The following is a 55,810-nucleotide window of genomic DNA, read 5'->3' as shown; positions in this document are numbered from 1 at the left end:
CAGCCGACGGCGCGAGACCTCCGGCGGGGTGACGTCGTGCACCGCCATGCCCTGCGCGATAGTGTCGTCGTCGCTCATCCACCTCCCCCTCCCCTCGCTACCCTCCCCCCCCCCCCACCCCCTTCCCCCCCCCCCTTCCCCCCCCCCCACCCTCCCTCCCCGCCGCCGGTCAGGGGTAGCTGACCACGAAGCTCGGCACGCCGACCGCGTCACCGTTCACCGGGGCACCGGTGTCGTTGACGACGTGGTCGACCGTCCCCGCCCCGAGCTGCACCGTCATGATGTCGTGCAGCCGCACGCCGGGCCGGTCGGGCACCTCGAAGCCGCGGGTCGCGTGGATCGTCGGGTCGACGTTCGTGTAGACGTACGCCCCGCCGCCCCACAGCTCGTGCTGCCGCACCCGGTCGGAGACCTTGTAGGCCGCCCAGCCGAGCACCCCGTCGTGCTGCCACGCCGCCTGGTTCGGCGGGTCGTACGGCAGCTCGTTCTGGAACATGATCGTGCGGCCCCGCTCGCCGTTCCAGATGACGTTGTACCGCTGGTAGTGCTCGACGAACAGCGCGGTCGCCGTGACGTCGTCGCCGTTGACGACCACGCCGGTGGCTCCGGTGTTGAGGTCCCAGCCGACGCCCTCGCCGTGGTCGGCCCGCCACGCCCAGATGTTGTCGAGCACCACGTCGTCGCTGTTGACCTCGAGGCTGACCTCGGCCCGGCCGACGTGGGGTCCGCCGATGCGGAAGAACACGTCGTGCAGCGCGGTCGGGTTCGAGCGGCGGTCGGCGTGCCCGTGGCCGCCGCGGTGCGGGCCGTGCTTCGAGCCGACCTGCAGCAGCACCGGGGAGCTCACCTCGCCCGCGTCGATCATGATCCCGGCGACGTCGACGCCGCGGACGTCCGCGACCCGCACGGGGACGACGCCGTCCACCGCCGTGAGCGTCGCGATGCCGAGCCCGAGCACCACGGTGTTCGCGCGCTTCACCTCGAGCGTCCGGTCGATCGCGTAGACGCCCGGGGTGAGGAGCAGGTGCTTGCCGCGGGCCAGCTGGGCGTTGATCGTGCGGGCGCTGTCCGCGGGGGTCGCGACGTAGAAGTCGCGCAGCGGGATCGCGCGGCCCGGCGTCGGGCCGTCCTCCCACGTCGTCCCCGAGGAGTCGGTGCGGGCCCTCGGGACGAACACCTGGTAGCCCTTGCGCGCGTCGAGGTAGAGGTAGGGCTTCTCGACGCTGACCGGGTTGGTCGGCAGCGTCGTGTACGGCGGGTCGGGGAACGTCTGCTCCGGCGCGCCCTCGACGCCGGCGAACACCTGGTTCCAGACCGCGTTGGACCACTCGCCGATCGTGCTGTCGCGCACGAGGAACTGCTGCTGCGAGCCGTTCGTGATGGGACCGGTCCTCGAGTCCGCGATGAACCCGCCGCTCGCGTACTGCGGGCCGGCGGTGCAGAAGTCCATCAGGGTCAGGCTGCCGCCCGTGATGTTGACGCGGCGCATCGGCGAGGCCTGCGACACGGCCCAGAAGTTGCCGGCGGCCCGGCAGTCCTGGCCGCCCGCGACGTTGATCGTGAGGTTCGACATCGACCGCCAGAAGTTGACGAGCGCGATGCAGTTGTCGGCCGTGAGGCACCGGTTGTAGACGTCGACGTGCCCGTTGATGGTGACGTCGGTCGGTGACTGCCCGAGGCCCGCGACCTCGGTGTAGTAGCCGACCTGGAAGACCAGCGGCTCCTCGGGTGTGCCGTACGTGCCGGGCTCGAACAGCAGCGCGTACCGCCCGGTGCCCATCTCGCTGTCGACCTGCTGGGTGGCGATCGCGTCGACGGTCGCCTGGATCTCGCTCGTGGGCATGCTCGGGTCGAAGACCTTGACGTTCACGCCGAGGTCCGGGAGGCCGGACCCCCCGCGGTGCGCCGGGACCGGCCCGGCGGCGGCGCTGCCTGCGACGCCGACCGCCGACGCGAGGGTCGCGAGCGCGACGAGGCCGACGGCGAGCCGGGCACGCAACCGTGGGCGGAGGTACCGCCGGGACGAGAGAGCGCTCTCTGACTGTGGCAGTGTCATGGGAGGACCTGCTTCCTGGGGACGGGTCGGCGGTCCACGGCGCGTCCTCGGCCGCTCGACGATGAGCGGCAGGGGCTGGACGCGTGACCGAGATGTCCGACGCGCGGACGCTAGCGGCACGTGTCACCGCAGGTCAAGGGATCGTTTCCGGCACGCATCCGCCGGTCCTGGGTACCGTGCGCGCATGCCCCAGGTCCTCGTCAACGGCCCCGCGAGCTGGAACACGCTCGTCCGGGTCGCCGCCCTGCCCGACGCCCGCCCCCAGACCCTCTTCGCCGCCGGCCACCGCGACGCGCTCGGTGGGACGTCCGCCGGGAAGGCGCTGACGCTCGCCCGCCTGGGAGTCGACGTGACGCTGCGGACCGCGCTCGGCGACGACGACGCCGCGGCCCGCATCCGCGGCGAGCTGGCGCACCCGGGTCTGGAGGTCGTCGCCGACCCCCTGCCGGGACCGAGCGAGCGGCACCTCAACCTCATGGCCGACGACGGCGGGCGGCTCTCGGTCTACCTCGACCTGCCGCCCGAGCCCGGACCCGCCTCCGCCGCGGTGCACGCCGCGCTCGCCGGCGCCGACGCCGCCGTCCTCGACCTCGCCGGGCACAGCCGCGAGCTGATCCCCCTCGTCCGCGCCGCCGGCGTCCCGCTGTGGTGCGACGTGCACGACGACGACGGCCGGGCGCCGTTCCAGCGCGAGTTCGCCGTGGCCGCCGACGTGCTGGTCGTGAGCGCCGACCGGCTCGACGACGTCGAGGGCTACCTCGCGCAGCACGTGGCCGGCGGCGCCCGGTGGGCCGTCTGCACGCGCGGGCGCGACGGCGCGGTGGCGCTCGGCCGCGACGAGGGCTGGTGGAGCGTCGCCGCGGTACCCGTGACCGCCGTCGACTCGAACGGCGCCGGCGACGGCTTCACCGCGGGGCTGCTCGCGGCGTCGCTGCGCGGCCTGCTCCTGCCCGACGCGCTGCGCCACGCGTCCGCCGCCGGCGCGCTCACGGTCGCGAGCGCCGAGCTCGCCGCGCCGGGCATCACGTGGGACGCGGTCGCCGGGCTCGCACGCACGGCGGTCGCGACTCCGGGCGCCTGAGCGGACCCGGGCCGCACGCCGGTCCGGCCCGCCCGGGCGCCGCTACGGTGGAGGCGTGCCCCTGTTCTCGCGTCGACCGTCCCTGCCCGCACCGATCCGGGCCCAGCTCACGCTGGCCCACGGCGACCGTGTGCTCGTCGCGACCGAGCTCGCCGGGGGCGGGTGGGCAGCGGCGTCGCGGCGCGCGCTGTACGTCGTGGACCCGACCGTCGAGCGCCGGCCGTGGGCGGACGTCGACCGGGCGACGCTCGACGCGGAGACCTCGACGCTCACCGTCCACTGGGTCACGGGGACGTCCCAGGAGCTCGCCCTGACCGGTGCCGGCGCGCCGACGTTCGCCCAGGTCCTCCGCGAGCGCGTGCAGTCCTCGGTGGTGCACAGCGAGACGGTGCCCGTGAAGGGCGGGGGGACCATCCGGGTCGCGCTGCGCAGGGACGAGGACGGCGAGCTCGTGTCGCAGGTCATCGGTGACGGGACGACCGACCTCTCCGACCCCGCGGTCGCGGCCCTCGTCGACGCAGCGGAGCGGCGCGTCAGGGCCGCTGCGGGCCTCGACGGGTGAGGTCTCCGGGGGCGCACCGGAGCACTCCCCGAGGGCTGCTAGAGTTTTCCCCGCGCGATCCCTCGTAGCTCAATTGGCAGAGCATCCGACTGTTAATCGGACGGTTACTGGTTCGAGTCCAGTCGAGGGAGCAGGTGAACCAGCAGGTCAGGCCGCCCATCGGGCGGCCTTCCTGCATTTCGTGCCCGCGACGTGCACGATTTCGTGCCCGCGACGTGCACGACGGGGGCTGGGCTGCGAGCCTGGATCAGCGATGCTCGCCACCCCGGGACGAGGAGTTGGGCGAACAGCCCGTCCCCGATCGAGGTGGTCGCGAGCACGTGCAGGAGCAGGTGGACGAGCGCGCCTGCGCGCGTCACGTCAGGCGATCGGGCAGGACCACCTCGGCCGGGTCGAGGTCCGGGCGCGGACCCGGCGGTGACCGGGACTGCTGACGGTCGGTATTGCTGGAGCTGCTCGCCCGGGCGGCGTCTCGTCAGCGGTCGATCCACTTCTGCATGTGCTCGGGGTAGCGCTCGCCCTGGACGTCGATCCGGCCGGAGGCGGTGGTGAGCTCGGCGACGTCCTCCTGCGTGAGCGCGACGTCGACCGCCGCGGTGTTCTCGTGCAGGCGGTGGACCTTGGTGGTGCCGGGGATCGGCACGATCGAGCGGTGCTGGGCGAGCAGCCAGGCGAGGGCGACCTGCGCGGGGGTCGCGCCGGCGCGGTCGGCGATCGCGGTGACGATGTCGACGAGGGACTGGTTGGCGGCGCGCGCGTCCTCGGTGAACCGGGGAAGGCTGCTCCGCAGGTCGGTGTCGGCGAACGTGGTGGTGGTGGTGATGGCGCCGGTGAGGAAGCCCTTGCCGAGCGGGCTGAACGGGACGAACCCGATGCCGAGCTCGATCAGCGTGGGCAGGATCTGCGCCTCGGGCTCGCGCCAGAACAGGGAGTACTCGCTCTGCAGCGCGGTCACGGGCTGGACGGCGTGGGCGCGGCGGATGGTCCCGGCCCCGGCCTCGGACAGGCCGAAGTGCTTCACCTTGCCGGCGGCGATGAGCTCACTGACGGTGCCGGCGACGTCCTCGATGGGCACGTTCGGGTCGACGCGGTGCTGGTAGAGCAGGTCGATCGACTCCACGTCGAGGCGGCGCAGGGAGTCCTCGACGGTGGCGCGGATGTGCTCGGGTCGGCTGTCGAGGCCGGTGCTGGTGGTGCCGTCGAAGGAGAAGCCGAACTTGGTGGCGACGACGACCTGGTCGCGCACGGGGGCGAGGGCCTGCCCGACGAGCTCCTCGTTGGTGAAAGGTCCGTAGACCTGGGCGGTGTCGAAGAACGTGACGCCGGCGTCGACGGCGGCGCGGATGAGGGCGACGCCGTCGGAGTGGTCGGCCGCAGGACCGTACCCGTGGCTCAGGCCCATGCAACCGAGGCCGAGGGCGGAGACCTCCAGGCCGCTGGCGCCGAGGGTGCGAGTGATCATCGTCGTTCTCCTTCATTCGGGGTGCTGGTCAGGCTCGTGCCCGGGGCGATGCACCGCGGTGCTCGTGCACCCTGCCCCGGGCGGGGGTCGCGAGAGGGGGTCAGCGGTCGCGGCGGCTGTTGAGCCAGCTGACCATCGCGGGGTCGCGGTGGTCGAAGGCGACGCTGACGCCGGTGTCCAGGGTCGTGATGCGGGTCATCTGCTCGTCGGTGAGCTCGAAGTCGAAGACGTCGATGTTCTCGGCCATCCGCTCCGGGCGGGAGGACTTCGGGATCACGACGACGCCGCGCTGGGTGAGCCAGCGCAGGGTCACCTGGGCCACGGACTTCCCGTGCGCCTGGCCGATCTCGGTGAGCACCGGGTGGGTGAAGATGTCGTTCTTGCCCTCGGCGAGGGGACCCCAGGACTCGATCTGGATGCCGCGCTCGGCCATGACCTGCTGGTCGGTGGCGCGCTGGTGGAACGGGTGGGTCTCGATCTGGTTGACCGCCGGCACGACCTCGTTGTGCTCGACGAGGTCCACGAGCCGGTCGGGGTGGAAGTTGGAGACCCCGATCGCGCGCACGACGCCCTGGCGGTTCAGGTCCTGCATGGCGCGCCAGGAGGAGTAGTAGTCCCCGAACGGCTGGTGGATCAGGTACAGGTCGAGCCGGTCCAGGCCGAGCTTGGTCAGCGACGCCTCGAACGCGCGCCTGGTGCCGTCCTCCCCGCCGTCGTGGATCCACAGCTTCGTGGTGACGAACAGCTCCTCGCGCGGGACCCCGCTGGCGGCGATCGCGCGGCCGACGGCCTCCTCGTTGCCGTACGCGGCGGCCGTGTCGATGTGCCGGTACCCGGCGGCGAGGGCGTCGGTCACGACGCTCTCGGTCTCCTCGGCGGGGACCTGGAAGACCCCGAAACCGAGGATCGGCATCGCGACGCCGTTGTTCAGGGTGACCGTGGGGATCTCGGTGGACATGGTGGAGCCCTTCGTCGTGTCGGTGCTCGCCCGTGACGGGCGGGTGTGGGAGCCGCGGCGGGCCGCACGGACTTCCACCTGACCACCACACCACCGGCGCCGCGCGGGAGGAACGCACTGACGAGAGGTGTACTGGCAGGTCGTGGCTCCCGGGCCCCGGCCGACCTACCGTCGAGGGCATGGACCAGCGAGACGAGGTACGCGACTTCCTCGCGTCACGGCGTGCACGGCTGAGCCCGGCAGACGTGGGTCTGCCGCTCGGCTCCGGCCGCCGGCGCGTGGCCGGGCTGCGCCGCGACGAGGTCGCGGTCCTGGCCGGGGTGTCCTCGGAGTACTACGCCCGCCTCGAGCGGGGCAACCTCGCCGGGGTGTCCGACTCCGTCCTGGACGCCCTGGCCGGCGCGCTGCGCCTGGACGAGGCCGAGCAGCTGCACCTGCGCAACCTCGCCCAGGCCGCGAACCAGCCCGCACGCCGGCGCCGCTCCCCCGCCAGGGCCACCGCGGTGCGCCCGTCGCTGCAGCGCGTCCTGGACGGCATGGCCACCACCCCGGCGTACGTGCGCGACACCCGCATGGACATCGTCGCCTCCAACGCCCTGGCCCGGGAGCTGCACGCCCCGGTCTTCGAGTTCGCCCGCCTGACCGGCACCCGACCGAACGCGGCGCGGTTCGCGTTCCTGGACCCCGGCGGGCGGGCGTTCTACCCCGACTGGGAGCAGGTCACCCGCGACTGCGTCGCGGCCCTGCACGCCGCGGCCGGGCAGAACCCCTACGACAAGCCCCTCGTCGAGCTGATCGGTGAGCTCTCCACCCGCTCGGAGACCTTCCGCGTCCTGTGGGGCACCCACGACGTGCGCCTGCACCGCACCGGCGTCAAGCGCCTGCGCCACCCCGACGTCGGGGTGCTCGCCCTCGACTACGACGTCATGGAGCTCACCCAGGACCCCGGCCTCGTCGTGATCGCCTACAGCGCCGCCCCCACCACCCCCGCCGCCGACGCCCTGACCCTCCTGGCGTCGCTGGCCGCCACCCGCGACGAAGCCCTGACCGACCCGGGCACATGACAGCGGCACCGAGCCGTCGCACGTCCCTGCACCTCGCCACCGGCGCCGGCCCGCTCGCACCGACCTGGAGACCGGCAGCACCGAGGTCCTGGCCACGACGATCGCCGAGCGCACCGGGTGCGACACCTCCGCCGACGGCGGTCACGGCGAAGCTGGCGATGTCCCACCCGGCCGTGCAGTCGATCGACGACGTGCTCGGCAGGTCGTCGCCGTAGACGAAGAGCTGCAGGTGTCCGGCGGCTACCGGCTGGGTCACCATGAGGCCGGCGAAGATGCTCGACACGTCGAGATCGCCGGAAGCGGCGTCGACCGCGACGTCGATCCACCCGCCGGCGACGAGTCGGCCCGCCCCGTCGAGCGCACCGGCGGACTGGCCGACGACTGCCGTCCGCCCACCGGATGCCCGGGTGCCGAGCACACGCACCTCGACCTCCCCGCCCCCGAGGCGAGGCCGACCTTCGCGTGCGTGCGCTTCGCGGGAGTCGGCGGCGACCCCGGCGTGCCGGTCGAGCCCTGCCGCTGGCCGAGCCTGGGCTGAGCCTGCGGCGGGTACGCGGCGACGACGCCACGGCGGGGCCGACCGTCGCGGCGGCGGCGACGACTCCGCGACGCATGCGGTGAGCGCCACGACTGCGGTGTGCGCGGCCCGACGACACCGCGGTTCGCTTCGTGTTCGCCCGCTCGTGGTTCCCTGTGGCCTTCGCGGGCGTCAATATAGATACATGTCGAAGCAGGAGCGCCCGATCGATGTCAGGTCCGTGCCCGTGGGACACGCCGCGGCGATCTGCGCCCACGCCCCGGACATCCCCATGATCGTGAGCTTCATCGCCCCCGACACGGCGAAGGTCCCGGCTCCGGTCTCCGCGCGGCGGACCGGCGAGCAGAGCGCATGACGACCGTGAGCGCGTCGCCGCCCCCCATCGGCACGGTCGGCGCCCCGGGGTACGCGATGGGCGCGGAGACGGCCGGCCAGGTCGCGGTGGTGCTCAAGGCGCTGGCGGAGCCGCTGCGGCTGCGGATGCTGTCGTTCATCACCACGAGCCCGGCCGGTGAGGCGTGCGTCTGCGACATCGCCACCGTGGCCGACGTGTCCCAGCCGACCGTCTCCCACCACCTCAAGGTCCTCAGGGACGTCGGGATCCTGGTCTGCGAGCGGCGCGGGACGTGGGTCTGGTACCGCGTGGCGTCGCCGGTGCGCGGTGCGGTCCGTGCGCTGCTGGAGTCCTTCGCCCCGGCCGCGCTCGACGCCGCCCGCCACCTCGAGCCGCCCACGGCCGAGCGAGCGGACGTGGACGCCGCGCTGTCGGGCCTGGCGGACGACCTGGCCCGGCAGTTCCCCGTCGTGCGCGCCGGCGAGGCGCTGCACACGGTGCGCGAGTCCTACACCGCGCTGGTGCGCCACTCCGGCGCCGGCGCGGCCCAGCTGGCGCGCGTGCGCCGGTTCGCCGAGCAGCGCCTCACCGACCTCGCGCGGGTCACGTCGACCGAGCCGCGGGCGCCGCAGGTCCTGTTCGTGTGCGTGGCGAACGCCGGCCGGTCCCAGCTCGCCGCGGCGCTGGTGCGCCACTACGCCGGGGACGCGGTGGTCGCCCGGTCGGCCGGGTCCGCGCCCGCCGCGACCGTGCACGCCACGGTGGCGCCGCTGCTGCGCGAGCTCGGCGTCGACCCCTCCGAGGTGTTCCCCAAGCCGCTGACCGACGACGCGGTCCGCGCCGCCGACGTCGTCGTCACGATGGGCTGCGGCGACACCTGCCCGGTCCTGCCCGGGACCCGGTACGAGGACTGGATCGTCGGCGACCCCGGGCTCGCCTCCCCCGAGGGCGCCGCGGCCATCCGCGACGACCTCGACACCCGGGTGCGCGCCCTGCTGGCCGACCTCGCACCCGACCTGACCCTGCCCGCACCCGTCGCGGCGGGGAGCACCCGATGAGCGGGCCCACCACCCTCCCGCCCGTCGACCGCGCCCTGGCCCGGGCGATCACCGCCGAGCTGGTCGGCACGGCCCTGCTGGTGGCGGTGGTCGTCGGGTCCGGGATCGCCGCCCAGCGACTGTCGCCGAGCGACGTGGGGCTCCAGCTGCTGCAGAACTCCCTGGCCACGACCCTCGGGCTGACCGTCCTGATCCTGCTGTTCGGCCCCGCCTCCGGTGCCCACCTCAATCCTGTGGTCTCCCTCGCCGACTGGGTCGTGGGCCGCCGCACCGGGACCGGGCTGACCGGCCGGCACGTGGTCGCCTACGCCGCCGCGCAGACCGTCGGCGCGGTGGCCGGGTGCGCCCTGGCCGCCGCGATGTTCGCCGCCCCGGTCGCGATCTCGACGACCGACCGCACCGGCAGCGGCCTGCTGGTCAGCGAGGTGGTCGCCACCGCCGGGCTGGTCGCGCTGATCCTGACCCTGGTCCGCACCGGACGCGGCGTCCTCGCCGCCCCGGCCGTCGGGGCGTACATCGGGGCGGCGTACTGGTTCACCGCCTCGACCTCCTTCGCCAACCCCGCCGTCACGGTCGGACGGGTCTTCACCGACACCTTCGCCGGCATCGCCCCCGACTCCGTGCCCGGCTTCATCGCCGCTCAGCTCGTCGGCGCAGCCCTGGCGGTCGGGCTCGTCACCGTGCTCTACCCGACCGCCCACGCCGACGCCGTCGTCGTCCCGCACGACGACCCGGTCCCCCGCCCCCGCGTGACCCACCACCCCGCCACCACCCGGAGGAGCACCCCATGACCAAGACCACCACCATCGACCACACCCCCACCGGGTCCGGCAAGCCGAGCGTGCTGTTCGTCTGCGTCCACAACGCCGGCCGCTCCCAGATGGCCGCGGGGTTCCTCACCGCCCTGTCCGGTGGCGCCGTCGAGGTCCGCTCCGCCGGGTCCGCCCCGGCCGACCGGATCAACCCCGCCGCGGTCGAGGCGATGCTCGAGCTCGGCATCGACATCCGCGCCGAGAAGCCCAAGGTCCTCACCACCGACGCGGTCAAGGCCTCCGACGTCGTCATCACCATGGGCTGCGGGGACACCTGCCCCTTCTTCCCCGGCACGCGGTACGAGGACTGGGTCCTGGAGGACCCGGCCGGGCAGGGCGTGGCGGCCGTGCGGCCGATCCGCGACGAGATCCGCGCCCGCATCCTCGCTCTCCTCGGCGAGCTGGGCGTGGATCCCGTCACCGCCTGAGCACCGCAAGCCTGACGAGGCCCGCGCACACGAGGTGCCCGGGCCTCCGCGCGCGTCAGCCGGTTCTCAGGATCGTCCGCTCCAGGCTCGTGCCGAGCCACCGGTCGAACGTGCGGCCGACGCGCACGCCGGGCGCGGGCGCCACGAGCCCACGTGCGTGACACCCGCGAGCCGCTCCTCGACGGTCGCGACGAGGAACGGCCAGCCGGCGGAGCTTCAGCACCTCGAGCGCGTCCCGCCACACGCCCTCACCACCGCCGCGGGCCCGGGGTGCTGCGGGCCGCTGGTCCGACGCGCCGCCGACGCCGGGGTCTAGCGTCGTTGCGGTGACCCCGACCCAGGTGCCGACCGAGACCTCCGTCGGGCCGACGGAGGGAGTCGAGACATGAGCGGCGACGTGCTCGTGCTGCACACGGGCGGGACGATCGGGATGGTGGACACCGTGGACGGTCACGCCGCGGTCCCCGGCGCGCTCGCGCCGTACGTCGACTGGATCGTCGAGAGCTCGCGCGGCGAGCTCCCCCCGATCACGTTCCGGGAGCTCGACCGGCCGATCGACTCCGCCAACGCGACCCCCGAAGACTGGTCCACCGTCGCGCGCCTCCTGTACGACGCGCGCGACGCGCACACGGGCTTCGTGGTGCTGCACGGGACCGACACGATGGCGTACACCGCGTCGGCGCTGTCGTTCCTCCTGCCCTCCTTCGGCCGCCCCGTGGTCGTGACCGGCTCCCAGATCCCGATCGCCCGCACGCGCAGCGACGGACGGCAGAACCTCATCGGGGCGCTCCAGGTCGCGGCCGGGGCCGCCGTGCCGGAGGTCACGCTCCTCTTCGGGGAGGTCCTGCTCCGGGGCAACCGGGCCACGAAGGTCGACGCCTCGGGACTCGACGCGTTCGACTCCCCGAGGTTCCCACCGCTCGCCACGCTCGGCATCGACGTCGCGGTGAACGGCGCCCTGGTCCGTGTGCCGGACGCGGAACCGCGGCTCGTCGCTGGACCGCTGGGCCAGGTCGCCGCAGTGCGCCTGTTCCCGGGGTTCTCGGCGTCCATCCTCGCGAACCTGTGCCGGCCACCGCTCCAGGGGCTCGTCCTCGAGGCCTACGGCGCCGGGAACGGGCCCTCGGAGGACCGGGACTTCCTGGCCGCCGTCGAGGCCGCGACCGCCGCAGGCATCGTCGTGGTCGTCGTGACGCAGTGCGTGCGGGGCACGGTGCGGCCCGGGGCCTACGCGACGGGGTCGGCCCTGCTGCGCGCCGGCGCGGTGCCCGGCTTCGACATGACGTCCGAGGCCGCGCTCACGAAGCTCGCGGTCCTCCTCGGCCAGGGCCTCGACGCCGGGACGGTCGCCGCGCAGATGCAGCGCGACCTGGCCGGCGAGCTGACCGGACGGTCAGCGGCCTGAGGGGACCCGCGAGCGGCGAGCACCGGCCGCTCGCCGCGTTCCGTGCGAGGCGCGGCTCGGCCGGCCTCAGACGTCCGCCGCGACCACCCGTTCCGCCGTCGTGACCGCGGCGGCCGGCGCGAGGGCCCGCAGCGCCCACCCGAGGAGCACGAACAGCAGACCGAGCCCGACGGCCAGGGCCGCGACCCCGAACGCGATGACCGAGGTGAAGAGCGAGCTGCGCAGGAACGACGCGTTCATCACGGTGGCGCGGACCGGGTCGTCCTGGTCGAGCTCGGCGTACGTCTTGCCGCCCGACGCCTCGAGCGCGTGCTTGTTGATCACGGAGGCCTGGACGTAGGCGTCGAGGGGACCGTCGACCGTCTGGCCGGCGAACATCGCGGCGTCCTCGGAGATGGTGATGTTCTCGGCGACGAGCTGGTCGCGGACCACGAACCAGGTGGCGCCCCCGGCGACGACGAGCACGATCCCCGCGATCATCACGAGGAGACCGACGAGGCGGACCGGCTTGGTGCTGGCAGTGCTGGGCATCGGACTGACCCTCCTGGACGGCGGAACAGCGGGCACGTGCTCGTTCAGGTCCCTGGCGGTGGGCGGCGCCCGGTCACGCCCGGCCGCCGTACCGCAGCAGGAACAGCGCCTCGGCTGTCGCCAGGTGCTCGATCTCCGCGGGGTCGACGCTCTCGTTCGGCGCGTGGATCAGGGCGGCGGGCTCCTCGACACCGAGCAGCAGGATCTCGGCGTCCGGGTACGTCTCGCCGAAGACGTTGCACAGTGGGATGGAGCCGCCCTGCCCGAGCAGCACCATGTCGCGCCCGAAGGCGTCCTGCATCGCACCGCGCATGGCGTCGTACGCGGGCCCGTCGGTCCGGGCCAGGAACGGCAGGCCCAGCGCCTCCGTCTCGATGTGGACCCCGACGCCCCAGGGCGCAGCGTCGGTCAGGTGCTCCGTCAGGGCCCTGAGCGCCTGCTCGGGACGGGTGCCGGGTGGGATGCGCAGGTTGAGGCGCGCGCTCGCCCTCGGCACGATCGCCGCGCTCGAGCCGATCACCGGGGGGCAGTCGATGCCCAGGACGGTCAGTGCGGGGCGGGTCCAGAGCATGTCGGAGACGGTTCCGGAGCCCAGGAGCTGCTCGGCCTCCGCCAGCCGGGCGTCGGCGCGGAACGCGTCCGGGTCGTACGGCGCGCCGTGCCACGTCTGCGTGTTGTCGAGGCCCCGCACCGTCGTGTTCCCCGCCGCGTCGCGCAGCGACGCGAGCATCGCGACCAGGGCCGCGAGCGCGTCCGGCGTCGGCCCGCCGAACATGCCCGAGTGCAGCTCGGTCGGCAGCGCGTCGACGTGGACGACGGCGTTGACCATGCCCCGGAGGCTGACCGTGACCGCGGGCACGCCGACGGCCGCGTTGCCGGTGTCGCACACGAGGATCGCGTCGGCGCGCAGCAGGTCCGCGTGCGTGGTCACGAAGTCCTCGAGCCCGCCGGTCCCCTGCTCCTCGGACCCCTCGACGACCAGCCGGATGTTCACGGGCACGTCGTCCCCGAGCGCCCGGAGCGCCGCGAGGTGCATGACGATGTTGCCCTTGCAGTCGGCCGCACCACGCCCGAACCAGCGACCGTCGACCTCCGTGAGCTCGAACGGCGGCGTCCGCCACGCGGAGTCGTCCAGGGGCGGCTGGACGTCGTAGTGGGCGTACAGGAGCACGGTCGGCGCGCCCGGGTCCGGCCCCGGGCGCGACCCGACGACGGCCTGGCTGCCGTCGGCGGTCGGGTGCAGCCCGATGTCGGCGAAGCCGAGCTCGCGGAACGCCTCCACGACCCACGCCGCGGCACGGGCGCACTCCTCGACGGGGAACTGGCGCGGGTCCGCGACGGACGGGATCGCGACGAGCGCCGCGAGGTCCGCCCGCACGCGCGGCATCTGCGCCGCGACACGCGCCTCGAGGTCCACGGTCAGCTCGTCGCCACGTCGGCGGTCGTCAGGCCGTCCAGGTACGCCTCGACGTCCTCGAGGTGCTCGGGGCAGTACACGCTGACGACCGCGAGCTGGCCCTGCAGCAGGCGGGAGTCGGTGATGATCGGCCGCTGCCCGGGCCCGGACGAGCCGGTCGTGAGCATCCCGGACATGGTGGCCTGCCGCAGCGCGCTGCCCGGTTCCTGGCACACCGAGCCGCCGTCGGACCCGAGCAGCGCGACGACCTGGTCCTTCGAGGGCAGCCGCTGCGCACCGGCGTCCTCGAGCACGGCGAGGAGCTCGTCGGCCTTCTGGTCCGCGGCCGTGTCCTCCTTGACCCCGCGCCACGTCAGCAGCCCGACCAGCATCATCGCGACCAGGAGACCGGCCGAGACCCAGTAGAGCAGCCTGTTCTGCCGCCGCGAGCGCACGCTGTGGGCGTTGTTCATGATGCCGGCACCTCCTCCTCGGCGACCTCGGGCTGCTTCCAGGACGGCTTGCGCATCCGGTAGAAGAGGAACGGCACGACGAGGCCCAGGCCGAGCGCGCCGCCGCCGACGATCAGCAGGTACGTCCCGGTGTTGCCGCCGCCGAACTGCGAGGGCGGCACGAAGCCGACCAGCAGAGCGGCGAGCGAGGCGGCGAAGCCCACGCCGCACAGCCCGACCAGCATGGGCGCCTTGTACCCGCGCGGATGGTCGGGCTCGCTGCGTCGCAGCCGCACGGCCGCCACGAACATGAGCAGGTACATGATCAGGTACACCTGCGTGGTGATCACCGAGAAGATCCAGTAGGCGCTCGAGACGTCGGGGATCAGCGCGTAACCGAGGGCGATCACCGTGGTCACGACCCCCTGGGTCACGAGGATGTTCTGCTGCACGCCGTGCTTGTTGAGCTTCTGCAGGTACGGCGGCAGGTACCCCTCCTGCCGGGAGATCAGCAGGAGGCCCTTGGACGGCCCCGCCAGCCAGGTGAGCATGCCGCCGAGCGAGGCGGCCACGAGCATCACGCCGAAGACCGGGGTCAGCCCCTGCACCCCGAACTGGGCGAACACCGCGTCGAACGCCTGCATCACACCGGCGGTGAGCGACAGCTCCTCCGCGGGGACGATCCAGCTGATCACGAGGGCCGGGAGGATGAAGATGAGCAGCACCATCCCCATCGCGAGGAACATCGCCTTGGGGAACTCCTTGGCCGGGTTCTTCAGCGACCCGACGTGGACGGCGTTCATCTCCATGCCGGAGTACGACAGGAAGTTGTTGACGATCAGCACCAGGCTCGCCAGACCCGCCCAGGCGGGCAGGATGTGGTCCGCGTCCATCGGTGCCGCCGGGGCGTTGCCCTGACCCAGGAACACCACACCGAGCGTCACGAGCACGACACCCGGGATCAGCGTGCCGATGATCAGCCCGCCGCTCGCGAGCCCCGCCACCCCGGACGTCCCACGCGAGGAGACCCAGACGCCGGACCAGTAGACGACCACGATCACGCACGCGGTCCACACCCCGCTCGAGGCGAGGGCCGGGTTGATGACGTAGGCGAGCGTGCTGGCCACGAACCCCAGCAGGCTCGGGTAGTAGAAGATCGTCATGGCGAACTGGCACCAGACCGCCAGGAAGCCCATCGGCTTCGAGATCCCGCGGGACACCCAGTTGTAGATGCCGCCCTTGTAGCCCGACGCGAGCTCCGCCGAGACCAGGGAGGTCGGCAGCAGGAACACGATCGCCGGCACGAGGTAGAGGAACACGCACGCCAGGCCGTACACCGCCATCGTCGGCGCGGCCCGCAGGCTCGCGACCGAGCTGGTCGTCATCATCGCCAGGGCGATCCAGGAGATCCACTGGGTCGCGGGTGCCGCCGTCCGGGTCCGGCCCGCGACGGCGGGGGGTTCCGTCGGGATCTCCATCGCGCTCATCGACGCCTCCTCGGGGTGGCTGCTCACACGCTCAGGGTCGCGAGGCGGACCGCCGTCCACCTCACCCGGGCCGGGTGAGTCACCCGGCTCGGGCGGGTCGCCGGGGCCGGGCGGGTCAGCCCACGACCCGCAGGTCCCGTGCGGAGTCGTTGAGCCGGCGGCCACCGTCCTGCGTGACCGTCACGATGTCCTCGATGCGCACGCCGAAGCGCCCTGCGAGGTACACCCCGGGCTCGACCGAGAAGCACATCCCCGGGACGAGGGGCAGCTCCTCGCCCTCGATCATGTAGGGCGGCTCGTGGGTCGTGACGCCGATGCCGTGCCCGGTGCGGTGGATGAACTGCTCGCCGAACCCCGCGTCGGTGATGACCCGGCGCGCCGCGCGGTCGACCTCCTGGCAGGCGACCCCGGGACGCACCGCCTCGACGCCCGCCTGCTGCGCGAGCCGCACGACCTCGTGGACCTCGCGGACCTCGGCGCTCGGCTCGCCGACGCACACGGTGCGGCTCGTGTCGGACCCGTAGCCCGCGAGGAGACCGCCGAAGTCGAGCACCACGCAGTCGCCGACCTCGATCGTCCGGTCGCCGGCCTCGTGGTGCGGGTTCGCGCCGTTCGGGCCCGACCCGACCACGGTGAAGTCGACCTGCTCGTGCCCGAACCCCCGCAGCAGGTCCGCGAGGTCGCCCGCGACGTCGGTCTCGCGCCGGCCGGCGAACCGGACCGTGACGATCTCCTCGTACGTGGCGTCGGCCGCGGCGCCGGCGGCGGCGAGCCGGGCCAGCTCGGCGGCGTCCTTGACGGCGCGCAGCATCGGGAGCCGCCGCGTGAGCGAGTCGTACGCGGTCGCCGGCAGCGCGGTCTGGAGGCTCAGGAGGTGCAGCGCCCACGCGTTGTCGGACACGCCGTACCGGCCGTCGGGGCGCAGCAGGGCGCTCGCCGCGGCGTACGGGTCCGCGCCGTCCGTCCAGTCCACCAGCGTCGCGGCTGCCGCACCCACCGCGCCCTCCGCGTCCGGGCGCTCGAGCGTCGGGACGAGCAGGGTCGGCTCGCGGTCCTCGAGGAGGAGCAGCATCGTCAGGCGCTCGGTGAGCGCGGTCGGCCGGTAGCCCGTCAGCCACACCAGGTCGGGGCCCGGGGTGACGAGCACGCCGTCGAGGCCGGCGGCCCGCGCGTCGGTGACGACCCGCGCCATCCTGGCGGCGTAGTCCGCGGCCGTGAACGGCACCGGCGTCGGGGCGGTCATCCGGAGCCTCCCCCGGCGCGTCCGGCGGTCGACGTCGGTGCCCCGGTGGCCGAGGTCGGCAGCGTGAACAGGTGCGCGGCGGCCGCGGCGGCGGCGTCGTGCAGCGTGCCGCGCGGCGAGCGGTGGCGCCGGATGGCCACGACGACGAGGAGGACGCCGAGGGCACTGATGACGGCCATCACCCAGGACGCCGCCGCGAGCCCGGACGCGAGGGCGTCGCCGGCGGACGCACCGGCCGCGACGCGGTCGGCCTCGACCGAGGCGTAGATCGTGGCGGCGAGCGCCGTCGCGACCGCGGCGCCGACGTACCGGGCCATGTTCGAGATTCCGGACGCCTCACCGACCTGCTCCTCCGGCACCGCGGCGGTCGCCGCGGACGACGACGGCCCGTTCGACAGGCCCATCCCGACGGCGATCGCGACGAGCGGCACGAGGAACGCGGCGTACATCCACGAGGCCTGGGTCAGGCCCACCATGACGAAGCCGGCCGTGGTGATCGCGAAGCCGGCGCCGATGATCTGGCGCCCTCCGAAGCGCTTCGCGAGCCTCGGCACGAGCGGGGCGACCACGACGAGGCCCACGGTGGCGGGGAGGGTCGCGAGCCCGGCCTGGAGCGGGCTGAAGCCCAGGGCCACCGGGTCCTGGAAGTAGAGGCTGAGCAGGTACATCAGGGCGTTGATCGTCCCTGCGCCGATGAGGATCGCGAGCGTCGAGCCGACGAGGACGCGGTTGCGCAGGATCGGCAGGTGGACGAGCGGCACCGCGACGCGCTTCTCGACGACGACGAACAGGACGCCCGCGACGACGCTCACCGCGAAGCAGCCGAGCGTCGCGGCGGAGACCCAGCCCCAGTCGCCGCTCTTGCTGACACCGAGGATGAGGGGCGCGAGGACCAGCGCGACGAGCACGGTGCCCAGGTAGTCGATCGAGCGTGGCCGCTCGGGGTCCCGCGACTCGGCCACGGTCGCCCGGGTGATCCCCATGCACACCACGGCCACGACCGCGTCGATCCAGAACAGCCCCTGCCACCCGGTCACCTCGACGAGCACACCGCCGAGCAGCGGGCCGGCAGCGGCACCGACCGCGGCGGCGGCGCCCCAGAGCGAGACCGAGCGGAGCTGATCCTCGCCGTCGGTCGCCACCGAGAGCAGGCTCAGCCCGCAGGCCAGGATCGTCGCGCCCGCGGCTCCTTGGATCAGGCGCCCGACGATGACCCCGGTCCCGTCGGTCGACAGCGCGATGAGCACGCACGACACCACGAAGAGCGCGAGGCCGAGCTGGAAGATCCGCCGCCGGCCGAACACGTCGCCCAGGGAGCCCGAGGTGATGATGACGGCGGCGCCGACGAGCGAGTACCCGGTGACGGCCCACTGCAGCGTCTCGACCGGGGTCCCCGTGTCCTCGCTGATCGCCGGGAGCAGGATGCTCACCGCCGACGTGTTGGCGTTGACCACGAGGGTGGACAGGCAGGTGGCGGCCAGGACGCCCGTCGCCCGCGACGTGCTCGGTCCGTTCGTCATCCGCGGCCTCCCGTGTGCGGTCGGTCCGACGCTAGGCTCCGCGCGACCGCTGTCCCTCACCCGGTGCGGGTGATCGCACGGCCGGGTGCCGCCGGTCATCCTGGGCTCGTGGTGGACCGGGGACGGCGTCGGCTGGCCCGGGCGGGCGCGGCCGTCGCCCGGCGCCTGTCCCCTCCCCCGGGCGAGCGCCCCCAGGTGGCGGAGCAGCCGCCCGAGGAGGTCCTCGGCCTCCTGCGGCGCCTCGGGGCGGCGATGCAGCAGGCCGGGGACGCCGCCGACCGGGTGGCGCTGATCCTCGACGACGTCGCAGGCACCTACGCCGCGTCCAGGGTCAGCTTCTTCGTGCTGCCGACCGGGGTGTTCGTGCGGATCGAGGCCGGCGACTCGACCCGGGTCGACTTCGCGCCCATCCCCCGCGCGGCGCTGCGCCTGGACCAGGTAGACGCGCTCTACCGGCTCGTGGACGACATCCGGCACGCGAAGCTCACGGCGTCCGAGGCCGGCACCCGGCTGGACCGCGTGCTCACGGCGCCCGCGCTTTTCCCGGCGTGGTTGCGCGTCGCCGGGACCGGCGTCATGACGCTCGGCCTCGGGCTCCTGCTCAACCCGACCGCGTCGGCGCTGCCCGCCTACGTCGTGCTCGGGGCGCTGCTCGGGGTGCTCAACCTCTGGGCGGAGCGCTCCCCGGGGATCGCGGTGGTGCTGCCGATGCTCGCCGCGGCCGTGGTGTCGTGGCTCGCGTTCACCCTCGCGGAGCCCGTGCTGGGCGCCGCTCCGCTCGACATCGTGATCCCGTCGCTCGTCACGCTGCTGCCCGGTGCTGCGCTGACGCTCGCGACGATCGAGCTCGCGTCCGGGTCGATCATGTCCGGGTCGTCGCGGCTCGTGTACGGGCTGGAGCGCCTGCTGCTCCTCACGTTCGGGATCGCGCTCGGCGTCGAGATCGCCGGGCTCCCGGGGGCCCCCGCCGGGGCCGTGCCGCTCGGCGTCTGGGCCCCGTGGGTCGGGGTCCTGGTCTTCGGGCTCGGCGTCTTCCTCGCGTTCTCCGTGCCGCCGCGCACGCTGCCCTGGCTCCTGGTCGTCCTGTCGGTGGCCTACGCCGTGCAGGCAGGCGCCGGGCTCCTGCTCGGTTCGCTCGGCGCCAGCTTCGCCGCCGGCGTGGTGGTGCTGCCCGTCGCCTACGCGATCCAGCAGCGGCCGAGCGGCCCTCCCGTCCCGCTGACGTTCCTGCCGGCGTTCTGGCTGCTCGTCCCCGGCGCGCTCGGCCTGCAAGGGGTCGCCGAGATCGTCGGCGCCGACGCCGCGACCGGGCTGGGCGACTTCCTCAACGCGCTCCTGACCATCGTGGCGATCGCGGCCGGCGTCCTCGTCGGCAGCGGGTTGTCCGAGCGCCTCGGCCGCGCGACCGGAGGGTGGCGCGGGCTCTGACGGCGGGCGCGGGCGTCGCCGCGCCCGGGACCTCACGCGAGGTCGACGGGCTCCCCGGGGCGCAGCACCAGCCCCTCGACCCGGCTGGCCGCCCCGCCGCCCGGACGGTCCGGGTCCGCCCTCCGTTCGCCGAGCGCGCGCAGGAACCAGGCGCCCGGCAGGGTCAGGCGCGTCCCCATGACGCGCGACATGCCGTGCACGTGGAGCGTGCCCCAGTGCACCGGGATCGCGACACGTGCGCCCACGGCACGCGCGGCCGCGGCAGCCTGGGCCGGGTCGAGGTGCCCGGGCCCGAGCCGCGGGCCCCACCCCCACACCGGCACGACAGCGACGTCGACGACACCGCGCACGCCGAGCGACGGGATCGCCGACATCCCCGCGAACAGCCCGGTGTCGCCCGCCAGCCACACCGAGGTGTGCGAGCTCTCGACGAGGTGCCCGACGGCGACGGCCGTCGGGCCCCACGGCTCGCGCCGCCCTCCGTGCTCCGCCGGGACCGACGTGACCGCGAGCCCGGCCACCGCGCGCGTCCGGCCGACGGGCAGCTCCTCGACGTGCCGGACACCCCGCCGGGTCAGCCACGCACCGGCGCCGGCGGGGGCGAGCACCACCCCGGCACGGAGGCGGCGCAGCGTCGGCAGGTCGCAGTGGTCGTGGTGCAGGTGCGAGAGCAGGACCGCCTCGGGGGCGGGCTCCGCCCCGGCGCCGCGGACGGCGTCGTGCGCGTGCGGCGCCGTCCGCAGCGCACCGGCCCGGCGGCGCAGCAGCGGGTCGACGAGGACGCGGACCCCGTCGGCCTCGAGCGAGACCGTCGAGTGGCCCAGCCACGTCAGGCGCACGGCTCTCAGCCCGCCGGGGTCGGGGCGCCGTCGCGCCGTGCGCGCGGCCGCGGGACCGGGCGGGCCGCCGCCACGTCGACCGCGGCCACGAGCACGGCGGCGAGCAGCGGCTCCGGGAGGGTGAGCCGCAGACGCGCGGGGAACGCCGCCGCCAGGAGCAGGGCGACCGCGGTCGAGCCGAGCGACCCCGGCGCGGGCACGACGTCCGGCGCCCGGACCCCGCGGCGGCCCCCGGTGCGCTGCTGCACGTGCGCCACCTCCTGCTCGGACGGGGCACCGACGCGTCAGCGCCGCCGGGGCACCGTCCCGCCCGCCGGACGGGCGTCGGACGACACGGACGAGGCCCCGCGCGGGGCTGGCGGCCGGTACCCCGGAGGGAGGGCGGCCGGTCCCGGGGGGCGGCGGCGGCCGCGTGGCGGGTCCCCGCGGGGCGGGCGTCGGGTGCTGCACCCGGCGGACGCGTGGCGGGTCCCCGCGGGGCGGGCGTCGGGTGCTGCGCCCGGCCGGACGCACGCGGTCGCGGCCGCCCGAACGGGGGCGACCGCGACCGGCGCCGCGCGACGAGCGCGGACGTCACCGGGACCGGGGACCGGCGGTGTCCGGGTGCGTCACGACAGGACGGGTGCGACCCCGGCGCCGGCGAGCGCCGACGCCTTCATCGACTCGAACTCCGCGGGGGTGATCGCGCCGGAGTCGAGGAGCGACTTGGCTTGCGCGACCTGCTCGACCGGCGTCGCGGACCGCGTCCCGGGCGAGGTCGCCGCGACGTCACGGATGTACGCCTCCTGGCTCGCGCGTGCCGCCTTCGCCTGCTGCATCGACCGCTCGGCCATGTGCCTGCCGTTGGCGATCACGTAGATCAGCAGGGTGAGGAACGGGATGAAGATCAGCGCCAGCGTCCACAGCGCCTTGACGAAGCCACCGGTGTCCTCGTCGCGGAAGATGTCCACGATCACGTGGAACAGGATCATGAGGTAGGCGATGAACAGGTACGAGATGAAGATGAACCACAGGACGTCCCAGAACGACTCCATGATGCTTCCTTCCACGTGCTCGACGGGCGCCCCTCGGGGCTCGGGCCCCGGTACCGGTCCTGGCACCGGTGCCGGCGGTTCTGCGCGGTCGTCCGGGTGCGCGGCAGCGCACGTCCCCCCGGGTGGGGCCCGTCACTGCCCGAGGATGCGGCTCTTCTGCACCTCGAACTCCGCGTCGCTGAGGACGCCCTGCTCCTTGAGCTGGCCGAGGTCCTTCAGCTGGGCGAGCTTGGTGTCCATGTCCACCGGCGCCGGGGCGGTCGGGGCCTGCTGGACGTAGACCGGCTGGGCGTACACGGGTTCCGCGGGCGCGGGCGCCTGCTGAGGAGCTGCCTGCTCCTGATCGGCCCAACGACCTGCCTGGCGCCGGGACACCCGGTTCGACACGGCGGTGGCGGTCCCGGCGACCACCGCGGTTCGCGCAACTCCTCGAAGCAGTCCCATCGCGGACTCCCCTTCTGGCTAGGTGAGGTGGTGAGGTCTTCCGGACGGTCGGCTCACGCGCCCGGGTCACCGGCTTCCGCGTCGGCCAGGAGGGCCTGGACGGGGATGCGACCGTGGGCGACGAGCTGCCCACCGCCGTGCCGCAGCGCTGCGGCGAACGGCGCCGCCCACCGGTTCTCGTACACGAGGATGCCGCCCGAGCTCCCTGCCTCGAGCACCGCGCCGGCCTCCTCGATCTCGTCCGGGCCGACCAGGCCGGAGGAGACCCCCTCGAACACGGCGAGGTCGAGCTCGCCGTCGGCGTCGAGGTCCGCGACCACGACGCCCGAGACGGACCCGTCGAGCTCCTTCTTCACGAAGACGAAGTCGAGGATCCGGATGATCCCCCGGTCGACGAGGTCCACGAGGAGAGGGAGCCCCTCACCGGTCATCCGACTCCCGGGGAACTCGACCACCATGTAGTCGATGGGCCCTACGTCCTGCAGGTCCTCGATCGTCACGTCGACCACCTCGTCGCACTCGTCCGGATCTGGCACACCCACACTCGGGCGCGGTGCGCGGGGCGGCATCATCCGATTCGGATGAACCCGGGGCCGGGCGGTGCGACCGGCGGCGTGGGTCCCCCAGCCGGGATGCGGCGCGCGGCCGGTGACCGCTCCTCGCTGTGTCGGGCGCCCGATCTCATCCGCGGCGCGCGAGGACACGCCCCGCCCCCGGAGCCGACGATCCGTAGAGCTGCACACCCGAGCAGCGACGGAGAGGACCCGGTGATGAGCGAGCAGACGAGACCACGCTACGGAGATGTCGACGACCGCGCGCCGAGCGGCTTCGCCGTCGGGGGGACGGCCTTCGCGGCCGTCCTCATGATCATGTCCGGGAGCTTCCACGCGATCCAGGGCTTCGTGGCCCTCTTCCAGGACGACTTCTACGTCGCGACCCGCGAGTACGTCCTGCAGCTCGACACCACCACGTGGGGGTGGATCCACCTGCTGCTCGGGCTCCTCGTGCTGTGCGCGGGGTTCGCGGTCCTGTCGGCCAAGGTGTGGGCCCGGGCGGTCGGGGTGGTCCTGGCCGTCGTGAGCGCCCTGGCCAACTTCGCGTTCATCCCCTACTACCCGTTCTGGACGCTGACGATCATCGCCCTCGACGTCTTCATCATCTGGGCGCTCACCGCGCACGGGCGCGACGTCACCGAGCTGGGCTGACGCGCCGGTCGGACCCTGACGGACCGGCCACCGGACCCCCGGCGGCCGGTCCGTCGTCCGTGTGCGGCCGCGTCGGTGCGCGGTCGGGGCCCGGGTCGGGCGGCCCGGGTCGGCTGACCCGGTCAGTGCGGGTCCCGGGCGCGACGGCGGTGGACGCCGTCGAGCGTCGCGTCCAGCGTGATCGCCGCGTCGATCAGGGCCAGGTGCGTGAACGCCTGCGGGAAGTTGCCGAGCTGCTCCCCCGTGAGCCCGATCTCCTCGGAGTACAGGCCGACGTGGTTGGCGTACGTCAGCATCTTCTCGAAGACCATGCGCGCCTCGTCGGGCATGCCCGCACGTGCGAGGGCGTCGACGTAGTTGAACGTGCACAGGGAGAACGTGCCCTCGTCGCCGGCCAGGCCGTCGGGCGACGCGGCCGGGTCGTAGCGGTAGACGAGGCTGTCGGTGACGAGCTCGCCGTCCATCGCCCGGAGCGTCGAGCGCCACGCCGGGTCGCGCGGGTCGATGAACCCGACCGTCGCCATCCGCAGCAGCGAGGAGTCGAGGACCTCGGTGTCGTAGTGCTGCACGAACGCGCCCCGGCGCGCGCTCCAGCCACGGTCCCAGACCTGGTCGTAGATCGCGTCGCGCCCTGCCGTCCACCGGGACAGGTCCGCGGGGCGTCCGTGGTCCACGGCGAGCCGGATCCCGCGGTCCAGCGCCGCCCAGCTCATGACGCGGCCGTAGGTGAAGTCCTGGCGACCGCCGCGGGTCTCCCAGATGCCCTCGTCCGGCTGGTCCCAGTTGTCGCAGAGCCAGTCGAGCAGGTTGCGGAGCGCGACCCAGCCGCGGTGCCCCATCGGCAGCCCGTGCTGGTCGGCGAAGTACACGCTGCACAGCGCCTCGCCGTAGATGTCCATCTGCAGCTGGTCCATCGCGGCGTTGCCGATCCGCACCGGGCTCGACCCGCGGTAACCCTCCCAGTGGGTGAGCGACTCCTCCGTCAGGTCCGACGACCCGTCGACGCGGTACATGATGTTGAGCGGGCCGCCCTTCCCCCCGACCTTCTCCTCGATGCGGTCCCGCAGCCAGGCACCGAACTCGGCGGCCTCCTCGACGAACCCCAGGCCGAGCAGCGAGTAGATCGAGAAGGACGCGTCCCGCACCCACGTGTACCGGTAGTCCCAGTTCCGCTCGCCGCCCACCTGCTCGGGGAGCCCGGCGGTCGGCGAGGCGATGAGGGCCCCCGACGGCGCGTACGTCATGAGCTTGAGGGCGATGGCCGAGCGCTGGAGCTCCTCGCGCCACCGGCCGGTGTACGTCGACCCGGCGAGCCAGCGTCGCCAGAAGTCTGCGGTGCCGTCGAGCAGGGTCCGCAGCTCCGGTGCGCGCATCTCCCGCGGGGGGCCGTCGGCCGACGACTCGAGCACGAGCCCCATGCGCTCCCCCGCGCGCAGCTCGTACACCGCACGGACGTCGCCGTCCTCGTCGAGCTCGAGCCGCTCGCGCGTGTGGTCGTCGTCGGTCCAGGCGGTGTGCAGCGTGAGGGTCAGGTCGGCGCTCTCGAAGACGGCACCGTGCTCGGTGAGGTGCGCCTTGTGCGGCTGGCGCCCGTAGTCGAACCGCGGCGCGACGTGCGCCTCGAAGCGGACCCGCCCGCGCACGCAGCGCATGATCCGCACGAGGCTGTGCCGGGAGGTCACCGTCCGGCCGGTGGGCGGCATGAAGTCGATGACCTCGCCGACGCCGGCCTCGGTGAGGAAGCGCGTGATGAGCACCGCGGTGTCCGGGAGGTAGAGCTGCTTGACCACGTGGTCCGCGCCGGGTGGGCGGATCCGGAAGTGCCCGCCGCGCTCGGCGTCGAGCAGCGCGCCGAACACGCTCGGCGAGTCGAACCTCGGGCAGCAGAACCAGTCGACCGTGCCGTCCGTGGAGACGAGCGCCGCCGTCTGCAGGTCCCCGACGAGCCCGTGGTCCGCGATCAGGGGGTACGTGGGCATGGACCGCTCCTCGCTCGTGGCAGCACACGGACGCACCGCGTGGTCCTCACCCTCGCGGACGGTCCGGCTCGCCACGTCGTCCGAGAGGGATGAGGCGCCCCGCGCGACGTGCGGCGCACAGTCGAGCGTCCGCGAAGTGACCACCCCACACACGGGAGCACAGATGTCGAAGAAGTCGAGACTCGTGGCCGAGCCGGTCGGGACACCGGCCGAGCGCGCGCCGGCCCGTCGCAGCCGGGCGAAGACCCTGGGCGTCGTGACGGGGGTCGCGGGCGCGATCGGGGCGGCCGCCGTCGTCAAGCGGCGCCGGAGCGCCTCATGAGCGCCACCACCATCCAGGTGTTCATGGCCGCGTTCTCCGACGAGACCGAGGCGGACTCCGCCCTGGCCGACGTGCGTGCCATGGACAGCGCGGGATCCATCAAGCTCATCGACGCGGCCGTCCTCGTGCGCGACACCGAGGGCAAGGTCTCCTTCCACGAGGTCGGGGACCCGGGAACCGGGACCTGGGCGAAGCGCGGCGCGGTCGCGGGCGCACTCGCAGGTCTGCTCTTCCCGCCGAGCCTGCTCGCCGGGGCCCTCGTCGGGGCGGCGGGCGGAGGCGTCTGGGGGAAGATCCGGGACAAGGGGTTCAGCGACAAGGACCTCGAGCAGATGGGCGAGAGCCTGCTGCCGGGGACGTCGGCGATCCTCGCGATCGCGGAGGACAAGGTCGTCGACCACCTCGTGCAGGGGCTCGAGGGCTATCGCTCGATCGCCCGCCACGGTCTCAACGCCGACGCCGCGGCGCTCATCGTCGCGGAGGTCGAGGAGAAGGCCCCTCGGTGACCTCGGGCCCGGGACCGACCTCGGGCCCGAGAACCGGACGGCGCCGCCCACCGCGCGTGGGCGGCGCCGTCCGTGCGTGCGGCGCCGTCCGTGCGTGCGGCGCCCGTCCGCGCGAGCGGCGCCCGTCTGTCCGTGGGGGCCCCGTCCCTACGTGCGGCGCGCGTGCGGCGCCGACCGTGTGCGCGCCGGCAGGACCCCGCGCAGGCGCCTGCGCCGCCTCCCGTCCCCGGCTCCTCACCCCGCCGGGATGACGCCGCAGGGCCCCGCGGTGGCGCACCGTCGGTGGATGGTCGGCGCGACGTACGAGCTGTGGGTGGCCGGCACGGTCTCGCCCGAGGACCTGCGCGACCTCGGCGCCGTCACGGTCGCGACGGAGCGGGCCAGCGTCGTGCTCTACGGCGACCTCGCGGACGAGGCAGCGCTGTTTGGTCTCCTCGCGCGGGTGCGCACGCTGGGCCTGGAGCTGCTCGAGCTGCGCAGGCTGCCCGCCCTCAGCCCTCTCGGCGACCCGCCGGAGCCCGACGCGGACGAGCCGGGGCCGGCGCCGTGAGCGAGGACCCGCTCCCGACTCCGCGTGCGCGCTACGAGCTGCGGGTGCTGGGTGACCCCGGCCCTGCCGTCGGCGCCTGGCTCGGGTGCTCGGCGCAGGCGGCCGCCCCGCTCACGACGGTGCTCTCGGTGCGCCTCGCGCCGGGGCTCGGTCCCGACGACCTCGCGTCGATGGTCGCCGCGCGCGGGCTCGTGCTGCTCCGTGCGCGGTGCCTCCCCGCGTCCGCAGCGCCCGGACCGGCCTCGCGATGACGTCACCCCCGCTCACCGAGGCCCAGCGCGCGCTGGCGCGCCAGGTGGCGGCCTTCCTGCGGCGCTCGAGCCTGACGATCGTGCTGCTCACGGCCTGCTACTACCTCCTCCCGGGCGACGGGCCCCTCCACGATCCCGTGACCGGCGCCCGCTGGGCCGGCTCCGCCGTCGCGCTCGCCGGGTTCGTGTTCCTGGTGCGCCGCAGCCTGCGCGAGGCCCGGGCCGACCGCTCGGTCGTCGTGCGCGCCGAGGCCGTGCTCACCGTGCTCTACGTGCTGGTCCTGGTCTTCGCGATCGCGTACAACACCATCGCCCTGCGCTCGCCCGAGCAGTTCCACGGCCTCGACGACCAGACCGACGCGCTCTACTTCACGGTGACGGTCATCGCCACCGTGGGCTTCGGCGACATCACCGCGGTGGGGACCGGGGCGCGCCTCGCCGTCACCGCGCAGATGCTCGTCAACCTCGTCTACGTCGGGACGGCGCTGCGCGTGCTCACGAGCCTGCGCACCGCGCAGAGCCCGGAGATCGGGCCGGCCCCGAGGGACACCTGATCGCCGGCCCCGCCGTGCGGCGGCCCGGCGTACGCAGATCGGTGGACGGCGATCGGTGGACGGAGGTCGGCGCACGCCGTCGAGCCGACGCCGCCCGTGACCGGGCGCGGGAGGACCAGCACCACGTCCTCACCCGCAACAGGTGAGGACCCCGCGTCGGGAGCGCGTTAGACCCGGAGGCGAACCAGACAGCGGAGGGTGCGTGGTCGCGGACCAGGGCGCCCACCGTGGAGAGCGACGCGCTGAGGGCCGCCCGGCACACCGACGGTCGGCTGCCGACCACGTCCGAGGGGCCGCCATGTCGACCGAGCAGGAACCACCCGACACCCGGCACGCAGCACCATCGGCGCGCGTCGACGACCGTTCCCCGCGCTCCGCCGTGCCGCTGCCGCCCGCGCACCACGTCCCCCGCGAGCGCCTGCTCGCGCTCGTGAGCAGGGGCGCGGGCGGGCCGCTGACGCTCGTGAGCGCCTCGGCGGGCACGGGCAAGACGACGCTGGTGTCGTCGTGGGTCGGTCGGGGCGGGGCACCCGGGCCCGTCGCGTGGCTCACGCTGGACGAGACCGACCGGCGGCCGACCCACTTCTGGGCGTCGGTCGTCGAGGGCCTCGTCGCCGCCGGCCTCGACCCGGGGCCCGGCGTGCCGGCCGCGCCCGTCGGCGACCTCCGCCGCGCGGTGCTCGACCCGGTGGCACGCAGCCTCGCTCGTCGCGAGGAACCGCTCGTGCTCGTCCTGGACGGGGGCGACGCGCTGAGCGAGCGTGAGCTGGGCGAGGCGATGGGCGACCTCCTGCGCGACGCGCGCGGCCGGCTGCGGCTGGTGCTGCTGACGCGCACGGACCCGTTCCTCCCGCTGCACCGGTACCGGGTCGACGGCCACGTGCGCGAGATCCGCGGGACCGACCTCGCGTTCGACGCGGCCGAGCTGGCCGAGCTCGTCCGTGGCTACGGTCTCTCCCTGTCGGACGCCGGCACCGCGATGCTGCTCGAGCGCACCGGCGGCCGGCCCATCGCGGTCGCGTTCGCCGCGATGGTGCTCGCGGGACGCCCCGACGCGGAGCGGGCGGTCCGGGAGCTGCGCGGCGACGGCGGGGAGCTCGCCGCGTCCTTCGTGCGCGAGGTGCTGCAGACCCAGCCCGCCGACCTGCGCGAGGTGCTGCTGCGCACGAGCGTCGTCGACGAGCTGCGTCCGGGCCTCGTCGAGGCGCTCACCGGCCTGCCGGCCCGCGGCCGCGTGCTGGAGTTCATGGCGCACGGCAACGGGTTCGTGCAGCCGCTGCCCGGGTCGCCGGGCAGCTTCCGGTACCAGGCGCTGTTCCGGGAGTTCCTACGGGCCCAGCTCGCCTACGAGCGCCCCGACCTGCTGCCCGGGCTGCACCGGCGGGCCGCAGACTGGTACGCGGAGCACGGCCGACCGCTCGAGGCCCGCCGCCACGCCGCCGCGGCCGAGGCGGGTGCGCAGCCCCACCCCGTCGCGCCTGCCACCGCGCCGGGCCGGACGCCGACCGGGCCGACCGGGCCCGTGCAGCGCGAGGACGAGGCCGCCGACGGGCCGACGGTCTCGCAGCGGCTCGCCGTCGTCGTCCTCGACGCGCACCGCGCCTACCTGAGGTCCGACCAGCCCGCCGGGCTCGCCGCGCTCGCGCTCGCGGACCCTCTCTGCCGCCGGCTCGACCCGCACACGCTGGCCGCGCACCCCGAGATCCCGGCGCTCCTCGCCCTGTGCCGGGGTCGGCTGCTCCTGCTGGGCGGCGACGCGGCCTCGGCGCGCGACGAGCTGGTGCTCGCCGAGCGGTCCGCTCAGGCACCGGGCTGCGAGGAGCTGCTGGCCGCCGCGCTGCGGGCGCGGGCGGTCCTCGAGTCCGCGGCCGGGCGGCTGCGGACCGGCGCCGACCTCCTGCTGCGCGCGGACACCGTGGCGGGCGGGGTGCACGACGGGCTCGCACCCGGCTCCGCGGCCGCGACGGTGCTCCGGGCGTGGGCCGGCTCCGACTCGCTGGACACGGAGGCGGCGCGCCGACTCGGACGTGGTGCCGCCGAGGCGCACGCCCGCCACGACGAGGTCACGGCCTCGCTGCTCGCTCTCGTGCGCGCGCGCCTGCTCACCTCGGTCGGCACCGCGGAGCGTCCGGGCACCTCGCCCGGCGACCACCTGCCGGGCTGGCTCGAGCTGTGGCTCGAGGCCGCGAGCGCACCGGCCAGGACCGTGGCCCACCCGGTCGCCGGGCGCCCCGCACCGGCCGACGGCGGCCCGCTCACGCCGGTGGCGCCGGCGGCACCGCACCGTTCCCGCGATGTCGTCGTCGTCACCCCGCACCGCGGGGGGACCGGCCCACGGGACGCGGCGGTCGGGCTCGACCCGGCCGCGACGGCGGTGCTCGACCGGCAGGTCACCACCTGGCTCGCGGAGTCGGCGCGCGCCGCCGAGCAGGGCGACCTCGCCACCGCCACCGCGGCGCTCGAGCGCTCGCTCCGGCTCGCGGCACCGGAGCGGCTCCGCCGGCCGTTCCGCCTGGCCCCGCCGGCCGTCCAGCGGCTCCTCCGCGAGCTCGAGGACGTGACGGCCCGCTACCCGTGGCTGCACGGACCGGCTCCGGTGGCGCCGGCCCACGCAGCGCGCCCCACCGTGCCGACGGTCCGCCGGCACGGTGCCCGCGCGACGTCCGCCACGCTCTGGGAGCCGCTGACGCACCGGGAGACGGAGGTCCTCGGCCTGCTGGCCGACCTCCTCACCACCGAGGAGATCGCTGCGTCGATGTACGTGTCCGTCAACACCGTGCGCACGCACGTGCGGAGCATCCTGCGCAAGCTCGAGGTCTCGCGCCGCAACGAGGCGGTGCGGCGGGCCTGGGAGCTGGGGGTGCTGCCGGCCGGCGGCGACACCCCGGCCCCCCGCGAGCACGCGGAGCCGGCGGTCGCCGCGCCGCGCGTCGGCTGAGCGGGACCCGGCTCACGGCTCGCGGGACCGGGTCCACCGGGCCCCGGCGCGCCCGGACGCACCGTGGTGGTGCCCTCACCCGTGGTGGGTCAGCCCCCGGACGGGGACGGGGACGTCGCTCCCGCCCTCGAACGTCTGGCGCGGCCCGACCCGCACGAGCGTCGGCGCCGGCACGAACGCGCCGGCCAGGAGCATCTCGCCCTGGTGGTAGTGCGGGGACGCGGCGAGCATCGCCGGCGGCACGAAGCCGAACGCCGTCGCGAGCTCGGCGAGGTCCGCGCGCGAGTTCATGCGCATCAGGGCCAGGTTGTCGCACTGCGAGAGCACCTGGGGATGGATCTTCGACGGCCGCTGGGTCGAGAGCAGGAGCCACAGGCCGTACTTGCGCCCCTCTGCGGCGATCTGGACGATGCGCGCGGTCACGCGCTCCTGGATCGCGCTCGTGGGCTCGGCGGCGCACAGGTTGTGCGCCTCGTCGATCACGACGAGCGTCGGGACCCGCTCCGTGCGGTGCGTCCAGAGGTGCTCCAGCACGTCGAGGCTCACGGCGAGCGGCTCGAGCGGGTCGCTGAAGCCGCTGAGGTCGAGCACCGTCGCACGGGGGTGGCTCCCGATCACCTCGGCCGCGGAGGGCTGGTCGCGGGCCCACACCTGCCAGTCCTGCATGCCGAGGTTCTCGATGCGCTGGCCGAGCGCACGCTCGTCGGCGTCACCCTCGCGGAGCGTGGCCGCGAGCTCGCCGACGGTGCCGGTCCCCGCCGTGCCCACCGCCGCGACCATGTGCAGGAACCGGTTGTACTCCCCGCGGTCCGCCACGGGGTCGAGCCGCAGCACGGCGGCCTGGGCCCGCGCAGGCATCGTCGCGAACCGCATCCGCAGCGGCTCGCCGCCCGTGCCCTCCGCACGCAGCACGCGCACGGCGCCGTCGCCCAGCCGCGCCGACGCCTCCGTCGAGGCGTCCGGGCGGAGCTCACCGAGCCGCACGAAGTCCGCGTTCGGGTCGAGGACGACCATGCGCAGGTCCGTCGCAAGGAGGAGCTGCTCCAGCAGCACGCCGAGCGCGTACGTCTTGCCCGAGCCGCTCTGCCCGCACAGGAACGTGTGCCGGTTGAACCCCCCGGCCCGCAGCCGCGCGACCGCCTCGGCGTCGCCGCCCCGCCAGACCCCGACGGGGAGCGTCGCGCCGACCGAGCGCTGGAGGTCCTCGAGCACCGCGACCGGTGCGGCGTCCACGGTCGCGACGGGGAACGGCGCCACGTCCCCGCGGACGGGACGTCCGTCCGCGCCGAGCGCGGCCAGGACCACCCCCTCGCCGTGGGTGGTCGCCGAGCGCTCGCGGCCCGGCGCGGCGGCACTCGTGACCTGGCCGAGCAGCGTGACCCCGGTACCGCGCAGCACCACCACGTCGCCCGCCCGGAACGGGACGGCGCGCCGGGCCTCGTAGGTGAAGGTCCGCCCGTCGAGCGACATCGCCTCCGCCGCCCGGGCGTCCTGGATCGCGGTCATGTGCGTCCCTCCGTGCCTGTCAGCGCCGACGAGCGGCGCGGTACGTTGCGCTGGTGAACCTGGCCGAGTCGCCCCTCGAGCACCGCGCGCACCATCTCGCCGGGGCGATCTACGGGACGATCCTGGCGACCACCGTGGTCGCGGCCGCCGGTGCCCACCCCCAGTCGCTGGGCCGCACGACGGTGCTCGTGATCGGCACGTCCCTGGTGTTCTGGCTCGCGCACGTGTACTCGGTCGAGCTCGCCGCCCGCGTCGTCGCCGGCCGCCCGCTGGCCCGCGAGGAGGTGCTCCGCGTCGCCCGGGCGGAGTGGCCGATGCTCCAGTCGAGCTGGCCGATCGTGCTCGCGCTCGTGCTGGGGCTGGTCGGCGTGCTCGACCCGACCCGGGCGGTCGACGTGGCGATGGCCCTCGGGATCGGGGCGCTGTTCACCTACGGCCTCATCGTCGGGCGCCAGGAGGGCGCGAGCCGGCCGCGGATCCTGCTGAACGGGCTCGCGACGGGGGCGTTCGGGCTGGCGGTCCTGGCGCTCAAGGTCGCGGTCCACTGACGCACGGGGCGGCGGTCGCGTCATGCGGGCCCCTCCCAGCGCTCGTGGTCGTGGTGGACCGCACCGTCCTGCCCCGGTGGTCCACGCCCGGTGCGCACCCCGGTCTCCCGGTGCGGACGGCGGCGCTGCCAGCGTCGCCGACCGTGCGGCCGGCCGCGTCACCCCAGCAGGATGACCCGACGAGCGGCGGCGCCCGCGGCCCGGGGGCAGGCCCGCCCCGCGGCGAACTCACCCGGACCGCGTGAGGTGACGAGCACCCGCGGGCGCGAGCGTGGGAGGCACCGCCGGTCCGGCGGTGCCGCAGCCGACGAGCGGGAGGCCGCACGTGAGCTTCTGGGACCTCTTCTGGTTGCTGGTGTGCAGCTACCTGGTGCTCGCGTACCTCCTCCTGCTGTACCGGGTCCTCGCCGACCTCGTCACCGACCGGGACGTGAGCGGGTGGGGCAAGGCGCTGTGGGTCGTGGCGCTCGTGGTGGCCCCGATCCTCTCGGCGCTCGTCTACCTGGTCGCGCGAGGGCGGGGCATGGCCGACCGGTCGACCGCGGCGTGGCGAGCGACGCACGGTCCGCGCACGACCCCGGGGCAGGCCGTCACCCCGGGGGCCGCCGCACGTGCGGCGACGGGGAGCACCCCGAGCCTCTGGGGCACGGGCTGAGCTCGCAGGACCCGCTCGGGTGCCGTCCGCTCGCGACGCCCCGGGCCGCCCGGCACCCGCGGCCGTGAACTCGTACGTCCCGGGTGAAGGACGTCCCGGCGCCTGCGACCAGGCTGGTCGCGTCCAGACCCGAACCCGACCCTGGGAGTCACGATGGCCACCTTGAGCGTGTGGAAGTTCAGCAACGCGGAGGACGCGTCGCGCGCGCAGCAGCTGCTGCTGTCGCTGCAGAAGCAGGAGCTCATCCAGGTGCACGACTCCGCGACCGTGTCGTGGGAGGAGGGCGCCAAGAAGCCGAAGACCCGGCAGGGGACGAGCCCCGCCGGCCTCGGCGCGCTCAACGGCACCTTCTGGGGGATGCTCTTCGGCCTCTTGTTCTTCGTCCCGCTGCTGGGTGCCGCGATCGGCGCGGCCGCCGGTGCCCTCGCCGGTTCGCTGACGGACATCGGGATCAACGACGACTTCATCAGGTCGGTCCGCGACCAGGTCGTCCCCGGGACGTCGGCGATCTTCGTGCTCACCTCGGCGACCGTGTCCGACAAGGTCGTCGACGCGTTCCGCAGCGAGAACCTGCAGCCGGAGCTCATCACGACGAACCTCTCGGCCGAGGAGGAGAAGCGCCTCCAGCACGCCTTCGCCGCGGAGGACTGACCGGTGAGGAGACTGCCCGGCACCGTGGCCGTCCTCGCGTGCGGCGTGGCCCTCGGGCTCGCCGGGTGCAGCAGCCCGACCCCGGAGCAGAACGTCGAGGAGGCGTGCGCGGCGAGCGACGAGCTCGACGTGGCGCTCGCGGACCTGCGGGCGTCGCTCACCCCGGACTCGACGGTCGACTCGATCCGGGACGCGCAGGCGGCCGTCGACGCCGCGGCCGACGAGCTGCGGCAGCAGACGATCGACATCGCCGAGGACCGTGCCGACGCCGTCGAGGAGGCGCGGATCGAGCTCGGCGAGACGATCGACGGCATCGACAGCGACTCGTCGGTGAGCGAGGCGGTCGAGTCGCTGCGCACGGGTGCCGACGAGGTGCGCGAGGCCCTGTCCTCACTGGTCGACGAGCTCGACTGCCCGACGGCGACGAGCTCCTAGCCCGCCTCCGCACGCGTCACGACCGCCGCCGCACGCCGAGCCCTCCACCGGGAGACGATCCCCCCGGTGGAGGGCTCCGGCTGTGCGGCCCCCTCCGGTGACGCCGAGGCACCGGCAGCGGCGGCAGCCGCAGCGGCTGCCGCACGGACCTCCCGTTCGACCGCGGGATCCGTGAGCATCGCCGACTCGATGAGGGCGTGCCGCCGGCCGTACGTGGTCACGATCGCCTGGATCGTCGCCGCCGCGGGCAGCGCGAGGAACGCGCCGAGCGCGCCGAACACCGCCCCGAAGGCCAGCACCGCGAGGAAGGACACGGCGGGGTCGAGCTGCATCGTCGAGGCGGCGATGCGCGGGGAGAACACGAGGTTCTCGAGCTGCTGGTAGCAGATCACGAAGACCAGCACCGCGACCGCGGTGCCGACGCTCTCGACGAGCGCGACGGCGATCGGCACGGCCCCGCCGATGTACGTGCCGATCGTGGGCACGAACTGCGACACCACGCCCGTGAACAGTGCCAGCGGGAGCGCGTACGGCACCTCGACGAGCGTGAGGAAGACGCCCGTGAAGGCCGTGCACAGGCCGGCGAGGACGATGCGCGAGTTGATGAAGTCGGAGACCTTGCTCTGCGCGATGCCCCAGAGCTCGAGCACCTGGGCCTGGCGCCGGGGGGTCAGCGTCCGGCAGATCGCGGCACGCAGCCGCGGGCCGGCAGCCGTCATGTAGTACGTCACGAGCAGCACCGAGCTGCCCGTCACGAGCGCGCCCACGACGGAGCCGCCGAGGCTGACGACGGCCGCGGCGACGTCGTCGCCCCACCGCTGCAGCGCGCCGGCGAGGAGCTCGTCGGCCTCCGGGATCGCGACGCCGAGCTGGACGTCCGCCGCCACGCGGACGGCCTCGTAGACCGCCGGGATGCTGGTGACGAGCGCGACGAGCTGCTCCACGAAGAGGTCACCGAACACCCATGCGACGGCGACGACGCCGACGAGGGAGAGCGACCCGACCACCCCGGTCGCCGGTCCCCGGCGCACCCCCCGCCGCACCAGTCCGGCGACGAGCGGGTCGAGCACGAGGGACAGGAACCACGAGATGGCGACGATCGTGAAGACCGTGCCCATCGAGGTGGCGGCGCGCCACAGGAGGATGCCCGTCCACGCGGCGACGACGGCACCGACGAGCAGCGGGACGAGCCAGCGGGGGACGCGCGGCGCCGCAGCGGCGAGCGGCACGACGGGGGCCCGGCTCGGCACGGGCTCCCGCGGGGGTGGTGCGGCACGGCGGCTGGACATGGGGGCACCTCGTCCTCTGCTCCGGCTCCGAGGGTCGCCCGCCGGAGCCCGCGCCAGATCCGCCGTTCCGGGTGAGCCTGTGGGGAGGGCCGCCGGGCTCCGGGGCCGCGTCCGGGCTGCTCAGAGCAGGAACTGGCTCCGTGCCGCAGCGAGCGCCTCGCTGCGGGTGCGGGCGCCGAGCTTCTTGTAGAGGTTCGTCACGTGCGTCTTGACCGTGTTGGTGGTCACGAAGAGGGTCGCGCTGATGTCCTCGTAGGTGGCACCGCGCGCGAGGTGCAGCAGCACGTCCCGCTCGCGCGAGGTCAGCAGGGGCGTCGCCACGAGCGCCGTCGCGGAGCGCGTCTCCTGCGCCGTCGGCGACAGGAACGACACCCGGCTGCTCAGCGGTCCGGCGCTCGCGAGCCCGTCGGCGAGGTGCTGCACCCACACGGAGGCGCCGCCCGCCGTGGCACGGGCCAGCAGGAGGGGGACGGGGGTCGCGTGGCCGAGCCAGCCGACGAACGCGAGCGCACTCCCCCGGTGCTCGGCACGCCGCAGCGCGCCGTCCAGCAGGGCGTCCGCGTCGGCCGGCGAGCCGAGGGCGTCGACGACCTGTGCCCAGGCCACGAGCGCGAGCGTCACGGTGTCCGGCTGGCCGCGGTCGGCGCCCCTCGCCGCCGCCTCGAGGAACCTCGTCGCCGCACCCAGCTCGCCGCGGCACGCGGCGAGGAACCCCCGGGTCAGCGCCTCGTCACCCGGCGCGTCCAGCCGGTGCAGCGCGTCCGCGGTCTCCCGGAGCCGGTCGGCGTCGTCGCTGACCACGGCGAGCAGCGCGCGCTCCACCTCGAGCACGATCTCGAGGTGACGCGGCAGCGCGAGGCCGGCGGGCGTGTCGAGGACGACCTGGGCCTCGACGGCCCGTCCGCGCAGCGCGAGCGACCGCGCCCCGGCGACGCGCGCCCAGAACCCCCCCGCGAGCCCGGACGACAGGGGCGCCGTCACCTCGGTCGGCGCCGCAGGGTCGACGAAGATCCACGGTTCGGCGTGCATCCGACCGAGCAGCGCCGTCACCGCCGCGGCACCTCCGGCGGACGGGCCCGTGGTGACCTCCGACAACCGGCGCACGAGCCCCGCGGACCCGGGCTCCCGCCCCCGCAGGTACTCGGTCAGCGCGAGCAGGCCCGTCGCCACGTGCTCCAGGGCGCCCGCTCCCTCGCTGCGCGCCGCGAGGATCGCGCTGCTGAGGCTGCTCTCCGCGTCGCGCAGGTCGCCGAGCCACGTCTGGGCGCTGCCGATCAGCGCGAGCAGCAGCGCCCGGTGGCCCGCGTGGAGCGAGCCGGCCCGGGTCTGCGCGAGCGCGACCGCCGTGCGCGTGGCCGGTCCGAGGGGCTCGAGGCCCAGCTGCGCCCGCAGCAGCCCCGCGATCGCGGACCCGGCCTGAGCGCGGAGATCCCCTGCGTCGGGCTCGCGCAGCGGCTCGAGCCACTGGCCGACGCCGACCGCGTCGTCGGCGAACCACCGCTCGACGGCCACCGCGAGGCTCGCCGCCGGCTCCGCACGCAGGGCGGTGCTCGTGGACCTCGCGAGGGCCGCGATGCGGTCGTGCTGCCCGCGCAGCACCATGAGCAGCCCGTGCTCGCCGACGAACTCGCTCGCGCGGCCGCCGACCGAGGCGAGATCGAGCGCCCGGCCGAGGTTGCCCCTCGCGAGCTCCACGTCGCTCGAGCGCGCGATCGTGGCCTGCGCACGCTGCACGTCCACACCACCGGTGACGAAGCGGCGCCGCACGACGTCCAGGAGCATGGGGTGCACGCGGAACCTCGCGCCGCCCTCGGCCTCGGTCCCGACGTCCCGCTGCACGAGCAGGCCCGTCTCCTCCATGGCCTCGAGCACGTCGAGCGCGCGCGGCTCGTTCGCGTCCAGGCACGCGTCGGCCGCCGTGACGCTGGGCTCGTGGCAGATGCTGAGCAGGACGTGCCGCTCGCGCGGGGAGAGCGAGGCGAACACCTCGCGCGCCATCAGGTCGCTCACCAGCGGTCCCTGCGTCGGCGGCCTGAGCGACGACGTCGCCCGCAGACCGGCGGCCCGCGCGGCCCGGGCCGCGAGCACGACGACCGCGCACCACCCCTGGGCCTGGTCCAGGATCTGGCGGACGACGCTGTCGGGCGCGTCCGGGGCGTGCAGCCGGACGAGTGCGGCGGCCTCCTCGTCGTCGAGCCGCACCACGTCCCCGCGCAGGTCCGTGAGGATGCCGAGCATCGCGGGCACGAGGCGTCGCAGCGGGACGTCCCAGCGGGAGAGCAGGACGAGGCGCATCCGCTGCGGGCTGTGGTCCAGGGCGTCGTCGATCAGCGCGACGCACGAGGACTCGAGCCGCTCCGCGTTGTCCACGACGACGACGCCGACCCCGTCCCTCGAGGCCCCCGCCCCGGCGGCCGCCTCCGCGGACCGGTCGAGCGCCGCTGCGAGCTCGGCGCTGGTCAGCGGACCTGCGGCGTCGAGCCACGTGGGCGGTGCGCCGCGGCCGTCGCGCCACCCGCGTGACCGGTCCTGCAGCCAGCCCGCGACTCCCATGGTCTTGCCGGAGCCGGCCGGTGCCGTGACGGTCGTGACGGCACCGCGCACCCCGTCGTCGAGGCACTCCCACAGGCGGGTGCGGGCGAGGAAGGTGCGGGGCAGGGTCGGGAGCCGGTCGGTGCCGGGGAGGCTCCGGGTGCCCGCCTCGGCGGTCACCGGGACGCCCCGGGCCCGGGCGCGCGGGCGGGGCGGGCGCAGGGCGGCACCACCGCCCGAAGGCGCATCGGCGCGGGCGTCGACGTGCGCGTTCGCGCGGAACTAACCTGCTGGAAGGAGGGCATCGGACGTCCTCTGGCCGTAGACGTGCACCTCTGCCTCAGGCGCTCGGTATGGGTGATGTGCCGTTCACGCTAGGACGGGCGCCGGGTGTCGGCCTCACCCGAACGGGTGAGTTCCAGATGAGGACGGATCCTCGGGAGACAGGGGCCGGTGGTCCCGGGCGGACGGGGGCGGGAGCGATGCGGACGGGCTCGGGCACGGGGCGCGCACGGACGTCCGGGACGGCGGACCTCGCCGGTCCGGGTCGACGAGGGCCCACCGCGCGCCCGCGCCTCGAGCGCCTGCTCGACGCGTGGGTGACCGTGCCCGTGGTCCACCTGGAGGGACCTGCGGGCTCCGGCAAGTCGGCGCTGGTCTCCCGCTGGACGCGGGACGCGCTCGAGCGAGGGCTGATCCGCGGCGCGCACCTCGTCGGGTCGGCCGGGGCGGGCGGTGTGCCGCCTGCGGCGCGGGGGCCGGGTCACGGTGCGTCCGCGGAGGGCCCGGTGGTCTACGTGATCGACCACCCCGCGCCCGGCGGGGAGGGCCACGCGCGCGAGCTCGTCGATCGCGCGTGCCGGGACCCGGACCGGGTGCACGTGGTCGTCATGTCCCGCGGGCCGTCGACCGCGCTCCTGGGCACCGGTCTGACCCCCGACCGGGTGCGGGTCCTCACCGCGGCAGAGCTCGCCCTCACCGCTCCCGAGGCGACGGCGATCGCGCACGAGCGCGCCCCGCGGGCGACCACCCGCGACGTCCGCACGCTGCTCGGCGTCACGCGGGGGTGGATCGGGCTGTTCGTGGGCGCCGTCCGGGAGCTCGAGACGCTCGGCGACGCGACGGCGGGCGACCTCGCCGAGGTCCTGGCGAGACGCCCGGTGGCGGCCCATCTCCTCGCGGAGACCGTGGCGTCGTTGCCGGGCGAGCGCAGGGACAGCGTGCTCGCGCTCTCCGCGGCGCGCTCCTTCGACGCGGCCGACGCTGCCGTGCTCACGGGCCTGCCCGAGCCGGACCTCGCCGGCCTCCTCGGCGCAGGGCTGGTGACGTCAGCCGTCGGCGCCGACCGGGTGCTCCGCTGGCGCGTCCACCCCGTCCTGCAGCGGCACCTCGACGACCTGGCGCAGCCGGGTTCGCCCGAGGGCGCCCTGGTCGCCGGCGCGCACGCACGCGCCTCGCGTCACTGCGCGCAGCTGGGCCGGCCCGTCCCCGCCGTCGACCACGCTCTCGCCTCCCACGACGTCGAGGTGATCACCCGCACGGTCGTGGAGCTCGGGCCGGCGGTGATCGCGCTCGGCCACGGCGACCGCCTGGCACCGTCGAGGCTGCACCTGCCCGAGGCGACGCGTGTGGCGAACCCGTCCCTGCTCGCGGTCGAGGCCCTCCGCCTCCGCGCCGCGGGAGACGTCGAGGGCGCGCTGCTGGTCGGGCAGCAGGCCGTCGAGCGGTCGCCGTCGCGCCCCCGGGGCGACGGGTCGGGCAGCGCCGGCCGGCTGCACGCCGACCTCGCGCTGCTCGACCTGTGGGCGGCCCGTCACGGCTGGGTGGACCCGACCTCAGCCGTGCTCACGGCCACGCGCCTGCTCGACAGCACCTCGTTCGAGACGCACCCCGAGCTCTCCCTCGCCCGGCGCGCGTGGCTCGACGTGGAGCTCGGGGCCGTGCTGCTGTGGACCGACGCGGTCGGCGAGGCGGCGCTGCACCTCGAGCGTGCGGTGTCCCTCGTCGCCGGCACCGGCTACGTGCACATCCGCGCGTCGGCACTGGCCTCACGGGCTCTCGCGGAGCTCATCGACGGAGCGTTGCAGGCCGCCGCCTCGACCGCCGAGGAGTGCCTCGCGCTCACCGCCCCGGCGGGCTCCCACCCGCTCTCCGTGGCCCGTGCCGACGTCACCGCCGCCTGGGTGGCGTTCGAGCGGCTCGAGCCCGACCTCGCCCGGCAGCACCTCGACGCGGCGGAGCGGCGCGACGCCGACGACCGGGACCCGCTCGTGCAGGTCCTGGGTCGGCTGCTCCGCGCGAGGCTCTGGGCGCAGGAGGGCGCGTTCGACGAGGCGTGGCGCGTGCTGGCCGGTCGCTCGGTGCTGCGGCGGGACCTGCCGCCCTTCCTCGGGCGGTTCGTGCACGTGGTGGCGGCCGAGGTCCACGTGGCGCAGCAGAACGTGACTGGCGTGCGCGTCGAGGTTCAGGCGCTCCGTGACCTCGGCCACGACGAGGACGCCGACCTCTTCGACGGGGTCGTCGCGATGTTCACCGGCGACGTGGCCCGTGCGCGGCGGACGTTCGAGGCGCTCACCGCACAGCCCACGCTCCATGCGGTCACCGGGACCGCGGCCGCGGCGTGCCTCGTGCTGATCGCCACGAGCACCCGGTCCGACGACGTCGAGCGCCCGCTGCGGGACCTGCTCAGCCGGGTGTGGTCCACCGGCGCCGTGCACCGCCTGATGATCGCCGCCGGAGCCGGCCCGGCGTTCACGGAGGCGCTCCGGCGGGAGGCCGACGACCCGCACGGGCACCCGTACGCGCAGCGCGCGCTCGCCGCCCTGCGGCAGGCCGGCGACGCGCCCGAGGTCGCGCACGCCGAGGCCGCGCACCCCGGGTCTGCGGAGCCGGCCATCGCGCAGCTGACGGGTCGCGAGCTCGCGGTCCTCCACGGGCTCGCGGACGGCCTGTCCTACACCGAGGTCGCGCACACGCTGTTCATCACGCCCAACACCGTGAAGACCCACGTGAGCTCGCTGTACCGCAAGCTCGGTGTCGAGCGCTCCGCCCAGGCACTCCGGGTCGCCCGGCAGCTCGGGGTGCTCCCGCGCGGCGAGTGAGCCGCCGGCGCGCGAGGAGCGCCGTCAGCCGCCGAACACCTCCCACAGCGCCGCCTGCTGCGCGTCGTCGAACCCGGCGACCAGGGCGAGGTGGTGGTCGTGCGCGGCCCCGAGCGCGAGCAGCGAGACCGTGTCCGGCTGCGTCCACACCACGACGAGCGCGGACGTCCCCGGGACGAGCTGGTCCCGGAGCCGGTTGACGAAGGTGTCGCCGATGCCGAGGTCGGCGAGCAGGTCGGAGTCCGTCCCGGTCGTGCGGCCCAGCGCGGCACCGATGAGCGGGAGGTAGAAGACGGTCCCGAAGAGCAGGCCCCAGAACGCCGGGCCGACGTGCGGGCTCCCCGGCGTGGTCAGCGGGCGGAAGCTCGGGCTGGGCGCACGGGACGTCCACCACGCCACGGCGAGCCCGCCCGTGCTCGGTGCCGACGCGCCGGCGGGCGAGGCACGGTCCCCCGGGCGCACGACCCGGGCCGCGGCACGCGACGCCTCGCCCACGTCGTCGTACTGCAGCGCCACGAGACTGACCACAGGGCCCTCCCCTCGCACCGGCTCCAGCGGGCGGTCGACCTCCCTCTCGAAGGGTGCAGCACCGCTCCCGCGCGACGATCACCCGCCGCGGATGAGCAGCCCCGGCTCCTCGGCGCCTTCACCCGACCCGGGTGACACGCTCCCGACCGCACGGATCTACGGTCGATGCCGATGCCGCGTGAGGACGACGCGGCGCCGGCGGGGCCCGATCGGGCGACGGACCGCGGGCCGGACGCCGGCGAGGGGAGCGGGATGCCACGCATGCTGATCCGGGTGAGCGCCGAGATCTCCGAGGAGATGCTCGCACCGTTCCCGCACCTGACGCCGACCGTGCAGGTGATGCAGACCACCCTCACCGGCGCCGTCCGGGACCAGGGCGAGCTCCAGGGCATCCTCAACTACCTCGCGCAGCTCGGGGTCGCGATCGTCGAGGTCGTGACGATCCCCGACGACCGCTGACGGGACCGGGACGCCGGCGACGAGGGCACCGGGGCCGTTCGCGACTTTCGGGTGAGGCGAAGCGGGTCCCGGGCGGACGACGCTCGTGGTCGCTGGGCGCCGACCGGCGCGGATCCGATCGTGGCAGGAGGCAGGTCGTGGACTTCTGGGACTTCTTCTGGCTGCTCGTGTGGAGCTTCTTCTTCATCGCCTACCTGATGGTGATGTTCCAGATCTTCGCCGACCTGGTGCGTGACAAGGACCTCGCGGGCGGCTGGAAGGCGCTCTGGGTCGTGGTCCTGTTCATCGCACCGTTCCTCGCGGCACTGATCTACCTCGTCGCCCGTGGGCGTGGGATGAGCGAGCGGTCGCTGGCGTCGGCCCGGGCCGCGCAGCAGGACGCCGACGCCTACATCCGCGAGGTCGCGGCCCGCCCGATGCCGGCGGACCAGATCGCGACGGGCAAGCAGCTCCTCGACACCGGCGCGATCACTCCGAGCGAGTTCGACGCCCTGAAGGCGAGGGCGCTGGCGTGACGCCGGCGGCCGGACGAGGGCGCCGCACGGTGTGGGGGTTCCGGAGGGCCGGCCGGCCCGAGCACCTCGAGCGTGACGCCGAGGGGCCGGACGGCGGGGCGGCGGTGCGAGGGGGCTTCGCCCCGATGCGCGCGGGCCGGCTCTCCGGGGTCACGCAGGAGTACACCGCCCAGCTCCTGCGCGAGGCCGAGGAGGAGCACCGGCGGCGCCGACCGGCGACCCCTCCCGGGCAGTCCCCCGCCGGCGGTGCTCCCGCTCGGCCGCCGCGCCCCGTGCCGAGGGAGGCGCCGTGACCCGTGTCCTGGTCCGCACGCTCGTCCACCTGGTGTCGGTCGCGGCGGGTCTCCTCGCGGCCGCTTGGCTGCTCGACGGCGACCTCGCCGTGAGGACGACCGCCTTCGTCGTGACCGTCGCGGTGCTGACCGTCGTGCTGGGCGTCCTGGAGCCGGTCCTCGGACCGCTCCTGGTGCGGCCCTTCCGCAGGGGGCAGGGCGCGCCGTCCTCGGCCCCGGCGGCGGCCGGTGCTCGCCGGCCGTCGCCGGGGACGAGCACCCCGCGCGCGTCACCGAGCACGGGTCACGGCCCGGTCGAGTTCGTGGCGCTGGCGTTCTCGGGCGAGCGCGCCCCCGCCGCGGTGACCGCCGAGCTGCGGCGCCTCGCGGCGGACCGCGGCCTCGGCCTGGTCGACGTGCTCGTGGTGCGCCGCCGGACGCCGCACGAGCTCGAGGTGCTCCCCGACGAGGACCTCGCGACGGTCGCGGGCGTCGCGGGGCTGGCGGTCGCGGGCCGCGGCACGGTACGGGACGACGACGTGGCGGCGATGGCGCGCGACCTCGTCCCCGGGACCTCCGCGGTCCTCGTCGTCTTCGAGCGCCGCGGGGCGCACGTCCACGTCGCGGCGGCGAGGGACGTCGAAGCGGCTGCGCTCGCCCACCACCTCGTCCCGTTCCCGCTCGTGCCCGGGCAGCTCGACCGCCGTTCCGCGAGGAACTGACGACCGCCGCTGCTCGCCCGCGCGGGGCTCCCGGCCGCTCTCAGGGTGCGCTGGTGACCGAGACGACCGCCCACGGGGGCAGGCCGAGGTCGATCGTGAGCACGCCGTCGCCGTCCACCGTCAGCTCGCTGCGGAGCAGGCCGTCCGCGACGGTGCGCAGGTGCGCCTCCTGCTCCCGGGTCAGGTTGAGCGGCTCCCCCATCCGGTGCCACGCCTCCGCGACGTTCCCGTGCTCCCAGTCGACCTGCTCCACCCGGTACGCCGCGCCCGGCCTCAGCCCGTCGACGGTGTGGCGGACGCGCAGGTCCGGTCCCGTGCGCGCGAGCCCGCGGGTCGCCGCGTAGGAGCGCGCGGAGCCGATCCCCCGCGTCCCCATCTCCTCCGGGTAGTGGAGCAGCACCGCGGCGACGTCGCCCGAGCCGGAGTGCTGCGTGATCACCCCGTGCGGCGCGGCGAGGAGCACCCGGTCGCCGAGCCGCGCGAGCATCGCGAACGCGTGGAACGTCGGCTTGTGGATGCCCTGCTCGTTGACCAGGCCGAACCCGCCGTGGAACGGCCCGATGCCGGCGCCGCCCTCCTCGAACACGTCGGTGAACGTCCAGTAGGAGATGGAGTCGGCCACGCCGGCCCCGCGCAGGAGCGCGCGCGTGACGTACGTCGCGGCGAACACCGTGTCGTGCATCGCGTCGCGGCTCGACGGCGAGCTCGACCACTCGGTGATGTGGAGCTCGGCCGCCGGGAACGGGCTCGCCGCGATGAGGTCGCGGAGCAGCAGCAGGTCCTGGTGGGTCGCGTCGACGTGGCGCTCGAGGTGGCGCAGCTCGCCGTCGGCGCCGAACGCGGCGTCCGTGGGGTACAGGTGCGTCGAGAGGAAGTCGAGCGGGACGTCGCGGTCGTGGCACCACGCGATCAGCTCGTGGATCCACACCGGGCGCCAGTCGAGCGCGTCCACGTCCTCCGCCTCGGCGGTCGCGTGCTCGGCCGACCGGTCCTCGTACTCGCCCCGGTACCGGTCGTCCGGCACGAAGACGCTCGTGGACGGTCCGCCGACCTTCAGCTGCGGGTCCACGGCCTTGACCGCCCGCGCGGTGGCCTCGTAGAGCTCGAGGTACTCGGTCCGGGTGCCCGTCCAGAAGTGCGGGACGAGGTTCGGCTCGTTCCAGACCTCGAACCGCCACCGTCGCACCTCCGCGATCCCGTAGCGCTCGACCCAGTGGTCGAGGGTCGCGGTCACGAGGTCGACCCAGCGGGCCATGTCCGTCGGCGGGCTGCAGTGCGCCCCCCACCAGAACACGGTCTCGGTCTGCGTGGCCAGCTCACGCGGCATGAACCCGAGCTCGACGAACGGCCGCGCCCCCGCGTCCAGGAGGAAGTCGACGACCTTGTCGACGTACGCGAAGGTGAACCGGGGCTCGGCGAGCGGTGTGGGTGGCCCGAAGCCGCCGCCGTCGCTCGCGCGGTACACGAACATGTCGTCGTGGAAGAGGCCGTGGAAGCGGACGTGCCGGACGCCGAGCGTCTCGACCGCCTCCCGGAAGTGCCCCTGCCAGTCGGCGCGCAGCGCCTCGTTGGCGCGACCGGCGCCGACGCAGTGGCTCCACACGTGCCGGAGCGGGCGGTCGTCGGCGACGCGTCCGTCGATCCGGGGGCGCTGTGACGGCATGGGGACTCCTGTCGCTACGAGGCCGCAACAGTTTCGCAACACTGCGGATCGGTGCGGACGCTACCGAGCGCTGGGTCGCAGCGTCAACCGGCAACACGCGGGCACGAGCGGCGCGTTGACGTGCGCGGACCTGCTCGATAGCCTCGAAACAGGTTTCGAGACAGGAGCACCATGGCCGGGCGTCCCCAGCAGCGCACGACTCTCGTCGACGTCGCGCGCCTCGCGGGCGTCACGAAGGGCACCGTCTCCAAGGTGCTCAACGAACGCAGCGACGTCGCCGCCGACACGCGCACCCGCGTCCTCGCGGCCGTGGAGGAGCTCGGCTACCGGCCGCCGGTGTCGCAGTGGAACCCGCCGCGCGCCCGGACCCTGGCCGCCGTGCTCGACGCGCTCGACTCGCCGTACATCACCCACGTCCTCCAGGGGGTCCTCGCGGCGACGACCGCCGCGGACGCGAACCTCCTCGTCCGCCTCGCCCCGGACCGGGCGGTCCGCGGCACGAGGTCGGCCGCGCGGGCGTGGGTGGCCGAGCAGCAGGTCGCCGGCGTCGTCGGGCTCGTCGGCCTGACCCTCGGGACGCCCACCGCGCTGCTCGAGGCCGCCGCGGAGGCACGGATCCCGTTCGTGATGGTGGACCCCGTCGACCTCGAGGACCCGGACGTCGTGAGCGTCGGGTCCACGAACTGGGCCGGCGGGCGCACGGCCACCGAGCACCTCCTCGCCCTCGGGCACCGCCGCATCGCGTGGATCGGCGGGCCGGACACCTCGGCGGCGGCGCGCGAGCGCTTCCACGGGTACCGGGCGGCGCTCGACTCCGCCGGCGTCGACCTCGACCCGGACCTCGTGCGGCACGGGCTCTTCTCCGTCGACACCGGCCGGACCGGCGGCCACGCGCTGCTGAGCGCCGCCCGGCCCCCCACGGCGGTCATCGCAGGAGACGACGAGATCGCCGTCGGCGTCCTCGGCGCCGCCCGCGAGCTCGGCGTCCCGGTCCCCGCGCGCCTGAGCGTCGTCGGGTTCGACGACACCCCGCAGGCCGCCTGGACGTCACCCCCGCTCACGTCGGTGCACCAGCCGCTGACGGGGATGGGGCGCATGGCGGTCGAGACGGTGCTCGCGATGTCCGCGGGCGTCGAGCCCGCCTCCCGGTACGTCCAGCTCGCCACCTCGCTCGTCGTGCGCGACTCCACGGGCCCCGCCCCGGACGCCTGACCGCCCGCGCCGCGCCCCGCCGTCGGGGCGCGGGACGCGCGGGCAGGCGACCCGGCCGACTCGCCGACGCCGTTCAGCCCTTGAACGCCCCGTCCATGATCCCGGCGACCATCCGGCGGCCGACGAAGGCGAAGGCGACGAGCAGCGGCAGCGTCGCGAGGAACGAGCCGCCCATGGCCAGGGCGATGTCGATCGACCGGTTCGCCTGGAGCTGCTTGAGCGCGATCTGGACCGTGAAGAGCTCGGGCGACTTCAGGACGATGAAGGGCCACATGAAGTCGTTCCACACCGCGGTGAACGTGATGAGCCCCAGCACGAACGCCGCGGGGCGCACGACCGGGAACGCGATGCGGAGGAAGACCTGCCATGAGCTGCAGCCGTCGATCCGGGCCGCCCCGATCAGCTCGTCGGTGACCGTGCTCGCCATGTGCTGGCGCATCCAGAAGATCCCGAAGGCGTTCGCCAGGCCCGGGACGATGATCGCCTGGAGGCTGTCGACCCACCCGAGCTCCGAGACGATCAGGTACTGCGGGATGACGCTCAGCTGGGCCGGGACGGTCATGGTGAGCAGCACCAGGAGGAACAGCACGTTGCGGCCCGGGAACCGCAGCTTGGCGAACGCGTACCCGGCGAGGGCGCACAGCAGCACCGAGACCACGGCGATCGTCAGGGACACGACCAGGCTGTTGAGCAGCGACAGCAGGAACGGCACCCGCTCGAGAACCTTGGCGGTGACCTCCGGGAGGTTCCCGCCCGGGTGGAGCCGCGGCGGGGAGGACGTGATCGCGGTGGCGCCCACCGAGGCGACGACGAACATGTAGTAGAGCGGGAACGCCGAGACGACGACGGCCCCGACGAGCAGCGCGTAGGTGTACCAGCGCACGGCACCGAGCCGGCCACCGTGACGAGCGGACGCGATCGGCGCCGCCACCGGCGCGGTCACGGTCGTGGCGGGCATCAGCGACCTCCTCGGGTGCGGGTGGCCAGGAAGAAGTTGAGCGCCGCGGCGATCACCACGACGAAGAACAGCACGACGCCCACCGCGGAGCCGTAGCCGAACTCGAACTGCCCGAAGCCCTGCTCGTAGAGGAAGAGCGCGAGGGTCTGGCACTGGCGCGCCGCACCGCACGTGAGCCCGGACTCCGGTGCGACGAGGAGCGGCTCGGTGAAGATCTGCAGCCCCCCGATCGTCGACATGACGACGGTGAAGACGATGATCGGGCGCAGGGACGGGATCGTCAGGCGTGTGAACTGCTGCCAGCCGTTGGCACCGTCCACCGACGCCGCCTCGTACATCTCCCGCGGGATCGCCTGCAAGCCCGCGAGGTAGAGCAGCGTGTTGTAGCCGAACCAGCGCCACGTCACCATCGCGGAGATCTCGACCCAGGAGCCGAACCGGGACGCGAGGAAGTTGACCGGTTCGACGCCCACCAGGCCCAGACCCCAGTTGAGCAGCCCGAAGTTGCGGTCGAAGATCTGGCCGAACACGATCGCCGTCGCGGCGACGGACGTGATGTACGGCAGCAGCATCGACATCCGGAAGAACGTCGCCCACCGCAGCCGCGCGTGGTTGAGCAGGTGGGCGAGGCCGAGCGCGAGGACGAGCTGCGGGACCGTCGAGATCACGAAGATCCCGAACGTGTTCACCAGCGCGTTCCAGAACCGGGAGTCGGCGAACAGGCGCTCGAAGTTCGCCAGCCCGATGAACGTCTGCTCCCCGATCGGGTTCCAGTCGAACAGCGCGACATAGAAGGTGAACACGAGCGGGAACAGGCCGAAGATCCCGAAGATCACGAAGAACGGCGCGACGTAGGCGTAGGGGGCCAGCCGTTCGAGGAACGAGGTCCTGAGCCGGACGGGCTCGTCGCCCCGCTGCCGGCGCGGCTCGGTCACACGGGTGGGGGTGATGGTCGTGGACACGCTCTTCCTCCGTCCGCGGGCGGCCCGGTCACGGCCGGGCCACCCGCGTTGTCGGGGCAGCCAGGGTGGTCGGTCAGCCGCCGATGGCTTCCTCGACGTTCTTCAGGCCGGTCTCCCACGCGTCCTCGGGAGCGGTGTTGCCGGTCTGCATGTCCGCGAGCGCGTTGAGCAGCCCCCCGCCGATGGCCCCGGTGTCGGGCCCGTTGTAGGAGGACGTGGCCTGGAGCACCGACTCGCTCATGACCTTGCCGATGGGCGAGTCGCCGAAGAACTCGTCGGTGTGGCTGAGCACGGCCTCCGTGGTCAGCGCCACCTTCGCGGCGGGGAAGGTGCCGGTCTTCTCGAAGTGCTCGGCCTGGGCGTCGGGCGACATCATCGTCTCGATGTACTGCCAGGCGCCGGCCTTGTTCTCGGCACGGGCGGGGATCGCGATGACGCTGCCGCCCCAGTTGCCGCCGACCCCGGGCACGGACGTCACGCGCCACTTCCCGGCGGTGTCCGGGGCGGCGTTCTTGATCTGCGAGAGCATCCACGAGGGAGCGATCGACACGGCGAACGACCCGTTGGCCCGGCCGGGGTCCCAGCCCGAGGACCACGCGGCGATGTCCGCGCTGAGCCCGGCCTCGTAGGTGTCCACGGCGACCTGGAAGGCATCCTTCACCTCGGGGTTGGTGTCGTAGATCAGCTCGCCGTCGTCCGAGTAGTACTTCTCGTCGACCTGGTTCACGGTCGAGAAGAAGACGGTGGTCTCGACGTTGTCGACGAACGGCTGCCCGGTCTTCTCGGTGTACGCCGTGCCCATCGCGATGAAGTCGTCCCACGTGGACCACGCCGCGGCCACCTCGGCCGGGTCGGTGGGCAGGCCTGCCGCCTCGAACAGGTCCGCCCGGTAGGCGAGGCCGAGGCCCCCGACGTCGGTCGGGACGCCGATGAGGGAGCCGTCCTCCGCCGTCGCGAAGCTCGTGGCCCAGTCGAGGTAGTCGTCGCCGAGGTCGTCGCCGCCGAGCGTGCGCAGGTCGACGAAGTTGCCCGGGTTCTCCACGAACTTGGGCAGGTCGTCGTTCTGGATCATCACGAGGTCGGGCACCTCGCCGCCGGCGAGCGCCGCGGTCAGGGCGGTCGCGGTCTCGGTGGTGCTCCCCACCTCGGAGAGCTTGACCTTCGCGTCGGGCTTCTTGGTGAGGTACTCGTCGAGCCCCTCCTGGGCGCCGATGCCGGTGAAGGACCAGAACGTCACCTCGGCGTCGGGGTCCTGCGCGGCGCCGTCGGCGGTCCCACCGCCCGAGCACGCTCCCAGGACCAGAGCCAACCCACCCACCGTGGCGACGAGCGCCGACCTACGAGGCTTCACGACAGCTTCCCTTCGTTGGGAGTCCAGTTCGTCGGGCCCACGGGCCGTGGGCGCGGCCGCCGCCCTGGGGCCGAGCCGACGCGGGTACCCGCACCGGTCACGCCCGCAGGACGCCGGACGACGTCGATCGCTCGAGCACCGGACGCGTCGCGCCACCGGTCGACTGCGCGCCGTCGCGCATCGAAACAGTTTCGCAATATGTGTCCGGATGTGGACCCTAGCCATGCCGCGCAGCGGCCGTCAATAGCCGCAAGCCGCCGCAAATCATGCGCCAGCGCACGCGAGCGCGCGGTATTCGTCGCGCGTGCAGCAACGGGCTGAGCGAAACATTTTCGGAACGCGCGCGCCGCACCACCGCCAGCGCGCGGCTCACGGGCCGCGCCGTTACCGGGAGCCGGTGATCGTCGGGGCGCTGCCTCGGGTCCGTCGCCCGACGTTCGCGCGCCGCTACCCGGCCGCCGGCTCCACGAGGTGCGGGCCGTCGTTGCGGACGTTCCCGACCGCCGCGCCGACCTCGCGCGGCTCGAGGTGCGGCTCGGGCAGCGCCGCGAGGAGCGCCTCGACGGCGTCCAGGGCGGTCAGGTGGGGGTCGAGCCACGCGTCGACCCGGTCCGGCGTGACGAGCACCGGGCAGCGCTCGTGGATCTCGCCGAGGGTGTCGGTCGCCGCGCGGGTCGCGACCGTCGCCGTCCACAGCCACTCCCCCGGTCGCTCCGGGTCCGGGCGCAGCTCGTAGAGCCCCGCGGCGGCGATGAGGTCACCCCCGGCGTGCAGGAAGAACGGGGTCTTGGTCCCGTCGGCGTTCTTGCGCCACTCGAAGAAGCCGTCCATCGGGACCAGGCACCGGCGCTTCGCCGCGGCGCGCTTGAACGCGGGCTTCTCGGTGAGCGACTCCGAGCGTGCGTTGATCATCCGGGCGCCGACCTTCGTGACCTCGTCGTCCTTGGCCCACGCCGGCACGAGACCCCAGCGCACCCGCCGGAGCTGCCGGACGGGGCCGGCGTCCTCGGGTGCGCCGCGCGGCGTGCGTTCGAGCACGACCCGGATGTCCTGCTGCGGCGCCACGTTCCAGGACGGCGGGGTCTCCTCGTCGACGATCTCCTGCACCGCGAGGGCGCCGGCGATGTCGGCGTCCCGGCGTGCGCTCGCGTACCTGCCACACATGGGGCCACCCTCCCGCACGGGCCCGTCGTCCGCGCGCCGACGCGGGGTCACCGTCCGTCGGCGCGACCGTCCCTGCGCGCGTCGGGGTCCGCACGAGGGTCGGCGCCCGGGCCCGCGCCGAGCGAGCGCAGCAGCCGCTCGGTCAGCTCGCCGACGTCCGGTGGCGGGACGGGGCCGGGTCGCCGGGCGGCGTGCCCGAGCGCGACGAGGTAGAGCGCGACCTCGTCGACCCCGTCCACGTCGAGGAGCCCGTGCACCTCGTCGTCGAGGAAGCCGCCGAACGGTGCGCCCGCGAGGCCCGCGGACGCGAGGCCGAGGAGGAGGTTCTGGCACACGTGGCCCGCCTCGAGGAGCGCGAACCGGTACGCGCGCTCGCCGTACTTGAACGCCGGGCGCGCGAGCACCGCGGTCAGCACGACGGTGGCAGCCGCGGAGCGGAAGACGGGGTCGCTCGTCGCCCGCACGAGCTCCGCGGACGCCGACCCGGGGCGCAGAGCCTCGAGCGCGTGCGGCTCGGGCGCGTAGTGGTAGAGGCCCGGGTCCAGGCCGTCGACACGCTCGGCGACGAGGTACGTCTCCACCGGGTAGAGCGCACCGCCGGACGGCACCGCGCGGACCGGCTGGTCGATGCCCTCCCGCGCCAGGTGCAGCGTGCCCGTGATGCCGTCGGCGAGGTGCAGCAGCCGCGACACCTCCGCGAGCGCCACGCCCACGCCCGGGTCGAGCGCACGCGTGGAACGGCGCCGGGCCACCGCGTCGTCGAGCGGCACCGCGAGCGGCTCCACCGCGGGCAGCGGCGTCACGAGGGCGCCCGGGTACCGCTTGAACGTCCGGGACGCGACGTCGTGGAACACGGGGCTCGCGCCGAGGCTGTAGACGCGCTGCGCGAACGCGAGGTCGTGCCGGCGCTGCTTGCTGGCCTCGTGGTACGTCTCGAACGCGCGGTCGTCCGCGTCGCCCTCGCCCGCCGCACCGATCACGTCGCACCTGCCGTCACGGGTAGGGATGGGGCACGGGGTTGAGGTCCGCCACGGTCGAGGGTCCCGACCGGTACCCCATCCGGACCGGGGCCTCGTAGAGCCGGCGCCCGCCGAGGAACCGGAGGCGGTGGTCGGCGTCGAGCGGCTGGAGCTGCGGGACGATCGTGCGCGCGACGCGGTAGCCGGCCTCGGCCACGTCGGTCGTGGTGAGGTCGAGCGCGAGGACGTCGAGCCCCGCGTCGTCGAGCCGGTCCAGCACCGCCGCGAGGTCGCCCGCCACGGAGCGCGGGGCCGCCGCGGGCGCCGGCGAACCGGCGGGCACCCCCTCGTCGACGCCCACGACGGGCCCCGCCCGCAGGAACTCCACCGCGTGCTCCATGTCGCCGTAGGCGTAGAGGCGCACGTGGTCCTCGAAGTCCCGGACGTCGTCGTACGCCGCCGCGAACGGCGCCCGCCCCTCGGGCCCGCCGAGGAACTTGCCCCACTCGCGGGTCTGCACCGCCTCGGTCATCGCCTTCGTCGCCGCCCGGACCGGGTCGAGCCCCGCCGCGCCACCGACCGAGATCATCGTGGGCGAGCGCCGGTGGTCCAGGAGCACGCACAGGAAGCTGGGGACGCCCAGGTCGGTCGTGGTCCGCACGAGCAGGTACTCCAGGCCGTCGCGCGCGAGGCGGTCCTCGTAGACGCGACGCAGGCGCGGGTGCGACGTGAGGTCGACCCGCGGGACCGGGAGGCGGTTCATCCACGTGATCATGAACGCGTCCCGCTCGACCGCCTCGCACAGCCCGCGCAGCACCGCGTCGTCGACGGTCGCGGCGCACGCGAGCCCCGTCGACACCGCGGGCGCGAGGACCACCTCGTCGGGGGTCCCCGGGAAGTACGGCATGTAGACGAGGCACGCCGGGACGAGCACCGCGCTGCGCGGGACGGGGCGCCAGGCCCACACCCACGCGAGTGGCACGTCGTGCGCGTGCGCGCTCGCCGGGGCCGTGGCCGGCAGGGTGCCCGGGGCCGTGCCGACGTGCGGACGGAACAGCGCGAGGTCGTCGGGGCGCACCGCCGGGTGCGTCCGGGACACCTCGTCGTAGGTGCCGACGACGAGGTCGCCGTGGTCGTACACCGAGCAGCAGTACCGTTCGAGCCCCTCGCCGAGCGCCGCGCCCCGCGCGTCCTGGGCGGTCAGGCCGGACCCGCCGTTGTTGTCGTAGCAGGGGTGCTCGTTGTAGACGGTCGTCGCGGCCATCTTCACGGACGCGTTGAAGATCGTGGGCTCGCCCGGCTCGGCCGGGATGTCGAGCACCCAGCGGACGAGCCCGGTGAGGTCGTCCACGGGTGACGGCGCCGCGCGCGCCGGTCCGCGCGCCGCCCGGCGACGCGACCCCAGGTCTCCGGCCGCCCCCTCGCGGTCGACGTCGGCGCCGGTGGGTGCCGGCTCGACGACCGGCTCGGCGACGTGCTCAGCGTGCGACAGCGTCCCGGTCACGGGCGTCCTCCCCCGCGCTGCGCTGCCACACGTGGATGGTCGGGCGCGCCTGCGCCGAGCGCCCGCACGCGGGGCACCGCGGCACCCGCAGCACCGGGTGGAGCCGCGTCGTCCCGTTCACGAGGCTCAGGCTCAGCAGGTGCGCGTAGGAGGCGGGCGCCGTGAACAGGGTCACGACCTTGACGACCTCGAGCGCGAGGAGCGCCGCCGCGGGGCTCACGAGGAGGTGCTCGGGCCGCAGCCCGGCGACACGCGCGTGCCGCTCCACGAGGTCGAGCTCGGCGAGGTCCGGGACGTTGCTGCGGCGACGGAGCTCGAAGCAGGTCCAGCACGCAGTCTCGTGCGGGAGCACCGTCGGGCCCACGTGGACCTCGAAGCCCGCGGGGCGCGCGCTCGACCACGGGGTCCCGGTGACGAGCGCCGCCTCGTTGACCAGCTCGTACGCGCGCGGGTCGGCGGAGTCCTCCGCGAGCACCGCGCACGCCGCGCCGTCGAGCAGCCGGACCCACCCGTCGACGTCCTCGGGCCGGTCGGCCGGCTCGACCGACGTCCCGGTCCCGAGGTCCTCGACGCGCTGCTGCACGACCGCCGCGCGCGGCTCGCCCGGGGTCGCGCCGCCGAGCAGCCCGTCCGAGGCCCGGTCCCCGGCGTCGACCGTCCCGGGATCGCACACGACGACGCGACCGACGCCCGCGACGGCGAGCGCCCGCACGACCGCGGAGCCCGTGGCCCCGAGCCCGACGACCACGACCGTGCTGCGGGCGAGCAGGAGCTGGTACTCCTCGCCGGACCGCGGGAGCGCCTCACCCGTCCCGTCGTCCGCCGCGCCCTCCCGCTCGGGTGCGACGAAGTGGGAGAAGAACGCGATCTGCGGGGCGAGGCGCCGGCGCTCGGCCGCGCTCAGCCCCGGCACGTCGTGCACGACCTCGAGCGCACCCCGCTCGAGCAGCGCGTCGACCTCCGCGGCCACCCGGGGACGGTCCTCCGGCTCGAACGCCCCGAGCACCTCGGCCCACGGGCGCTCGCGGTCGAGCAGCGCGAGCAGGCGCCCGAGCAGGTCGTCCCGCCCGCCGCGCAGCTCGAGCGAGAACGTCAGCGAGTGCAGGCGGAACGACCCGTCGGGCGCCGGGACGACCGTGAACCGCTCCGGCACGCGCAGCCGGTCGTCGGCGCGCACCGGGCGGTCCCCGTGGTCAGCCGGCATAGCTGCAGCTGCAGCTGCTCGATCCCCAGCACGAGCACGAGCAGCTGCAGCACGCCGAGCCCGACGTGCGGAACAGCACGAACAGCCCGATCTCGGCGACGAGCCGCGTGCTGCCCTGGAGCGCCGTGATCTCCTCCTTGTCGTGCACCGACTGGGAGAAGTCGTCGCCGAGCAGCGTGTTGTAGGAGACGCTCGCGAGCGAGCGCACCTGACGGGCCTCGATCTCGACGAGGTGCCGGCCGGCCGGGACCTTCCCCGCACGCTCCGCGAGCTCGCGGATGTACCCGTCGGACGCACGGCCCTTGCCCTCCTCGCGGCCTCGGGTCAGCTCCTCGGTGTCGTGCTTCGAGCGGACGACCTGGCCGTCCTGGAGCGCCAGGTGCTCGAACGCGACGATCCTGGTGCTGTCGGTGATGTCGACGACGACGGCCTGCGCGTGCCCGCCCTCGGACACGCTCAGCCCGCCCTCCTGGGTCTGGTCCTTGCTGCTGAACGGCGTGACCGAGATCGCGATGGACTGCAGGCTGTCCGGGCTGAACACCGAGAACAGCTGGGTGCGCTCGGGCTGCGCCTCGAGCCCGAGCGCGGTGAGCTCGCCGTGCAGGGCGCGGGCGTCGTCGGACTTCTCGAGGACGCTCTCGAAGAACCGGTACCCGTGCTCGGTTCCGAGGTGCTGGACGGTGTCGACGGCTGCCATGGTGGTCCCCCTCCGAGATCCACTCGCCTGCGGGTCGGTGCGCCGTGCGGGCGGCGGGCCGGGCGGGGTCTCGGCGGGTCGCGGTCGCGGTGCGTGAGGCTCGCGGCGCCTCGCCGGAGCCCTCGGGCACACGGTCGTGTGCGGCTCTCGCCTGCGGCGGCTCCGGGTCGGCCGTGGGGCTGCGGTGCGCCGGTGCAGGTGGTCCCAGCCTTCTCCCGGGCACGACGCGGGTCAACGTCCGGCGGTCTTCCTCATGGTGCGGTCCGGGGCACCGTGCCGTGACGCGGGGCGGCGCGTCCGGACGACGCGAGGTGCGCGCAGCCCCGGAGCCCGACCGGCGACCGGTCGGTCGGGCTCCGGGCGGGACCGGGGGGGGTCGCCCCAGGCCCCGCCCCCCCCCGGGCTAAACCAAGCCCAACGAGCATTTCGCACCCGGAGGCCCCCCCCCACCCCCCCCCCTGCCCCCCCCTTCGCCCCCCCCCCCGC

General features: G+C 74.6%; 54 protein-coding genes and 1 tRNA gene. 27 read left to right on the top strand and 28 right to left on the bottom strand.

The genetic code is table 11. From position 1 onward, the window contains the following. Positions 1-169: 169 nt before the first annotated feature. Complete coding sequence (locus tag ACWFNE_RS07825; protein WP_452121866.1) at positions 170-2,056, bottom strand: adenylyl cyclase; 1,887 nt, start codon at positions 2,054-2,056, stop codon at positions 170-172. Between the two features lie 184 nt (positions 2,057-2,240). Here ACWFNE_RS07825 and ACWFNE_RS07820 point away from each other — a divergent pair, with 184 nt between their 5' ends. From ACWFNE_RS07820 to ACWFNE_RS07810, 3 genes are all read left to right on the top strand, one after another. Continuing rightward, on the top strand, positions 2,241-3,137 hold the full coding sequence (locus ACWFNE_RS07820) for a carbohydrate kinase family protein (RefSeq protein ID WP_452121865.1): 897 nt from the start codon (positions 2,241-2,243) through the stop codon (positions 3,135-3,137). Between the two features lie 55 nt (positions 3,138-3,192). Beyond that, positions 3,193-3,699 (top strand): hypothetical protein, encoded by a 507-nt coding sequence (locus ACWFNE_RS07815; RefSeq protein ID WP_452121864.1) that lies wholly within the window; start codon positions 3,193-3,195, stop codon positions 3,697-3,699. Between the two features lie 58 nt (positions 3,700-3,757). Continuing rightward, positions 3,758-3,830: transfer RNA gene (locus ACWFNE_RS07810), tRNA-Asn, on the top strand. A 344-nt stretch (positions 3,831-4,174) separates the two neighbouring features. On the opposite strand, the gene ACWFNE_RS07805 is transcribed toward ACWFNE_RS07810, so the two are convergent. Then, on the bottom strand, positions 4,175-5,161 hold the full coding sequence (locus tag ACWFNE_RS07805; protein WP_452121863.1) for an aldo/keto reductase: 987 nt from the start codon (positions 5,159-5,161) through the stop codon (positions 4,175-4,177). Between the two features lie 100 nt (positions 5,162-5,261). Then, positions 5,262-6,119, bottom strand: a complete 858-nt coding sequence (locus ACWFNE_RS07800) for an aldo/keto reductase (protein WP_452121862.1) — start codon at positions 6,117-6,119, stop codon at positions 5,262-5,264. A 179-nt stretch (positions 6,120-6,298) separates the two neighbouring features. Here ACWFNE_RS07800 and ACWFNE_RS07795 point away from each other — a divergent pair, with 179 nt between their 5' ends. The 7 genes from ACWFNE_RS07795 to ACWFNE_RS07765 all read left to right on the top strand — a co-directional run bounded on the left by ACWFNE_RS07795 (position 6,299) and on the right by ACWFNE_RS07765 (position 11,758). Next, positions 6,299-7,183 (top strand): helix-turn-helix domain-containing protein, encoded by an 885-nt coding sequence (locus tag ACWFNE_RS07795; protein ID WP_452121861.1) that lies wholly within the window; start codon positions 6,299-6,301, stop codon positions 7,181-7,183. A 229-nt stretch (positions 7,184-7,412) separates the two neighbouring features. Further along, positions 7,413-7,721 (top strand): hypothetical protein, encoded by a 309-nt coding sequence (locus ACWFNE_RS07790; RefSeq protein WP_452121860.1) that lies wholly within the window; start codon positions 7,413-7,415, stop codon positions 7,719-7,721. A 184-nt stretch (positions 7,722-7,905) separates the two neighbouring features. Beyond that, positions 7,906-8,076 (top strand): hypothetical protein, encoded by a 171-nt coding sequence (locus ACWFNE_RS07785; protein WP_452121859.1) that lies wholly within the window; start codon positions 7,906-7,908, stop codon positions 8,074-8,076. Beyond that, positions 8,073-9,113, top strand: coding sequence for a metalloregulator ArsR/SmtB family transcription factor (locus ACWFNE_RS07780; protein WP_452121858.1), 1,041 nt, complete (start codon positions 8,073-8,075; stop codon positions 9,111-9,113). The genes ACWFNE_RS07785 and ACWFNE_RS07780 overlap by 4 nt, the downstream gene beginning before the upstream one ends. After that, positions 9,110-9,904 (top strand): aquaporin, encoded by a 795-nt coding sequence (locus ACWFNE_RS07775; RefSeq protein ID WP_452121857.1) that lies wholly within the window; start codon positions 9,110-9,112, stop codon positions 9,902-9,904. The genes ACWFNE_RS07780 and ACWFNE_RS07775 overlap by 4 nt, the downstream gene beginning before the upstream one ends. Beyond that, positions 9,901-10,353, top strand: coding sequence for an arsenate reductase ArsC (locus tag ACWFNE_RS07770; RefSeq protein WP_452121856.1), 453 nt, complete (start codon positions 9,901-9,903; stop codon positions 10,351-10,353). Before ACWFNE_RS07775 ends, ACWFNE_RS07770 begins: the two co-directional genes overlap by 4 nt. 385 nt (positions 10,354-10,738) lie before the next feature. After that, positions 10,739-11,758 carry a type I asparaginase gene (locus ACWFNE_RS07765; protein WP_452121855.1) on the top strand — a complete coding sequence of 340 codons (1,020 nt, stop codon included), beginning with the start codon at positions 10,739-10,741 and terminating at the stop codon, positions 11,756-11,758. Between the two features lie 66 nt (positions 11,759-11,824). Here ACWFNE_RS07765 and ACWFNE_RS07760 read toward each other — a convergent pair whose 3' ends face one another. From ACWFNE_RS07760 to ACWFNE_RS07735, 6 genes are all read right to left on the bottom strand, one after another. After that, entirely contained in the window at positions 11,825-12,289 is a 465-nt protein-coding gene (locus ACWFNE_RS07760) for an aromatic ring-opening dioxygenase LigA (RefSeq protein ID WP_452121854.1), read from the bottom strand. A gap of 73 nt (positions 12,290-12,362) precedes the next feature. After that, the gene (locus tag ACWFNE_RS07755) at positions 12,363-13,706 is read right to left on the bottom strand and encodes a M20/M25/M40 family metallo-hydrolase (RefSeq protein WP_452121853.1); all 1,344 of its coding nucleotides are present in this window, start codon (positions 13,704-13,706) and stop codon (positions 12,363-12,365) included. A gap of 2 nt (positions 13,707-13,708) precedes the next feature. Then, positions 13,709-14,158, bottom strand: coding sequence for a hypothetical protein (locus ACWFNE_RS07750; RefSeq protein ID WP_452121852.1), 450 nt, complete (start codon positions 14,156-14,158; stop codon positions 13,709-13,711). Then, a complete protein-coding gene (locus ACWFNE_RS07745; protein ID WP_452121851.1) occupies positions 14,155-15,651 on the bottom strand; it encodes an APC family permease in 1,497 nt (498 codons plus the stop codon). The genes ACWFNE_RS07750 and ACWFNE_RS07745 overlap by 4 nt, the downstream gene beginning before the upstream one ends. Before the next feature lie 88 nt (positions 15,652-15,739). Continuing rightward, positions 15,740-16,867, bottom strand: coding sequence for an aminopeptidase P family protein (locus tag ACWFNE_RS07740; protein ID WP_452121850.1), 1,128 nt, complete (start codon positions 16,865-16,867; stop codon positions 15,740-15,742). After that, positions 16,864-18,387, bottom strand: a complete 1,524-nt coding sequence (locus ACWFNE_RS07735; RefSeq protein ID WP_452121849.1) for an MFS transporter — start codon at positions 18,385-18,387, stop codon at positions 16,864-16,866. The genes ACWFNE_RS07740 and ACWFNE_RS07735 overlap by 4 nt, the downstream gene beginning before the upstream one ends. A 108-nt stretch (positions 18,388-18,495) precedes the next feature. On the opposite strand from ACWFNE_RS07735, the gene ACWFNE_RS07730 reads away from it, so the two are divergent. Continuing rightward, positions 18,496-19,815, top strand: coding sequence for a threonine/serine ThrE exporter family protein (locus ACWFNE_RS07730; RefSeq protein ID WP_452121848.1), 1,320 nt, complete (start codon positions 18,496-18,498; stop codon positions 19,813-19,815). Between the two features lie 32 nt (positions 19,816-19,847). Here the strand turns inward: ACWFNE_RS07730 and ACWFNE_RS07725 are convergent, their stop codons facing one another. The 5 genes from ACWFNE_RS07725 to ACWFNE_RS07705 all read right to left on the bottom strand — a co-directional run bounded on the left by ACWFNE_RS07725 (position 19,848) and on the right by ACWFNE_RS07705 (position 22,632). Continuing rightward, positions 19,848-20,654, bottom strand: a complete 807-nt coding sequence (locus ACWFNE_RS07725) for an MBL fold metallo-hydrolase (protein WP_452121847.1) — start codon at positions 20,652-20,654, stop codon at positions 19,848-19,850. 5 nt (positions 20,655-20,659) lie between these two features. Further along, positions 20,660-20,902 (bottom strand): hypothetical protein, encoded by a 243-nt coding sequence (locus ACWFNE_RS07720; protein WP_452121846.1) that lies wholly within the window; start codon positions 20,900-20,902, stop codon positions 20,660-20,662. A gap of 360 nt (positions 20,903-21,262) precedes the next feature. Continuing rightward, entirely contained in the window at positions 21,263-21,688 is a 426-nt protein-coding gene (locus tag ACWFNE_RS07715) for an SHOCT domain-containing protein (RefSeq protein WP_452121845.1), read from the bottom strand. A 132-nt stretch (positions 21,689-21,820) separates the two neighbouring features. Then, positions 21,821-22,099 (bottom strand): SHOCT domain-containing protein, encoded by a 279-nt coding sequence (locus ACWFNE_RS07710; protein ID WP_452121844.1) that lies wholly within the window; start codon positions 22,097-22,099, stop codon positions 21,821-21,823. Between the two features lie 86 nt (positions 22,100-22,185). Then, positions 22,186-22,632, bottom strand: a complete 447-nt coding sequence (locus ACWFNE_RS07705; RefSeq protein ID WP_452121843.1) for a DUF6325 family protein — start codon at positions 22,630-22,632, stop codon at positions 22,186-22,188. Between the two features lie 270 nt (positions 22,633-22,902). Between ACWFNE_RS07705 and ACWFNE_RS07700 the strand changes: the two genes are divergently transcribed. Continuing rightward, positions 22,903-23,337 (top strand): DUF7144 family membrane protein, encoded by a 435-nt coding sequence (locus ACWFNE_RS07700; RefSeq protein ID WP_452121842.1) that lies wholly within the window; start codon positions 22,903-22,905, stop codon positions 23,335-23,337. 122 nt (positions 23,338-23,459) lie between these two features. On the opposite strand, the gene ACWFNE_RS07695 is transcribed toward ACWFNE_RS07700, so the two are convergent. After that, positions 23,460-25,316, bottom strand: a complete 1,857-nt coding sequence (locus tag ACWFNE_RS07695; RefSeq protein WP_452121841.1) for a glycoside hydrolase family 15 protein — start codon at positions 25,314-25,316, stop codon at positions 23,460-23,462. Between the two features lie 136 nt (positions 25,317-25,452). On the opposite strand from ACWFNE_RS07695, the gene ACWFNE_RS07690 reads away from it, so the two are divergent. From ACWFNE_RS07690 to ACWFNE_RS07665, 6 genes are all read left to right on the top strand, one after another. Further along, complete coding sequence (locus tag ACWFNE_RS07690) at positions 25,453-25,638, top strand: hypothetical protein (protein WP_452121840.1); 186 nt, start codon at positions 25,453-25,455, stop codon at positions 25,636-25,638. Beyond that, a complete protein-coding gene (locus ACWFNE_RS07685; protein ID WP_452121839.1) occupies positions 25,635-26,144 on the top strand; it encodes a DUF1269 domain-containing protein in 510 nt (169 codons plus the stop codon). The genes ACWFNE_RS07690 and ACWFNE_RS07685 overlap by 4 nt, the downstream gene beginning before the upstream one ends. A 286-nt stretch (positions 26,145-26,430) precedes the next feature. Then, on the top strand, positions 26,431-26,694 hold the full coding sequence (locus ACWFNE_RS07680; RefSeq protein ID WP_452121838.1) for a hypothetical protein: 264 nt from the start codon (positions 26,431-26,433) through the stop codon (positions 26,692-26,694). Beyond that, positions 26,691-26,945: a hypothetical protein gene (locus tag ACWFNE_RS07675; RefSeq protein WP_452121837.1), complete on the top strand. Its 255-nt coding sequence runs from the start codon at positions 26,691-26,693 to the stop codon at positions 26,943-26,945. The genes ACWFNE_RS07680 and ACWFNE_RS07675 overlap by 4 nt, the downstream gene beginning before the upstream one ends. Further along, the gene (locus ACWFNE_RS07670; protein WP_452121836.1) at positions 26,942-27,499 is read left to right on the top strand and encodes a potassium channel family protein; all 558 of its coding nucleotides are present in this window, start codon (positions 26,942-26,944) and stop codon (positions 27,497-27,499) included. The genes ACWFNE_RS07675 and ACWFNE_RS07670 overlap by 4 nt, the downstream gene beginning before the upstream one ends. Before the next feature lie 298 nt (positions 27,500-27,797). Then, positions 27,798-30,437 carry a LuxR C-terminal-related transcriptional regulator gene (locus ACWFNE_RS07665; RefSeq protein ID WP_452121835.1) on the top strand — a complete coding sequence of 880 codons (2,640 nt, stop codon included), beginning with the start codon at positions 27,798-27,800 and terminating at the stop codon, positions 30,435-30,437. Between the two features lie 75 nt (positions 30,438-30,512). Here ACWFNE_RS07665 and ACWFNE_RS07660 read toward each other — a convergent pair whose 3' ends face one another. Further along, on the bottom strand, positions 30,513-31,943 hold the full coding sequence (locus ACWFNE_RS07660; protein WP_452121834.1) for an ATP-binding protein: 1,431 nt from the start codon (positions 31,941-31,943) through the stop codon (positions 30,513-30,515). 53 nt (positions 31,944-31,996) lie between these two features. On the opposite strand from ACWFNE_RS07660, the gene ACWFNE_RS07655 reads away from it, so the two are divergent. The 4 genes from ACWFNE_RS07655 to ACWFNE_RS07640 all read left to right on the top strand — a co-directional run bounded on the left by ACWFNE_RS07655 (position 31,997) and on the right by ACWFNE_RS07640 (position 34,232). After that, entirely contained in the window at positions 31,997-32,491 is a 495-nt protein-coding gene (locus tag ACWFNE_RS07655; protein ID WP_452121833.1) for a hypothetical protein, read from the top strand. A 325-nt stretch (positions 32,492-32,816) separates the two neighbouring features. Beyond that, positions 32,817-33,146, top strand: coding sequence for a PLDc N-terminal domain-containing protein (locus ACWFNE_RS07650; RefSeq protein ID WP_452121832.1), 330 nt, complete (start codon positions 32,817-32,819; stop codon positions 33,144-33,146). A 153-nt stretch (positions 33,147-33,299) separates the two neighbouring features. After that, positions 33,300-33,797 (top strand): DUF1269 domain-containing protein, encoded by a 498-nt coding sequence (locus ACWFNE_RS07645; RefSeq protein ID WP_452121831.1) that lies wholly within the window; start codon positions 33,300-33,302, stop codon positions 33,795-33,797. 3 nt (positions 33,798-33,800) lie between these two features. Next, entirely contained in the window at positions 33,801-34,232 is a 432-nt protein-coding gene (locus tag ACWFNE_RS07640; protein ID WP_452121830.1) for a hypothetical protein, read from the top strand. Here the strand turns inward: ACWFNE_RS07640 and ACWFNE_RS07635 are convergent. Together ACWFNE_RS07635 and ACWFNE_RS07630 are read right to left on the bottom strand one after the other, a co-directional pair. Continuing rightward, on the bottom strand, positions 34,229-35,521 hold the full coding sequence (locus tag ACWFNE_RS07635) for an AI-2E family transporter (protein WP_452121829.1): 1,293 nt from the start codon (positions 35,519-35,521) through the stop codon (positions 34,229-34,231). The genes ACWFNE_RS07640 and ACWFNE_RS07635 overlap by 4 nt on opposite strands. 120 nt (positions 35,522-35,641) lie before the next feature. Continuing rightward, on the bottom strand, positions 35,642-38,233 hold the full coding sequence (locus ACWFNE_RS07630; RefSeq protein ID WP_452121828.1) for a LuxR C-terminal-related transcriptional regulator: 2,592 nt from the start codon (positions 38,231-38,233) through the stop codon (positions 35,642-35,644). 302 nt (positions 38,234-38,535) lie between these two features. Here ACWFNE_RS07630 and ACWFNE_RS07625 point away from each other — a divergent pair, with 302 nt between their 5' ends. Beyond that, positions 38,536-41,154 carry a LuxR C-terminal-related transcriptional regulator gene (locus tag ACWFNE_RS07625; protein WP_452121827.1) on the top strand — a complete coding sequence of 873 codons (2,619 nt, stop codon included), beginning with the start codon at positions 38,536-38,538 and terminating at the stop codon, positions 41,152-41,154. 24 nt (positions 41,155-41,178) lie between these two features. On the opposite strand, the gene ACWFNE_RS07620 is transcribed toward ACWFNE_RS07625, so the two are convergent. Next, positions 41,179-41,682: a DUF1269 domain-containing protein gene (locus tag ACWFNE_RS07620; RefSeq protein WP_452121826.1), complete on the bottom strand. Its 504-nt coding sequence runs from the start codon at positions 41,680-41,682 to the stop codon at positions 41,179-41,181. 252 nt (positions 41,683-41,934) lie between these two features. Between ACWFNE_RS07620 and ACWFNE_RS07615 the strand changes: the two genes are divergently transcribed. The 3 genes from ACWFNE_RS07615 to ACWFNE_RS07605 all read left to right on the top strand — a co-directional run bounded on the left by ACWFNE_RS07615 (position 41,935) and on the right by ACWFNE_RS07605 (position 43,650). Next, complete coding sequence (locus ACWFNE_RS07615) at positions 41,935-42,141, top strand: hypothetical protein (RefSeq protein WP_452121825.1); 207 nt, start codon at positions 41,935-41,937, stop codon at positions 42,139-42,141. 137 nt (positions 42,142-42,278) lie between these two features. Next, the gene (locus tag ACWFNE_RS07610; protein WP_452121824.1) at positions 42,279-42,656 is read left to right on the top strand and encodes a hypothetical protein; all 378 of its coding nucleotides are present in this window, start codon (positions 42,279-42,281) and stop codon (positions 42,654-42,656) included. Positions 42,657-42,945: 289 nt separating this feature from the next. Continuing rightward, a complete protein-coding gene (locus ACWFNE_RS07605) occupies positions 42,946-43,650 on the top strand; it encodes a DUF6325 family protein (protein WP_452121823.1) in 705 nt (234 codons plus the stop codon). A gap of 40 nt (positions 43,651-43,690) precedes the next feature. Here the strand turns inward: ACWFNE_RS07605 and ACWFNE_RS07600 are convergent, their stop codons facing one another. Further along, complete coding sequence (locus ACWFNE_RS07600) at positions 43,691-45,313, bottom strand: GH39 family glycosyl hydrolase (protein ID WP_452121822.1); 1,623 nt, start codon at positions 45,311-45,313, stop codon at positions 43,691-43,693. A 171-nt stretch (positions 45,314-45,484) separates the two neighbouring features. Here ACWFNE_RS07600 and ACWFNE_RS07595 point away from each other — a divergent pair, with 171 nt between their 5' ends. Further along, positions 45,485-46,525 (top strand): LacI family DNA-binding transcriptional regulator, encoded by a 1,041-nt coding sequence (locus ACWFNE_RS07595; RefSeq protein WP_452121821.1) that lies wholly within the window; start codon positions 45,485-45,487, stop codon positions 46,523-46,525. A 73-nt stretch (positions 46,526-46,598) separates the two neighbouring features. Here ACWFNE_RS07595 and ACWFNE_RS07590 read toward each other — a convergent pair whose 3' ends face one another. The 8 genes from ACWFNE_RS07590 to ACWFNE_RS07555 all read right to left on the bottom strand — a co-directional run bounded on the left by ACWFNE_RS07590 (position 46,599) and on the right by ACWFNE_RS07555 (position 55,324). Beyond that, positions 46,599-47,483, bottom strand: coding sequence for a carbohydrate ABC transporter permease (locus ACWFNE_RS07590; RefSeq protein ID WP_452121820.1), 885 nt, complete (start codon positions 47,481-47,483; stop codon positions 46,599-46,601). Next, entirely contained in the window at positions 47,483-48,445 is a 963-nt protein-coding gene (locus ACWFNE_RS07585) for a carbohydrate ABC transporter permease (protein WP_452121819.1), read from the bottom strand. Before ACWFNE_RS07585 ends, ACWFNE_RS07590 begins: the two co-directional genes overlap by 1 nt. 73 nt (positions 48,446-48,518) lie before the next feature. Then, positions 48,519-49,796 carry an ABC transporter substrate-binding protein gene (locus ACWFNE_RS07580; RefSeq protein ID WP_452121818.1) on the bottom strand — a complete coding sequence of 426 codons (1,278 nt, stop codon included), beginning with the start codon at positions 49,794-49,796 and terminating at the stop codon, positions 48,519-48,521. 447 nt (positions 49,797-50,243) lie between these two features. Then, positions 50,244-50,960 (bottom strand): SOS response-associated peptidase, encoded by a 717-nt coding sequence (locus tag ACWFNE_RS07575; RefSeq protein ID WP_452121817.1) that lies wholly within the window; start codon positions 50,958-50,960, stop codon positions 50,244-50,246. 47 nt (positions 50,961-51,007) lie between these two features. After that, positions 51,008-51,940: a SagB/ThcOx family dehydrogenase gene (locus tag ACWFNE_RS07570; protein WP_452121816.1), complete on the bottom strand. Its 933-nt coding sequence runs from the start codon at positions 51,938-51,940 to the stop codon at positions 51,008-51,010. Between the two features lie 13 nt (positions 51,941-51,953). Continuing rightward, entirely contained in the window at positions 51,954-53,423 is a 1,470-nt protein-coding gene (locus ACWFNE_RS07565; RefSeq protein WP_452121815.1) for a YcaO-like family protein, read from the bottom strand. After that, on the bottom strand, positions 53,398-54,627 hold the full coding sequence (locus ACWFNE_RS07560) for a TOMM precursor leader peptide-binding protein (protein WP_452121814.1): 1,230 nt from the start codon (positions 54,625-54,627) through the stop codon (positions 53,398-53,400). The genes ACWFNE_RS07565 and ACWFNE_RS07560 overlap by 26 nt, the downstream gene beginning before the upstream one ends. Further along, the gene (locus ACWFNE_RS07555) at positions 54,617-55,324 is read right to left on the bottom strand and encodes a hypothetical protein (protein ID WP_452121813.1); all 708 of its coding nucleotides are present in this window, start codon (positions 55,322-55,324) and stop codon (positions 54,617-54,619) included. The genes ACWFNE_RS07560 and ACWFNE_RS07555 overlap by 11 nt, the downstream gene beginning before the upstream one ends. Positions 55,325-55,810: the final 486 nt, after the last annotated feature.

The sequence above is a fragment of the Cellulomonas sp. NPDC055163 genome, assembly GCF_053607065.1.
This window is presented reverse-complemented; position numbering and strand designations above follow the sequence as displayed.

What these genes read in the sequence shown, in the direction of transcription:
- ACWFNE_RS07780 (WP_452121858.1), top strand. Translation starts at nt 8,073, where the DNA reads ATGACGACCGTGAGCGCGTCGCCGCCCCCCATCGGCACGGTCGGCGCC.
- ACWFNE_RS07635 (WP_452121829.1), bottom strand. Translation starts at nt 35,521, where the DNA reads ATGTCCAGCCGCCGTGCCGCACCACCCCCGCGGGAGCCCGTGCCGAGC.
- ACWFNE_RS07575 (WP_452121817.1), bottom strand. Translation starts at nt 50,960, where the DNA reads ATGTGTGGCAGGTACGCGAGCGCACGCCGGGACGCCGACATCGCCGGC.
- ACWFNE_RS07625 (WP_452121827.1), top strand. Translation starts at nt 38,536, where the DNA reads ATGCGGACGGGCTCGGGCACGGGGCGCGCACGGACGTCCGGGACGGCG.
- ACWFNE_RS07735 (WP_452121849.1), bottom strand. Translation starts at nt 18,387, where the DNA reads ATGACGAACGGACCGAGCACGTCGCGGGCGACGGGCGTCCTGGCCGCC.
- ACWFNE_RS07765 (WP_452121855.1), top strand. Translation starts at nt 10,739, where the DNA reads ATGAGCGGCGACGTGCTCGTGCTGCACACGGGCGGGACGATCGGGATG.
- ACWFNE_RS07750 (WP_452121852.1), bottom strand. Translation starts at nt 14,158, where the DNA reads ATGAACAACGCCCACAGCGTGCGCTCGCGGCGGCAGAACAGGCTGCTC.
- ACWFNE_RS07590 (WP_452121820.1), bottom strand. Translation starts at nt 47,483, where the DNA reads ATGCCCGCCACGACCGTGACCGCGCCGGTGGCGGCGCCGATCGCGTCC.
- ACWFNE_RS07770 (WP_452121856.1), top strand. Translation starts at nt 9,901, where the DNA reads ATGACCAAGACCACCACCATCGACCACACCCCCACCGGGTCCGGCAAG.
- ACWFNE_RS07795 (WP_452121861.1), top strand. Translation starts at nt 6,299, where the DNA reads ATGGACCAGCGAGACGAGGTACGCGACTTCCTCGCGTCACGGCGTGCA.
- ACWFNE_RS07660 (WP_452121834.1), bottom strand. Translation starts at nt 31,943, where the DNA reads ATGACCGCGATCCAGGACGCCCGGGCGGCGGAGGCGATGTCGCTCGAC.
- ACWFNE_RS07600 (WP_452121822.1), bottom strand. Translation starts at nt 45,313, where the DNA reads ATGCCGTCACAGCGCCCCCGGATCGACGGACGCGTCGCCGACGACCGC.
- ACWFNE_RS07665 (WP_452121835.1), top strand. Translation starts at nt 27,798, where the DNA reads ATGTCGACCGAGCAGGAACCACCCGACACCCGGCACGCAGCACCATCG.
- ACWFNE_RS07700 (WP_452121842.1), top strand. Translation starts at nt 22,903, where the DNA reads ATGAGCGAGCAGACGAGACCACGCTACGGAGATGTCGACGACCGCGCG.
- ACWFNE_RS07685 (WP_452121839.1), top strand. Translation starts at nt 25,635, where the DNA reads ATGAGCGCCACCACCATCCAGGTGTTCATGGCCGCGTTCTCCGACGAG.
- ACWFNE_RS07595 (WP_452121821.1), top strand. Translation starts at nt 45,485, where the DNA reads ATGGCCGGGCGTCCCCAGCAGCGCACGACTCTCGTCGACGTCGCGCGC.
- ACWFNE_RS07645 (WP_452121831.1), top strand. Translation starts at nt 33,300, where the DNA reads ATGGCCACCTTGAGCGTGTGGAAGTTCAGCAACGCGGAGGACGCGTCG.
- ACWFNE_RS07560 (WP_452121814.1), bottom strand. Translation starts at nt 54,627, where the DNA reads ATGCCGGCTGACCACGGGGACCGCCCGGTGCGCGCCGACGACCGGCTG.
- ACWFNE_RS07670 (WP_452121836.1), top strand. Translation starts at nt 26,942, where the DNA reads ATGACGTCACCCCCGCTCACCGAGGCCCAGCGCGCGCTGGCGCGCCAG.
- ACWFNE_RS07555 (WP_452121813.1), bottom strand. Translation starts at nt 55,324, where the DNA reads ATGGCAGCCGTCGACACCGTCCAGCACCTCGGAACCGAGCACGGGTAC.
- ACWFNE_RS07615 (WP_452121825.1), top strand. Translation starts at nt 41,935, where the DNA reads ATGCCACGCATGCTGATCCGGGTGAGCGCCGAGATCTCCGAGGAGATG.
- ACWFNE_RS07695 (WP_452121841.1), bottom strand. Translation starts at nt 25,316, where the DNA reads ATGCCCACGTACCCCCTGATCGCGGACCACGGGCTCGTCGGGGACCTG.
- ACWFNE_RS07715 (WP_452121845.1), bottom strand. Translation starts at nt 21,688, where the DNA reads ATGGAGTCGTTCTGGGACGTCCTGTGGTTCATCTTCATCTCGTACCTG.
- ACWFNE_RS07800 (WP_452121862.1), bottom strand. Translation starts at nt 6,119, where the DNA reads ATGTCCACCGAGATCCCCACGGTCACCCTGAACAACGGCGTCGCGATG.
- ACWFNE_RS07805 (WP_452121863.1), bottom strand. Translation starts at nt 5,161, where the DNA reads ATGATCACTCGCACCCTCGGCGCCAGCGGCCTGGAGGTCTCCGCCCTC.
- ACWFNE_RS07740 (WP_452121850.1), bottom strand. Translation starts at nt 16,867, where the DNA reads ATGACCGCCCCGACGCCGGTGCCGTTCACGGCCGCGGACTACGCCGCC.
- ACWFNE_RS07775 (WP_452121857.1), top strand. Translation starts at nt 9,110, where the DNA reads ATGAGCGGGCCCACCACCCTCCCGCCCGTCGACCGCGCCCTGGCCCGG.
- ACWFNE_RS07785 (WP_452121859.1), top strand. Translation starts at nt 7,906, where the DNA reads ATGTCGAAGCAGGAGCGCCCGATCGATGTCAGGTCCGTGCCCGTGGGA.
- ACWFNE_RS07680 (WP_452121838.1), top strand. Translation starts at nt 26,431, where the DNA reads ATGGTCGGCGCGACGTACGAGCTGTGGGTGGCCGGCACGGTCTCGCCC.
- ACWFNE_RS07760 (WP_452121854.1), bottom strand. Translation starts at nt 12,289, where the DNA reads ATGCCCAGCACTGCCAGCACCAAGCCGGTCCGCCTCGTCGGTCTCCTC.
- ACWFNE_RS07820 (WP_452121865.1), top strand. Translation starts at nt 2,241, where the DNA reads ATGCCCCAGGTCCTCGTCAACGGCCCCGCGAGCTGGAACACGCTCGTC.
- ACWFNE_RS07825 (WP_452121866.1), bottom strand. Translation starts at nt 2,056, where the DNA reads ATGACACTGCCACAGTCAGAGAGCGCTCTCTCGTCCCGGCGGTACCTC.